Origin of the sequence: Leptospira noguchii serovar Panama str. CZ214 (genome assembly GCF_000306255.2) — a bacterium.
In the GTDB taxonomy this organism is placed as follows: domain Bacteria; phylum Spirochaetota; class Leptospiria; order Leptospirales; family Leptospiraceae; genus Leptospira; species Leptospira noguchii.
On record NZ_AKWY02000033.1, the window covers coordinates 57,672 to 114,063 of the forward strand.

Sequence of the window (56,392 nt, forward strand, 5' to 3'; positions counted from 1 at the left end):
ATATTTCTCACGATGGAAACCTCAAATCGTGAATCGAAATCATCGTGCGGTTTTTCCAAGTAAGAACCAATGGATCTGTTTCTATACTCTCTTCTACTTCCCAACCGGTTGAAAGTAAGTTTTTACTAAAGTCTGAATTTTTATGAACTTTGAAATTTTTTCCAGAGGCTTTTAAAGAAATTGTACTTTCGCTTTTTCTAATGACTCCTACTAATAAATCGTATTCTTCGTTCCAGGAGATTTCTTTTAAATAGGATTCCACCAGATTTTTGATATTGTTTAGGCTTTGAAATGACCTCGAGGTTCTAGCGGAATATAAAGTTCCTAATATATAACAAAGAACTAATACAGAAACTTGATTTGTAACTCCTAACTTTAAAATGATAAAAAACGTTTCTTCTCCTTCCGAATTCAGAAATTCAACAAGTTCCCCAGGTTCTCTGGAAAGAATTTCGATACGGATCGTTCCGATCATTGGCGGTTCTGCTGCTTCTAAAAATTTTCTAATTTTGCCAGCCGTTTCCAATTCTTTCCTGTATTTTTTATTTTCCGCAACTTGAGAGGAAAGAATATGATTGTGGACCGCGATCCCACATTTTCCAGAAAGAAAACTTAGATCTTGCTTGACTGAATCTTTGGGAATGTTAGATACGGCCAAAAAACCAAAAAGAGTTTCTCTATAAACAAAAGGTAATATAAAATTTGCTCTGAGGCTTACAAAATCCTCGTTGATTTCGTGATTCTGGTCCGGTTCTCCAATGATAACTCCGTTTTTTTTGTTCAAGATGTATTTTAAGAGTTTTGAATCTGGATTGATTCCGTCATGAGTGATTACTTTTCTTTGTTTCTTTTTTGCATAAGTATAAAGTTCAAAAGTTCTTAAATCGTTGTTTAGCAATGCTAACTTTCCGTAATTACTTTCGGTTAATCTTACTAAGTCTGGAAAAACGTTCTTAATTAAACCTTCATGATCAAATTTTCTATAAGCCAATCGGGAAGAGCGTGGATCATCGCTTAAATATTCAGAAATTAGAATAGACTTAAGTTTACCGCTAAGTTTTTCTTGGAGCGGGAATAGTATAAAAACCGCAAACATCAAAGTAGAAAGTAGACTTACTTCCATGTAGTATTCGATTGCGCTCGGAACCGTGGAAAGAATAAAGAAATAAATTCCCAACGCGATCAGAACCGAACTTCCTTTTGCGAATAAATTGATAATTGTGGAAATGAGATAATAATCTGTAATTAAAGAACGGAATGTTTCTTTAAATCCTTTGTTGGTATTTTTATTTTCAGGTAGTATAGTAAGCATTTTCTTCTATGTATTTTTCTGTAAAATCACAACCCCAAAATTTCATGGAAATCGTCCCAACATTCAACACTACATTTAAAGAAATTTCAGTATTATTTTTTAAATATTCAGAAAGCTTTTTTAAAGTTTCTGGATTTGCTTCTTTGACCGGAAGTGTTCCGAAATAAATTTGAAGACCTTCGAATGGAATGGGTTCGTCAAAAACCTTACCCACTGCCATAATCAATCTTCCCCAGTTAGGATCTCCGCCGTAGATCGCAGTTTTAACCAAAGGAGAATTGAGAATGGATTTGCCGATTTTTCTTGCTTGTGTTTCACTTTTAGCGTTTGAGATCGTAAGTTCGATCAGTTTGGTTGCACCTTCTCCATCTGTTGCAATAAGTTTAGTAAGATCGATACAAATTTCGGTAAGAGCTTTAGAGAAATTTTCAACGGAACTTTCTCCAGATAAACCGTTACAAAGCAATGCGACCGTATCGGACGTGGAAGTGTCTGAGTCGATTGTTAAACAATTGAAACTTTGATCGACCGAAGATTTTAAAACGGAATAGAGATCGGTTCCTTCCGGAAGTGAAACGTCTGAAAGAATATAACAGAGCATAGTCGCCATATTTGGTTCAATCATTCCGGCGCCTTTTGCAATTCCGTAAATTGTTCCTTGTCCAGACTTCGTTTTAATATTTCGGAAAGAAATTTTTTTCCTAGTATCGGTGGTCATAATCGCTTCGGCAACTTCTTCCAAGTTCTCTTGTTTTAAAAGAGATTTTGCTCTTTTGCAAGCGGGTAAAATGATTTCCATTTTAAGAGGAACTCCGATTACACCCGTAGAGGAAGGAAGGACTAACGTTTCTTTGATACCAAGGGATTCTCCAATTGCCTTGCAAATTTCTCTCGAGTTTTGGATTCCTTTTTCGCCGGTTGCTACGTTTGAATTTTTAGAATTGATAACAATTGCCTGAAGAACTCCGGATTGAATGTGTTCTTTGCCTACGATTACCGGGGCCCCTGGAAAATTGTTTTTGGTGAATACGGCAGTTGCCCTACACGGAACTTCGGAATAAATTACGCCGAAGTCTTTTGTATTGTCTTTGATACCGATATTAATTCCAAAAGATAAAAATCCTTTAGGCATGGTCATGAATAAGATCCTTCAGTGAGTCGATTGGATCTATATTTGGAAAATTATCTCTGTCGAAAAGAAGAAATTCAGGATGTTTCGGTTTGGTAACGTGTGGGAATTGTAACTGAAAAAATGGTTCCACCTTCCGGATTATCAAAAACTTTAACAGAACCGTGATGAAGCCTAACGATATGTTTCACGATAGAAAGACCTAAACCCGTGCCACCTTCTTTTCTAGAACGATTTTTATCGACCCGGAAGAATCTTTCGAAAATTCGAATCTTATCCTCGTCTTGAATACCAATTCCTTGATCGATTACTTGAAATTGAACCTGATCCGATTTGATGGGTAGAATTTTGAGAGTGATTGTTTTTCCTTCGGGAGAATAAGACGATGCGTTTGAAATTAAATTGAGTAGCATATGTTCTAAAAGGATCCAGTCCGCAGAAATCATCAAAGGATTGGGCATCTCAACTACAAACTTCTGACCTTTGGATGAAACAACTCCTTCTACTGTATAACTTAAGTTCTCTACGAGAGATTTTAAAGAGAATTCTTCTTCGCTTGAAATCTTGGTTTGGTTTTCGATCCGTGTAATTGTGAGCATGTCTTCCACGATCCGAACCATACGATCGGTGTTTCTAGAAATTGCATCTAAAAATCTTTTTTCGTGACTTTCGGGCGAAAGACGTAGACGATCGAGTAACGTTTCCGTATATCCCTTAATGGATGTAATGGGAGTTTTGAGTTCATGAGAAGCATTTTGAACGAATTGTTCTCGGATGATGTGAGATTGTTTTTCTTCTGTGATGTTTCGTATCACTCCAATGTACATTAGAATTTTACCATTTGTTTTGAGAGGATACATCTTAATCGTATAAAAATTCTGCCCTAGATCTAGTTCCATTTTAGAATCACCGGAACCTTTAAGATGATTCAATACAAACTCTAAAAGTCTAGAATCTCTAGTTGCATCGGTTACTTTTCTGGATCTTGAATTTGGTTCGATTAAAGATCCTGGAACACTTTTATTTTGAAAAAGAATAGAAGCGTTTTCCGGATCGATTGCAAAAACTCCTTCCTTTAAATTTTGTAAAACGGAATCGAATTTTTCTTTTTCTATCGTAAGGTCCACAAATTGATTTTTAAGTCTTGTAGACATTAAGTTGATTGAAGATGCAAGGTCTGCAAGTTCTCTAATATCGGAAAGTGCCAACTCGGAACCGAAGTCGCCCGCGTTAATTTCTCCGGTTTTTTTTTCGATTCGATCTAATGGTTCAACAACACTTTTAGCGATTGAGTAGGACATGTAAAATGTACCGAACATCGCAAAAAGTACATAAAAGGAGAACAGAAGAATTTTAAAATCGGAATGAACGAACTTCTCTACAAAAAGAGCAATACCTGCGACTACAAGAAGTACAAGTAAAAGGAGCCAGTTGCTAAGAAGAAGTTTTGAAAATAAACTACGCCTCATTGAATCTATAGCCGATTCCGCGTATCGTTTCTAATCTTTCCTTTTCGTCTCCGAGTTTATCTCGTAATCTTTTGATATTTACGTCTACCGCTCTATCGGTAACGTAAATATCTTTTCCCCAAACCCTATCCAGTAGTTTGTCTCTGGTAAAGGCGACTCCTGGATTGGTCATAAAAAGGTTTAGAATTTTATACTCTATTAAAGTTAGATCAATTTCGGAGTTGTTTATAAAAGCCTTATGTGCTTTCAGATTGAGAAAAATATTTCCAATCGTAATGTTTCCTTCGAACTCATCTTGTTCTTCTTCTTTGATTCTTCTTAAAACGGAACGTACTCTGGCGATTAATTCTCTTGTACTAAATGGTTTACGAACATAATCGTCCGCTCCTAGTTCCAGACCGAGAACCGCTTCGGTTTCTCCAGATTTTGCGGTAACCATAATGATCGGCATAGAATATTTTTCTTTGATCTTCTTACAGAGATCCATACCTCCGATTCCGGGAAGCATAAGATCTAAGATGATTAAGTCAGGAGTATTTTTTTCCAATTTTGGAAGTACTTCTAATCCGTTTTGGCATGTATCTACTTGATAGCCGTTTTCTTCTAAATGAAATCGGATCAGCTCGGCTATATCTTCCTCATCGTCTACGACGAGAACTTTTTGCCCTGGGTTCCCTGATTGATTTTTCATGATTCCTGTACTTTTTTGACGGTGTATCACAGTTCTTTACAAATTGATTTTCTTTTTAAAAAATCGAGACTGTACCGGGTAAATTCTATCATCTTAATATTCCAGAAATTCGTTACAATTGAAATACGAAAAAATTACAAACTACAGAAATTGAGTCGTTTGAAAACGGCTATATGTTATAGTTTTATGTCTATCGGGCCTGCCAAACACGTTTATACATTTTTGAACAAAAGAATTTACTTTAAAACCTGTAGAAGCGATTCATAGGGAGCGATGCATTGAGTTTCCAGAAGCGAGACGCTGAGTTTCCTTGAGCGACTAGATTAAGTTTCACAAAAATGTGGGAACTACTACGGAAGCTACAATAACAAAAGAATACTAAAAAACTATAAATCATACAATACGACAGTTGCTGTTGGGAGTCCTTATATTTGTTTTTATTTTTCACTGTAAAACAAACTTTTAGGAAATGTTTTTTACACTGAACTTACGTTATTTAGAATTTTTTTGTAAAATAGAGTTGTTGAAAAATTTCATAGTCTAGATTAATAAAACCGTTTGAATTGACTGCTTCCATAAACAGAAATAGATGGAAAATTCATTTTTCAACAACTCTAATGCAGTTCTTTTAATTTTTATCATCTACCTGAGCGTTGATTTTTCGAATGAGAGTACGTTGACGGAAAATGGAAAAAACCAAAAATCCGCCAAGTAGTAAAGCGCCTATTAAATAAACTTCATTTAAACTCTTTAATCTTTCGTGTTCTTCTTCGATTGCTTTGATACTTTCCAAATGGGAAATTAAAAAGTAAAAGTTGTCTGCTTTAGGCCATTCTTTTTTAGATTCTTCTCGGATTTGACTGATTAAAACTGCGGCTTCCTCTTTTTTCATTTTCTGGAGAAAAGGAAAAATTCGGTCAAGGTCCGAATTGAGATATTCTTTCGCGCTCATTGTGGGTTTTGAAGTTGTATCCGCAAAAGCGTTGTTTGTTGTGGCTAAAACGAAAAAGATCAAAAAGGAAAAAATAGAAGTTTTAAAAGTAATTGGATTCATTCAAAAAAGCCTAATTTATTTTTCCATTCTTTAGTATATGGATTTCTATAATGGACAAGATAGATTCCGGTTAAAATTGCGAAAACACAAAAGAGAATACTACTCGTGATTAAAATAAAAGCGAGCATACCTGTTTGTATCAAAAATCCAATATCCAGAAAAAATAAAACGGATAGAGGAGAAAATCCAAGAAGGAACAGACCGGATAATATGATTTTAATATGGCGTACTGGAACAATGTGTAACATTACTCTACGCTTTAAGTCTGGTGGAACGGGAGTATTTGTTTGAGAATTTAGAGTTTCGTCTTCGAAAAAATGAAGTTTTTCCTCGAGTTCTGCCGGAACGAAATCATTCTTTTTTTTCATTGTTTAACCAATCTTTCATGATTTCCTTACCCCTGAAAATATAACTCTTTAAAGTGTTCATTTTCAAGTTTAATTTTTTAGAAATTTCTTTATAAGACATATTTTCAAAATAGTGAAGTGTAATCGGCTTTCGATAAAGTTCTGGCAACCTTGCCACTAGGTTTCTAATTTTTTCTGAGTTTTCCTGTTTTAAAAATTTTGATTCCTGTTCGGAATAAATTTCACTTTGTTTTTCTTTTTCGTTTTCTGCCAAAATAAGCGCGTCTAGTCCAGAAATTTCCGGGTGTTCTTTGCGGTATTTTCGAATAATTTCATTACGAGCGATTACAAATAACCAAGTAGAGAATTGGGATTTACCTTGAAACGTAGATAAACTTTCAAAGGCTTTTAAAAAAATGTCCTGCGTAAAGTCTTCGGCTTCGGTCTCGTTACGAAATGCTTTGATCGCTTGAGAATAAACTAAACCTTGATAACGATTCATCAACAGTTCGAAGGAATTGAAATCGCCGTGTAAGACTTTTTGAATGCAGTCCCAGTCTTCCTGGTTGCATAGGATAGGCTCCCCCATCAGGATCTAGAAAATTTATAATAACAAAGTAATCCCAGACCGGTTCCAAGCGGTACAAGTCCGCCGAGCATTGCAAGTGATTGTCCTAAAACGGAAATGAATCCGATGGAAAGTGCAATTCCTACAAAGGTAAGAATTAAACCTAAAAAGAAAGAATAGGTTCTAAGATCGAAAGTTTCTTTTTTATAAAGTCCTGCTTTGATAATTTCGATTCTTTGTCTATACCACCAATAAAAAACAAAAAACAATAAAGCCGATCCAAATACGATTCCAAAGATAGGAACTAAATAAAGAACTACTTTGTAGTCGGATCCGGAATTGGAACTTTGACTCTGGAGGTGTTTCAGAATCAAATCCAGGGTTTCTAAGAGTTTAGCTTTTTCTTCCGGGTTCATCTTACAACGACTGCCGCTTTTTTACTTTCAGCTTTAGTCTTAAAATAAGGAATTCTTTCTTCGATTCCAGGACGGTTTACCAAGGATTGATACCATTCTTCTTCTTGAAAACTTTCCTTTAAAAACGAACTACGCATTTCCTTTTGAAATAAGTTTTTGATAATCTTCATTGTTTTTACTTCCTTTATGATTACAGTATTAGAAAAATTTAATTTTTCTGTTGAGACTTATCTTGAAATTTGGTGATTCACAATTTTATGTGAATTCCTACGTTCTAAGATTTTCAAATCAGTTTTTTTAGAAAATGATTCAAAGTGACTTATATTTTCATTTGATATAAAATCGGATGATTTTCTATTTGATTTGCCGATTTTATGTCTTATTAAAATGATCGGCAAATTTGAAATTTTTCGAGAATCATTTTATCCACAATTTCTACGCTGCGTACTAAGATGAAGAAAAAAATGTTTTTAAGTTTTTATTTCAAAATATGTTTCTTTTTGAATTTGTGAGTGAAACATTTTGGGTTCATTGCAGTAGTTCCATAAAAACCGTCTCTTTGTATTTGCCGTTTCGAACCTCATAGAAACGAGACGTTTTAGTCCTACAAAGTGTGGGAACTCATACAAAAACTATAATAACAAAAGAATGGTACACAACTATAAATCATACAATACGACATAGTTTGTGGGAACTACTGCAAATCACGGTTTTACAAACAGATAGAGTTTTTGAAAAATGAATTCTCCATCTATTTTTGTTTCATGGTCGCTTGAAGCAGGCTTTGTTAAGCTGAATTATGAAATTTTCAATAGCTTTAATTTTAAAATTGTAGGAGTACATACTTTTAGAAAAATTTTTTTTATGTCGAACTCTAGCACTTTATTAAAAACTTCTAAAAAATTATCGTTTAGGCCTTTCGAAGAAACTCTTAATTCTTTTTTGAAAATTTGCGAGATGGGTCGAAAAAGGGTGGGCTGCTTAAATTCGGTTCTACAAAAATAGGCTCTCTTTTAAAGTTCGCGTGTTCTCTCAAAAAATTTACGATGATTCTTCCGGTGGCTCCCCAAAGTAATCCTTCTTCTAAGTCGAAATAATAAATTTCTATTTCATTTCCACCGGATCTTCGAATTCGAATCGAATAAAACGGAGAACTTTCCAGAAGATTTAGATCCAAAAAAATGGAACTTTCCACTTCTTCCGGGTTTGTATTAAATAGAAAGGATCCTTTGTAACGCGCGATAAACGGAGAAATATGAAACCCAGTAAAAGTAAAGATTCCATGATATTCTCCTAAAACTTCCAGAAAAGAACTGGATTCGCCCATCTCTTCTTCCCATTCCCTAAGTGCGGTATTTAAAAGATTTTTATCTTTTGGGGAATAAGCTCCTCCCGGAAAAGAAATTTGTCCTGGATGTGCTTTTAGATTGGAATTTCTTTTTTGAAGTATAATTCCCTGATTTAGATTTGGTTTTTCATAAATGGAAAGAATAACTGACGAAGCCCTGGATTTTTCTTGTCCGATCGGCGGAACCGGAATTCCTATAAAGTTTTCCTGAGGTATTATAAGCCGTTCTTTGAGTGATTGAAAATCCAATCGCATTCTTAAATTATATTCAAATATTAGAATTTATTGATTCGAACTTTTTATTAATCGGAATCAAACCTTTGATATTCGATTCGTAAGGTACGTTTTCTAAAGCCGCTAATATAGACGGTCCATAGTGTACCACTTTCCATTCGGAAAAAAGATTCATTTCCCTCAATTCGTCTAAAGTTTTTGGATTTTTTTGAGAGAGTTCAGCGATCATCTTATTAGAAGGTAACATTTGATGACTCATTCTTCGTATCGACATGATTGTCTCTCTCCAAATTCTTAGACGTTTGAAACGTTCTCCTTCTTCGTTTGTCAGATTTTCTCCCGGTTTTTTAAAAAGTTCTGACTTTTGGATCGGAGGTCCACTTGGATTTGTATAGATCTGAAAGAGTGTTTCCGCGTCTTTTTTACCTACAATTTCGGTTAACTTGTTCATATCTCTTCTGGACTTTACGAGTAGAACTACTTTCTCATTATTGAATACTCGAAAAGGTGCCTTATTTAACTTTCTGGATTTATCGTCTCTGAAAACCAACGTGTCATATATAAATCTTCTTTCGTCCGCGCTATATTCTAAAATCTCCGGGAACTTATCCATAGAGATCGAATTTCCTTCGGGGCCTGGTTCTTCAGTGGCGATCTTTTCAAACTCAGAAATTGCTTCTTCATAAAGATTTCTTTTGATAAGCTCTTCCCTCATTTTTTCCCAAATTGTTTCTAGATAAACCGTATCTAAGGCTGCGTATTGAAGTTGGCTTTTTTCAAGGGGCCTTTTTTCCCAATTGGATTTTTGTTCTTTTTTGGAAAGTTTAATCTTGTGATAGTAATCCACAAGATACGTTAGGGAATATTGTTCGTGATCTAAAAGACGAGAACTGAATCCTGTATCCGCGATATTTTGAAATTGAAAACCAAAATCTTTTTTGAGGGCTTTGATGTCATCGATAGCAGAATGAAATATTTTTAGAATTTTTTTATCTTCAAATAAGTTTCCAAGACCTTCTAAATTTTGTAACTTTAAAGGATCAATGATGTAATTTTTTCCTTTTGCGGAAATTTGAATCAGACAGACCTTGGAAAAATACGTATAATAACCTGAGGACTCTGTATCTACAGAGATAGAGTCTGCCTGACTCAAATTAATGAGGACTAGTTGTAGGCTTCGAGTTGTGTCAATGACTATGTAATCGGAATTTATTTGCATGAAAAACGCGACCTGAGATTTTAAGCTTAAGAAGGCAGAGAATGAGTCGAATTCCCGATAAATCCAGAATAAGAAGACAAGCCCAGGATGACAAACCAAAAGAGGAATGTGCGATTTTTGGTATATTTAATTCATCAGAAGCCTCTAATTTCACTTATTTAGGTCTTTACTCGATGCAACACCGGGGTCAGGAATCGAGCGGGATCGTTTCTTCAGACGGGGAACATCTATATCGTTATGCTGGAATGGGTTTGGTGGCTCATATTTTTACGGATACTAAACTAAAGGAACTACAAGGAAACGCGGCTATCGGTCACAATCGATATTCTACAACCGGTGCTTCTTTTTTAAGAAATGCTCAACCTCTGCGAGTCGAATCCCACTTAGGAGCCGTTTCTTTGGCTCATAATGGAAATTTGGTCAATTCTTGGGAACTTAGAAGCCAACTTGAAAAAGAAGGAAGTATTTTTCAGACCACGATCGATTCCGAAGTAATCGTTCATTTAATGGCTCGTTCGGGAGAAACGGACTTTCTTTCGGCGCTTTCTTCCGCTCTTAAAAAAGTAAGAGGCGCTTATTCACTCGTAATTCTTACAAAAACCCAATTGATTGCAGTCCGAGATCCGAATGGCTTTCGTCCTTTGGTGATGGGTCGTCGAGAAGACGGATCGATCGTGTTTGCTTCGGAAACCTGTGCGTTTGATATTACGGATACAACATATGAAAGAGATGTGGAACCGGGCGAGATGATCGTAGTTGATAAAAATGGAGTGAATTCTTACTATCCGTTCCCAAAAGCTTCTCCGAGTCTTTGTATTTTTGAATATATCTATTTCGCAAGACCTGATTCCACTATATTTGGAGAATCGGTTTATAAAGTTCGAAAGAACTTAGGAAGGTTTTTAGCCAGAGAATTGCCCGTTCCAGCGGACGTGGTAATTCCGGTTCCGGATTCGGCCAATATAGCCGCGTTAGGCTATGCAGAAGAATCCGGAATTTCTTATCAGTCCGGTTTGATTCGTTCTCATTACATCGGTAGAACTTTTATTGAGCCCGATCAAAAAATTCGGGATTTTGGAGCTAAGATAAAATACAACGTTGTTCGAAACGTAGTTGAAGGAAAAAGGGTGATCGTAGTTGACGATTCGATTATGAGAGGAACCACGAGTCGAAAGATCATTAAGATGATTCGAAACGCGGGCGCTAAAGAAATTCATCTCAGAGTTTCAGCGCCCCCTACGATTTCCCCTTGTTATTATGGAATTGATATTCCAACTCATAATGAATTGATTGCGGCGACACATACGATCGAAGAAATTCGAAAGTATTTAAGAGTGGATAGTATTGCTTATCTTTCAGTCGAGTCTATGAACCGCGCGGTAATGGATCATAAAGGTGGAGGGTTTTGCAACGCGTGTTTTACGGCTCAATACCCGGTGGAATTTCAAAGCGAATTAGGAAATCAGAAAAGTCTTTTTAAAGAATATCAAGTAGAAGAAAGAGTCGTTTATTGAGTTTGTTTCAAGACCTCAAGGAAATTTTACGAGATAATTCTTTAGAAATTTTTAATAAAATGCAGTAGTTCCCACATTTTGATTTTTTAGGACAAGTTCTTAGTTTGTTTCAAAGTTATTGAATAGGACTTGGCTTTGGACAAAAACAAATTTGAATCAAACAAGTGGAACCCGGTTCTTAGCTCTGGTCAATCAATTGTATGAAAGAAACTTAATACTTCGTTTTTAGTTACAATACATTAGAGTTGTTGAAAATGAATTCTCCATCTATTTCTGTTTTATGGAAATAGTCAATGTAAGCAGTTTTGTTAATCTGGACTATGGAATTTTTCAACAACTCTAATGTAGAAGTGAGACGCTGAGTTTGAAAGATTGCTCTGCTGAGCTTTTCCGCATGATCCATTTCGCATTGAATTTATATCGTTTTATGTTTCTTGAATATACAAATGATTATAAATAAAAGTTTTATAGTTGTGTCTTGAAAAAATGGGAACTGATACAGAAATTATAATAACAAAAGAACACTAAAAACTGTAAATCCTACAATACGACAATTTTAGCGGGAATTCATACAAAACCTAACAACGTAAGAAGCTGCTGGAAGCGCATAAATTACTGTAAGTCGCTTAAGAAAATGAGAAATGGTTTTTCAAAAATGTAAGTTTCTACAATTTAAGAATTTGTTCTTAAAATCACGGTTTGCGGTAGTTCCCACAAATTAAGTCACATTACAAATTTTTAAACAGTATGAGTTCCCACATTTCAGGAATTGATCCGTAAAGTTCAGATCCCAATCTTTTTCAGAAAAATGAATTCCTTACGCCGAACTTACGTTAAATTAGCGAAAGAAACGGTTTTTGTAGGAACTGCTATTTTCACGTTTTTTGTTAAAAGTTTGCGAAATAGATTTCAATTAATTTATTTTCAAACTCAAATGTTATACCGGAGCGCTTCAAGACCGTTTTTATGAAACTTAGAATACAACAAATCGACTCGTTTGCGGAAAAAGTTTTTCAAGGAAATCCTGCAGCCGTTTGTCCATTGCAGGAGTGGATTTCGGACGAATTGATGCAAAAGATTGCGTCGGAAAATAATCTGAGTGAAACTGCCTTTTTTGTATTCGAAGGAGAATCGTATAGGATTCGATGGTTTACACCTTTAAGTGAAGTGGATCTTTGTGGTCATGCTACTTTGGCCGCGGCCTATCATCTTTTTCGAGAAGGTGAAGTGGTGGGAGATAAGTTAAGTTTTCAATCCTTATCCGGAGAATTGAATGTATTCAAAAAAGAGAATATTCTTTATTTAGATTTTCCTTCTCGAAAACCTGAAAAAGTGGAAACTCCAAAAGAAATTTTAAATTCATTTTCTATACCTCCAAAAGAGGTTTTTAAATCTAGAGATTATATGCTCTTGTATGAAAATGAAAACCAACTTAAAAAGTTAAAATATTCCGCGGAAGGAGTTAAAGAATTAAACACGTTAGGTATCATTGCTACTTGTGTGGGAAACGGTTCTTACGATTTTTTGTCTCGGTTTTTTGCTCCAGCTGTGGGTTTATATGAAGATCCTGTAACCGGTTCCGCACATTGTACTCTCATCCCATTTTGGTCCGAGCGTTTGGGTAAAAAAGTAATGAAGGCGTATCAAACTTCTGCTCGAGGCGGAAAACTTTTTTGCGAAGATTTAGGAGAAAGGGTCCGTATCGGAGGAACTTGTATTTCCTATCTGGACGGATGGATTGAAATATAAAGGAATTTTTAAGTAATTTCACTTCTTAGGTGTTTATGTTTGAAAAGAAGTTCTTTGATAAGATTTTTTTCCGACCTTCCCAAAATTCCTTTCTCTTCAAAAATTCCTAAGATCTCCATCGAAATTTCGGGTTCTAAGACGGATAAATCTCCAAATAAGGATTGGTGATTGAGTTTACCGGAATTGTATTTTTCAAGAATTGCATGAGAGGATTCTATGATTTGCTGTTTTCTCAAAACTAGCTCCTCCATGGTAGATAGGATCAAAAAAATTTCTGGGTCGTCTTCGAACAAACTTAGAATATGTCGATAGATTCCAGGGATTTGAATCGGTAGTTCGTAGATTCCATCTTTAAGAGAAAGATAAAGTTCTTTTTCTTCTTCGACATCTAAACCCGCTATATTTCTTAGATCAGAAACCGCTTCTGGTGGTAAGACGGTTAAAAATTGAGAAGCAAACTCCGGGTCTTTCGCTTCTTTAAGACAATATGCTATAAAACTACATATTCTTTGAGGAGATAAGGAACCCCAATATGCGTTTTCCCTTAAATCCAAAAAGGAAGCGTTCTTTTTTAGGCTTTTTCTTTCGTCTTCGGTTTGTTGGTATATATTATATTCGTAAATTATAATTTTATAGAGTAATTTATTGCTAAATGAATCTATAACTTCTTTTACTTTTTCGGGTTCTATGATGGAAAGGAAGTATATTAGAATTTCTAAATAAACTCTTCCCTTAGAAATGAATTCTTCCAAAACAAATGGAAGAGCCTGTAAAAATGCGGAAGTTCCTACGTTAATTCCAGCTTTTCCTTCCGCAAAAGCGTTCATTTTTTCGCCTGCGATGCAGGACTCTCTAATTTTAGAACTCCATTCGTTGTGAAGTAGATTTTGTCTACAATTGGCAGGGCATGGCTCTCCAAGTGAGACACCGATTTTACAGCGAGTTTTAATTTCTTTATCCAGGCAAACTTCCACGTTTAATGTACTAGGTCTCCACAATCTCTCATTTCGGGAGCATAAGGGTTTTGAATTTTAGTTCCCTGACTTACCCAAGTTTTATTTACCATAGGGCAGTAGAAACGATTGAAAACTCCGGTTCCCCCTGCAAGTTTTAGACTTTCCGCAAGATTTTCGGAGAAAGAAGAATAGGCTTGGAAAAATTTTTCTATGTCTTGTGTCTCTTTGTCTTTCAAAGAATTCTGCATTTTTTCGGCCAAATGCTTTAACCCTCCGTTTAAAGAAACGAGTTCTATTACGCGGGCGATTAATTGGCTCGTGTCTGGAATTTTTTCTTCTTCCTTCATTAAGAATTTATGAATGGATTCGTTTTCCATAAGAATTTGCTGTAATATATCCTTTTCTCGTTCCGTCACAACGGGAGCGAGTTTTTTACAGGACGAGAAAAAGATAAGAATACCAATTGATAAGATTAAAAATTTTTTCATTCTCCCAATCTCCAAGAAAGAAACTTATAAATTTAAGTCTATGATTCCTGAAAAAATCTTGGTGTAAATACGGAATCGTTTTAAATCCAAAAAATACGTTTTTGAAAAAACAAATCCTAAGTTTGTGGAATTTCTTGAAAGACGATTCTTATCTTTTCTAAGTATTGAAAAGAAGCAAATCGTATCAAAATTATTCAGAATGACAAGTTACTATCATAATCCTTTTTGGTTAAAGAATTGATTAAAAGTTTCTTAAAAAAGGCTTACAAATTTTTGGAAAATATTTAAATATAAAATAACAACTTTTTAAAATTGTTTCTAAATTATATCTGTATGATGTTTTTTGAATGGTTCTTTTTGCTATAGCGGATTATGAAATCGTTCTAAAATCGAATCGTATTAAAAATAAAAAATCGAGGTTATTATTCGATGACCAACTTTTATACTAAACACGTCTTTGTATGTGAGAACGTGAGAGCCGAAGGGGAAAGGGTTTCTTGCGGTCGTTCTGGTTCCATTCAATTGTTGGCTTCGCTCAAGAAAAAAATGAAAGACCTTTCAATCGAAGGTAAGGTTCGAATTCAAAGAGCGGGTTGTTTAGATCGATGTGAGTTAGGTCCTGTTCAAGTAAGTTATCCGGAAGGCAGATGGTTTTCTTTAAAAACCGAGGAAGATGTAGATACATTCTTAAAATATTATATACAATCCGAACAAATCCAAAAGATAGAACATTTAATCATTAAGGAAAACCAATGAACCTTCCAAAAACGTACAAAGCATTAGAACTTAGGGAATATAGCGAAAATCGTAACAGAGCTAATATCGTGGAAAAAACGATTCGTCCTCTAAAAAAAGGAGAAGTGTTGATTCGTATGCATTCTGCTTCGATCAATCCTTCTGATTTGATGTTTATGAGAGGTCTTTATGGAATCAAAAAGAAACTTCCGGTGGTTCCCGGTTTTGAAGGAAGCGGAAATGTAGTTTCTTCCGGAGGGGGGTTTTACGCGTCTTATCTAAAGGGAAAGAATGTTGCTTGTACCGCTTCCGGTAGAGGAGATGGGGTCTATGCCGAATATATGATTACAGATGCATTCAATTGTCTTCCGATTGGAAAAGATCTTTCTTTAGAGCAAGGAGCTTGTTTGTATGTGAATCCAATTACTGCAATTGCAATGGTGGAAAGAATACAAAGCCTAGGAGTTAAAGCTTTAGTCCAAACGGCCGCAGCGAGTGCTTTAGGAAAGATGGTGGTAGGGATTGCTGCTCGTAAAGGAATGAAAGTGATCAATGTTGTTCGTAAGCCGGAACAAGAAGAGGTCTTAAAAAAGATTGGTGCAGAATATATTCTAAATTCAGAATCTTCTAACTTTGAAAGACAACTTAGAATTCTTTCTAAAGATTTAAACGCTACCGTATGTCTGGATGCAGTTGCGGGAGAATTAACTTCCAAAGTTTTATTAGCAATGCCTTATGGAAGTAGAGCCATCGTTTACGGCGCGCTTTCTGAAAAAGAGATTCCAATCCATGCAGGAATGATGATATTTCAGGATAAGAAGTTAGAAGGATTTTGGTTATCTACTTGGGTTCCGCAACAAACCCCATATAAGATCTGGAAACTTTCAAAAGAACTGAGATCTTTAGCAAAAAAGGAATTAAAAACGGATATAGCTTCTCGATTTCCTTTGGAAAAAGCGATCGAAGCGATCGATCACTATGCCGTGAACATGACCAAAGGAAAAGTATTGATTCAAACTACGTTTGCGGAAGGGAATTAAAATTTTGAAAAGCTCTAAACTCCGTTTGATTTTTTTATACTTAATTTTGGTTTGTTTTTATTCTTGTTCAAGTTTACAAGAAAATTATAAAGCGCTTCAAAAATGTAAATTTCAGGTATTATCTTTAGAAACTCAAAAGGCGGAATGGATTTCTTTTCCATCGGTTCCGAAGGTCGTTTTTTTAACGAAGATTGAAATTGAAAATCCTAATGAAACTGAGGTAACTCTTCATAAGTTTGATCTTTCTTTTATAGTTCCTGATAATTTTGAAAAAGAGTTCTTATTGGCTAAAATACAATCCGAAGAAAAAATTATCATTCCGGCTCTTCAAAAGAAAACTGTAGATTTACAAGTAGAAACTCTTTTTGAAAAAAAGATGGATCGTAATCTTTTACAAGTCGTTTTAGGAATTTTGCAAGCGGGGTTGGCGGGGAAAGAACTTGAATTTAAAATTCAAGGAAACTTTGAATATGATACAATTTTTGGTTCAGTTCGAATTCCTGTGAACGAAAAGATTCCTCTAAAAATGAGAAAAAAGATAGGTTTTGAAATTTGAAACGGTTCTTTACGATTTGATCTTTTTTGAGATGTGGAAACTTACACAAAATACATGTCTTATGGACCATTTCAGAACTTGTAAAATAAATCATAACCGCAAGTTTTGAATAAAACAGAGGGTCTGTAAAAATTCTCTCGTTTTAAACAGTATAGGTTAGGCTTTTGAGTTTTTTATTCTAAGAATTGTTAATTGATTGGTTTGCTAAAAATTACGAAAAGGAACTTCTATAAAATTAGAAAATTTTAATCTTAAATTTTTGCATGAAATTGTTGTTTGGCGACTTTTTTCAATAAAAAATTCATTTTATTAGAAATTCCTAAAATACCTAGGAAATGTATGATACAAAAAATTCGGTTCAAAACAGAAATAAAAATTCGCTTGGCCATTCTTATTTTGATATTATTCTTAAGTATTGGATGTTATCAAAAAAATACAGATGCGGATTTTTATTCGTTTGAAGATGCAAATACTAAATTAATTTCCGCTTATGAATCAAAGGACGTAATTTGTAATTCAAACCGGAGGCTTACTGCGTTTGTTCCAGGACGTTCTAGAAAAAAAGATATAGATTTTTGTGTGAATGCAGTCCTTGCTGTAAGTTGTGAATCTTGGGCTTCTACTTCTATCGATGCTACTCCGACTACATGTAAGTCAATTGAGTTTAGATATTGAGGCAATAAAATGAAACCGGCAGAATGGTTTTTTGTATTGAGTTTTTTATTTGCGGGTTTTATTTATTTGTTTCTTCTTTTTGTAAGAAGAAAAGAAAAAAACACTGGTAATTCGATCGTAAAATACTCACTTCCTAAAGAAGATTTAAATTTTTCTATCAATCAAATTTCTGATTCGGAAGAAAGTAAAAATTCCAAAACGAATGTTTTAGAAGTATTCGACTATAATGGAATTAAGATTATGCACGAGAATGGAATTTATACAGTAAACGCAGGCGGTGAAATTGAAGTTTATGGTTCTTGGCAGACTCTTCCCTCCCGTTATCAAAGAATGGTCAAAGAAATGGATCACAGGGCCACAGGTGAAAAAAAAGCAGGGAAATATTATATGGAAATTTTGAATGGAGTATATTACGTAATTTTTCCAGACGGAAAAAAACATAAATACAAACGTTTCGAAGATATTCCCGAAAAGATCCGAAAGAATTTAGGTTACTAAGCAATTTTATTATAATATGCTAATGTATATTAAAAATGATTGGCTATTTTGTGGGCTATATTTTTATCCTTTTGCACGACTTTGTCCACTATTTTGAAGGAAGTTCAGGGACGTTGAAATTGTTGTTTTGCATTTTAATAAAACCATTTCATTGTATGAAAAACACTTTTTATATAGTGATCATATTTTATTCAATAAGTATTTTTAGCAAGGACGAGAGAGAACAACGTGGGGAGAAAGCAAGTGAATGTATTTTATTTGTTCATGGATTTTTAAGATCATCGTCTCAATTGAAAAGGATAGGAGATTATTTTTTAAGATACGGTTATTCGGTTCATTATATTGATTATGTTTCTCGAGTAAATCGGATTGAAGAAATTTCAGATATTTATGTTTTGCCAGCGGTCAAATTGAAATGTGTTAATCATGATAAAATTCATTTTGTTACTCATTCTGCAGGTGGAGTGATAGTTCGATACTTTTTAGGAAAGTATCATTTAGAAAATCTTGGAAGAATTGTTATGCTTGCTCCTCCAAATAAAGGTAGCGAGGTTGCAGATTTTCTTTCTCAGTTTTCTTTCATTAACTGTTTATTGGGTCCAATGTTAAAGGAGTTGAGAACTGATAAAACAAGTTTTGTAAATTCTCTTGAACTTCCAAATTATGAATATGGAGTAATCATAGGAAATTCAACGTTAGATCCGATTTCTTCAATGATTATACCCGACGATGACGATGGTAGGGTTTCGATTGATAAAAGTAGATTAGCTAATATGAAAGATTTTCTTTTAGTGAATAGAACGCATACTTTTATAATGGATGCTGCGGAAGTACAACAAGCTTCTTTAAACTTTATTCAAACTGGTAGGTTTTTAAAATTCGAATAAAGAACAGCGGTATGTAGTATGATTTTTGAATTACTACAGCATAACGAACTTGTCCGAAAACTTAAAAACTATTATAAATCTATATTTTGAAGTGAAATTTTTAATAATCAAGTTTTCTCAACTTGTACCGCTCTAACTTTTCTCAAGGGAAGCAGTAGAAAAAAGTTAATATATTAAAATTATATTATATTTTGTAAATAGAGTTTTTGAAAAATTCCATAGCGACAATTAACAAAACTGCTTCAGTCGACTGTTTCTGTAAAACAGAAACTGATGGAAAATTCATTTCTCAACAACTCTAATATAGATTTACAATTCTATCTAAGGTAAATGTTTTTGAATCATTTCTTTACAAGAATTAGAAAGAGACGATTCATGATTCATTAGACAACGTAAAATCCTACCTCCGCCCGGAATTACGAACTTACAGAATTTATTTCTATCTTCGGAACATTCTTCTGAACTTTTTCTAATTTCTTCTTTTTTGAGTTTTAACCAATCGGAACAAGTAGATGAAAGATCTGATTCTTTTTCCATCAAACATTGCATTTGAGATAAACGACCTTCGCTTTTACGATGATCGCAGAATTTTTCCATGTCTTTAGAACAAGAAGTCATTTTAGAATTTGATTCCGCGAATAAACCTGACATAGAAATCAAAACGAACGGAATTGATAAAAAAAGAAATTGTAAGTTTTTCATAAATTTTAATATTCTTATGTATTATTTATTCAATTCGAATTGCCCTAGGAAAAGTGGGACAGGCGCTAACACACTGACCACAACCGGTGCAATTTTTAGAAAAAAAGGGTTTGTTCCCTTTAAAACTGACCACTCCTTCTATGGGACAACTGTCTCTACAATTGGAACAAGTGGATTCTCCAGTTTTAGAATTGATACAATATTCGAAAAGCCCTTTTGCTTGGCCGAACTTAGGTGCACTTTTCAAAGGAATAAGAGCGCCTGTTTTGCAAGAATTGACACAAGGCCAATCCTTACAAAGCATACAAGAGTTTAGATTGACATCCATTCGCGGAATATGTTTCTCCGAAGTTTCGTCGAAGACCGGAAATAAAACGCTGTAAGGACACGCATAAATACAATCGCCGCAGCCCGTGCATTTTTTTAAAAATGCAGTTTCGTCTAACGCTCCCGGGGGAGATTGAACATTGCGGATTTTTCTTTTGCGATTGGGTTTGATTTGTTGAGGAAGAATGAATCCGACTTCTTTCGAGGATTTTTTCGATTTTGTTTTTTTAGAAGCAGGGTTCGTTTGTTCCGATTCGTCTTGAGTTCGTTTATTTTGTGCAGACTTGGAAGAAGAGGAAGAATCTTCGGAAACGATTTCTTGAAAACCGGAAACGAGTTCGGTTGCATTTTCCTGTGCGAAATCTAACATTTTCGCCAGTCCTTTTTTAAAAAAATCTTTTCGATTCAATCTGAGTTTACTCTTTCGATTCTTGCACCTAACGCACGTAAGCGGGTATCTATGTTTTCAAAACCTCTATCAATTTGACCTATGTTATGAATGTAACTCGTTCCTTCCGCACAAAGAGCCGCAATGATCATTGCCATACCAGCACGTATGTCTGGACTAGCTACTTTTTGGCCGTAAAGTCTAGAATGGCCGATAACGATTGCACGATGTGGATCACAAAGAATGATCTGTGCTCCCATTGCAATGATGTTATCCACAAAAAAGAGTCTGGATTCGAACATTTTTTCGTGAATCAAAACAGTTCCTTTACACTGAGTTGCAGTGACGAGCGCTACCGAAGTCATATCTGCAGGAAAACCAGGCCAAGGAGAATCGTCTATTTTAGGAGTTGCTCCGTGATAATCCGGAATGATTTCCATCTTCTGATCGGAAGGAACCAAAATTCCGTTTTCATGCGGACGAACTTCGATTCCAAGACGAGAATAAACCATTCGAATCATACGGATGTCTTCCAGTTCTACGTCTCTAATCATAATTTCTCCACCTGTGACTGCGGCCAAACTAATAAACGAACCTACTTCTAAATAATCCGATCCTATCTTATGTTCTTTGGCAGGGGGGGTTAAAGAAGTTACACCTTCGATCGTAAGAATGTTAGAACCGATTCCTGAAATTTTTGCCCCTGCAGAATTTAAAAAATGACAAAGTCTTTGTACATGAGGTTCGCTTGCGGCGTGACGCAGGATCGTAGTTCCTTCTGCAAAAACTGCAGCCATTACCGCGTTTTCTGTTCCAGTAACGGAAGCCTCGTCCATAAGTATGTCTGTTCCTTTTAGTTGATTCGCTTTGATTTCATAACCGTCTGGAAATACTTCTATATTTGCACCTAATGCTTGTAATGCGAGAAGATGAGTGTCTAATCTTCTTCTTCCTATTTTGTCTCCGCCAGGTTTTGGTAAAAAAACTCTTCCGGTCATCGCAAGAATTGGACCTGCTAAAGTGACCGCACCTCGAATGCGAGAACAAAGCTCTTCGGGAAGTTGATTTTTTAGATTCCCGTCGTGTTTAAAAATATAAGTTCCTGGTTCTTCTTCGGTAATTTCCATACCAAGATGACGAAGAACTTCCATAAGCATAAGTACGTCCGAGATTACTGGAATGTTACTGATACGAACGGTTCCTGGAACCATACAAACTGCGCCAAGTAACGGTAAGGCCTCGTTTTTATTTCCTTGTGGAACCACGGTTCCATGAAGAGGGGTCTTTCCAATGATCTTAAAATATGAAGATCTCATAGTGATAAACTGTAGGATAGGTTCTTTCTGGCAAATCGAAATGTTAGTAGAATGTTATTTTGAATCGTTCAGTTTGGCTTTCGAATGATAGTTCTTGTTGACTTATAGTTCTAAAATCAAGATAAACGTTTTATTCATGGACACATTACACCATCGTTTTCAACAGTTTCAAAAAACAATTTGGTTCAACATATTCTGTTATCTTTGGACTGGAGTTTTTTCTTTTTTAGCCTTCGCTCCTATTTCTCTAACTCATTTTGTATGGATCGCACCTTTTGGATTTTTTTGGTTGAGTTTAAAATATCATGGAAAGTATAAAAAATTACTCTTTCAAGGACTGCTTGTAGGAGTTATTTTTTATGCAATTTCTTTCCATTGGATCGTTCATATGGCGATTACTTTCGGAAATTTTCCTTATGTGATTGCGATACTCATTCTTCTTTTTGCAGGTCTATTATTCGGTTTAAAATTTCCGATTTTTATGATGAGTTTTTCTTTTCTTTCGGGAAAGATAGGACGTCATTCTGTTTGGGTTGCGGGCTTTTGTGGACTTTTGTCCGAGTTGATTGGTCCTCAATTGTTTCCTTGGTATTGGGGAAACTTAGCCGCTGGAAATATACTTCTTGCACAGAATGCAGAAATTACGGGAGTTTATGGAATCAGTTTTTTAGTCTTTATAGTTTCTTATACTCTCTTTCAGTCTAATCCTTGGCATTGGAAAGAAATTTTTCATTCTAAAGAAAAACGAAAACAATATATTCGTTTTATTACGTTACCCGCTCTTTTACTTTTAACGTTTATCGTTTCAGGGTTTGTTCTTTATAAAAAATGGGAAAGTGTAAAACCGGTTAAATCTTTAAACGTATTGATCGTCCAGCCGGACGCTCCTTTGAGTTTTAGAGATGGAAGAGAAATTAAAGAATCTATAGAGGCTTTAATGTCTCGGATTGAAAAGCTGACCGAAGACGGTATAGTAAGAATGGGAAAAAAACCGGATCTTATCGTATTACCCGAAGCGGGGGTTCCGTTCTTTTCGGCTCACAAAACAGAAATAACTACGAAGGTTCGTAGAATGTATTGGGATCGATTTGATTCTTTGATGTTTTTACTTGCCAATCGATACAAGGCAAACGTGTTCTTTAATGAAATAGACGCAGGATTTAAAGGAGCCCCTAATCCCCGTAATTTAAGATATTATAATAATAATGTATTATATGATCCGAATGGAGATCGCAGAGATTCCTATCAAAAGAAATTTCTTTTGATGTTCGGAGAATATATGCCTTTCGATTTTTTATATGAACTCAGTCAACAAACTGGAAGATTTGAACCGGGTCCGACTCATAACCTGATTCGTTATTATACTCCTACAGATAAAAACAAGTCACCTAAAGGTTTACATTTAGGTTGGCGCGATACTGAAAATTTAGTTCACGAAGCGGTTCGTTCTTACTATGAGCCTGCAAAAACTGAGGTTTCAGAATCTGGAAAGTTTCTTCCTTTGATTTGTTATGAAGTGATTCTACCAGAATTCGTTAGGGAATTTAGAACCGCCGGAAATCCCGAATTTATAGTCAATCTTACCAATGATAAATGGTATGGAACAACAACGGAAAGTGATCAACATATGGAACTTGGAAGATTACGCTCCATCGAGTTGAGAAGATGGATGGTTCGTTCTACCAATTCTGGAATTTCCGCTAACATAGATCATTTGGGAAGGATTGTAGGAAATAAAAAAACAGGATTGATGACGGCGGAAGCGCTTTCTGAAACGATAGACGTAATCGATTCTCCACCTACGTTTTATACTCAATATGGAAATCTGATTCCTTGGTTGATGCTTTTTTTAACAGGAATTTATTACCTTAATCTTTTAATCGGAATTCGAAGGGGAAAAAGGTTTAAGTCTGCCTAATTGAAAAGTTTTTTACTGATAACTACATAATAGAATATCTAATATTTTGCATTCAAATAGGCTTTTCGATAAAGATTAGCGTATTCTATTATGTAATCCTAAATAACGTGAGTTCGACGTAAGAAAACCTGGGCGAATCCGGCTGCCATAAGCAGCCGGACCGGGCTCTCCGCTCTGGTCAATAAATTGTATACAAGAGAACGTTATACGATTTATCGCCTAGACTTCAATTTAGAACGCGATCTGTCGAGCGACTCATAGGGAGCGAGACGCTGAGTTTGAGAGAGCGTTTTGCTGAGTTTCCCCATACAAAAATATTTTTGAGATAGTTTGTAAAAAGACTAAAAAGCCTGTTTCAAAACCTCAAAAAATTTGTATGATCATTCTTTAGAAGTTTTTAATAAAATGCAATAGCTCCTACAAAAATTATCACATTTGGAAATTTTGGGATAAATTCTAATTACCCCAGTCAAATTTTTACATAAAATAACCTAGTTACGTAAAAACGGACACCTTTTTCTCAGCAAATGAGGTAAAGGTGAAAATGAATAAAAAAGGAAAATACTCTCCGGAGTTTAAAGAACAAGCAGTAAAGCGAACGCTTTCAGGATCGTTTACGATAAAAGAAGTCGCCGAGTCCTTGGGAATCAGTTATTTTGTGTTACGACAATGGAGAACAGAAAACTTGAAGAAGTCGGAACAACAAAATCCACCAACGGATAAGCAGTTAAAAGAGATCGAAGAACTGAAAAAACTACGGAAGGAAAATCAGAAACTCAAGGAAGAGAACGCTATCCTAAAAAAGTTTGCAGCCATGCTTTCGAGAGAACAAAATCCCGATTGATGTTCATGGAAACTCATCGATTTGAGTTTCCGATTCGAAGCATGGCTAACGTCTTAGGAGTATCTCGTTCAGGATACTATCAATTTCTGAAACGAAGCAAAAACGAATTAGAAAAATATAATCCCGAACTTGTAGAGTTCATTAGGGAAACGTGGTTAACAAATCGCAAAAATTACGGTTTGGTTCGGTTGCTTCGGGAAGTGAAAAAAGTGTATTCAATTTACGGAGCAAGAACGGTTCGAAAAGTGATGAAACTTTGTGAAATTCGTGGAAAACAAGAGAAGCGCTTTCGGATTGCCACGACAAATTCTAATCATGGGAATCAGGTTGCTCCAGACTTAGTCAGGCGGAATTTCAAAGCGAATAAGAAGAATCGAATCTGGGTTTCAGATATTACTTTTTTGAGATCCTCCTTAGGTTGGATTTATCTTTGTGTAATATTAGACCTTTATTCTCGGAAAGTAGTAGGTTGGTCGATTTCGAATACTAATGATTCCAAATTAGTCTGCAATGCTCTTTCCAAAGCGATCGAATTGAGAAATCCTCCCAAGGGTTTGATTTTTCATTCTGACCGAGGATCCAATTATTGTTCGAACGAAACTCGAAAATATTTGCTCGTCAACAAAATTCGCAGGAGCAATAGTAGAAGGGGAAATTGTTGGGACAACGCGGTCGCCGAGTCCTTCTTTGGTTCTCTGAAAAGAGAAATGGAATATGATTACTTTTATAGAATTCAAGAAGCGGAAGAATTACTTTTTGATCATATAGAAGTTTATTATAATAGGCAGAGATCTCATTCGTACTTAGACTTTGTGAGTCCTGCAGAATTTGAAGAAAATGCTGCGTAAAAAATGTGTCCCTAGGCTAAAATCACTGTTTTACGGTCATCACAAAAATTAAAAATCTATTTAACGTAAAGTTTCCTTGTAATAATAATTCTAAATCAGGAACTCACACGAACTTACTATTCGGGCGCATAAATAATACTATGATGAGTTTGATCTAAAAGTGGATGATGTGGGAACTCCTTCAAAAAATAAATATACGTTAGGCGAAATATTTAGCGAACTTTTGCATCTTTGGAAATCAATCATTCATTTTTTAATACTATTTATACGTCTCAAGTAGTATTATAAAAATTGAATGTTTAAAGATTCGGATGTCTATTTGCAGGGACTCTTACAAATTTGAGATTTCACACTGAAATCTTAAATTTGTGTGGCATACCTTATAAAATTCTATTTTTCCATTCCGATAATTCATAAACATATTTAGTTCTACAAAAAAGTAAGTAATGCTTAAAAGTATTACTACTCAGAACTACATAATAAAGTATGTATTTAATACTTTAATCATGTGAATTCAGAGAAAGAAAATCCGGGCGAATAAAAAACCTCAATGCAACGATGGGTCGCAACATAATAATTACTTTCGTATTGGATTCTATCGAATTTACGTGAAACGACACTTTATGATAGACATTTAGGTGCTAATTTTATAGAAGTCAGTAATAAGCAAAACAGAAACGTTAGTTTGCGTTAAATGAATTGGAAGGATTTTTTAAAATATTAAAATTTTCTAATTTCATAAAAATAAACTCTTCTGCCTAATTCCTTAATTTTTAAGGACTAAAAATAATACTTCTTATTTTCCGATTTTGTTTTTTCAAAAAAATTAATTTTTTAAAACAGGTTCTTGTTTTGAATTTGCGTTAACCGTAATCTAAAGTTATAGTCAAAAAAAATTATTCTGCATTAAATATGTAAAATAATAATTATATTTTAAGTTTTTGAAAAAAATAAAATCTAGTTTGTTAAAAACTCAAAAGATACGATAAATATGGATCTTTTATGTTTTTTAAGTCAATGGATGCTTATACATTAGATTCAGTGTTTCTCGTAATTTTAGGAGAAAATTAAAGATTATGAAGATTAAATATAAATTTGCGATTGTATCAGCTTTTACACTGGTATTTGCCGCGTGTTTAAATAAGTCATCTGGTAACAGTGATAATACGGTTTTAAGCGGATTGATTTCGCTTATCTCTAATGAACAGGGATGTGTGGGATTGGATTGTTCAAAGAATCGAACATTAAGAAGTAATCAACTTCAAAGTGCACAGGCTGCTTTTCCACAAGGATATGTTCCCCATATCTTTACAACATCGTCTTCTGGTGTTGTTCACAATGGAAACTTTGGAGGAATATCAGGAGCGGATGCGTTTTGTCAGAACAACATTCCTTCGAGCGTTCCTAGCACAGGAATCTACAAAGCGATGATAGTGGATGGAGTCAATAGAGTGGCTACTACAGTAGGTCCTAATTCCACTGAAGGACAAGTGAACTGGGTGTTCCAACCGAATCAGCAATATCGTAGAGCTGATGATGGTGCGATTATAATGACTACGAATGCTTCAGGTTTGTTTGATTTTTCAAATGGTGCAAGATTGGAAAATTCGTTTGCACTCAAAGGGGAGTCTGGTCAGTGGACTGGTTTAAATTCAGATTGGACAACTTGGACATCCGGAGGTGTACCGATTACTTGTAGTTCTTGGAATAGTTCTGCTCTTAATCTTTATGGGCTGTTTGGAAGTTCAAATAGTACAGATTCAGAAGCTCTTAAAACTAGTAATTCTACAGGGGGAAATACTACATCTTCTTGTTCTAGCGTTCGCACAGCCTATGGCCCGTATAATTTAGGTTTGGTTTGTGTGGAACAGCCTCCTCCTCCTAAGTATATCTTTACAACATCGTCTTCTGGTGTTGTTCACAATGGAAACTTTGGAGGAATATCAGGAGCGGATGCGTTTTGCCAGAGTCATATTCCTTCGAATATTCCTAGTACAGGAATCTACAAAGCGATGATAGTGGATGGAGTCAATAGAGTAGCGACTACAGTAGGTCCTAACTCTACAGTAGGACAAGTGAACTGGGTGTTCCAACCAAACCAGCAGTATCGTAGAGCCGAAGACGGTGCGAACGTAATGTTTACAAATAATTCAGGTATGATCGATTTTCAAAGTGGTAAAAGATTGGAAAATTCGTTTACCCAAGTTAAGGAGTCTGGTCAGTGGACTGGTTTAAATTCAGATTGGACAACTTGGACATCCGGAGGTGTACCGATTACTTGTAGCTCTTGGAATAGTTCTGTTATTAATCTTTATGGACTGTTTGGAAGTTCGACTAGTACGGATTCAGAAGCTCTTAAAACTAGTACTTCTACAGGGGGAAATACTACATCTTCTTGTTCTAGCGTTCGCACAGCTTATGGTCCGTATAATTTAGGTTTGGTTTGTGTGGAACAATAAGTATAAATTATAATTTTAGAATATTTAATTTTGTAAAAATACTACAAAATCAAATTCCTAAAATTAGTTTAGATAGCGGGACTATAAAAAGTTCCGCTATTTTTATTTATCTTTTAGATTTATATTTTTTGAATATTCATTTGAATAAGTGTGTGTTTACGTGAGTTCGGAGTAAATGAATTTTAGCAAATCCAGCCACTACTGGCAGGTCGAATCGGATTCTCCGCTCTGGTCAATAAATTGCATGCAGGAAATTTTATACGATTGATCGCTTTAAGTTCCAATTTATCGACCCTAAAACGCGACCCTTAGGAGAGCGTTTTGCTGAGTTTTAAACGCGACCCTGCAGAGCGACCCTTAGGGAGCGATGCATTGAGTTCAGGAGAGCGTTTTGCTTTAGTTCATTCATCGATCCCTTTCGCGTTAATTTACGGTAAATAAAAAAAGTTTGATTTAACTTTGTTTATATTCTGTTTAAACAAATATCAATTTGGTTAATTAACGTGAGTTCGGCGTAAGAAAATGAGAAAGGATTTTCTAAAAATGTAAGTTTCTACAATTTTAGAATTGGCTCATAAAATCGCGATTTGCGATAGTTCCCACAGATTTTGTCTAATTCAGAATGATTTATGAATTTTTAAATATTCACTTTTTATATGAGTTCCCACATTTTAGGAATCGGTCAATAAAGCTCAGATCCTACTTTTTTTCAGAAAAATAAATTCCTTATGCCGAACTCACATTAATTAGAATTATGGAATTTTCAAAAACTATCATATTGAATGAAAAAAATATTATTTTTATCCTTATTACTCATAACTATATAATAAAGTACCTAATATTTTGCATGGAATCAGTGTTTTGTGATAAAATTAACGGTACTCAATTTTATAGAGATCAGTACTAATTCAAATTTTTTCTAAGAATTTACTATCATAGGCAGAGGGTATTCTTACGATCGAAAAATTACCGGATTTGGAACACTTTATAACCACCTGAAGGCTATCATTTTGACGATAATCTAAAAAGTGGAATTCAAAAAGAACGTAAGGTTTCTTTGATCATTGATAGAAAAAAATATTTGTTGGATCACAAAAAAAATAGAGTAGAGTTTTTGAAAAATTTTATAGTGAAGATCAATAAAACTGCTTCAATTGATCGTTTCCATAAAACAGAAATAGATGGAGAACTCATTTTTAAACGACTCTAGTAATTGTTCCCATTGATGTTTTTATGGTTTTTATAATTTAAAGTTGAATACAGATTTTTATTTTCGATATAAAAGCTTACTGTAAATACAAATAAAAATGGTACTATAAATGATTTATTTTTACCAAAAATAATTAAGGGGCCGTCTCGAAAAAATAGACCTCTTTAAAACTTTTATTCTTTTAGAATTTTATGGGTTTTGGGACAGCTCTTTACGGATTGATCAAATAATACGAAAGAATCCCGCTAAAAGTCTCGAGGGAATCAGGGGATAAATTTTTACCGGGACACTGAATATTCAAATCTGCTAATAAATAAATTTGATACGGTTTGGCAAAAAATAAACGAATAAAAAAGCGAAGAACGGAAGAAATATTAGAAAGAACGTATATACTACCCACCGATTGTTTTCGGACAATTTCCGCAGAACAACCATCTTCAAAATAAAATTTTTCCTTAACTGGAAGATCATAACCAGAAAAAGGCTCTTTTTCTGTTTCCAACACTTCAAATTTTGTAACCTTTCCGGAAAGAATCGTTTTGCCCTCTGGATTTAAAAGCGCCGCGGTTCTAAAATAACCACCTGGAAAAGAATCATTTCCTAAAAAACCACCTGTATAAAAACGAAACTCCTTTGAGTTGATAGATCGAAATAACTCCCATCTTTTGCTGTACTTATATACCTCATAGTTTGTAAGAAGGTGTTCTAATCCGCCGGTTCCGAGAAGCTCTTTCTTTTTACCATCTAGGATCAAATAACCCCATACAGATTGAAACGAAAACGCCATATCTGCTTGAACAAACCCGCCAGGATCTTTGACGGTATGTTTACCACCCGAAAGAGAAACTCCTTGTTTCAAATCAGATTTAAAAGATAAGAATAATTTAATATTCTCAGTATCTTGTTGAATTTCAATTCCTTCCGGATTTAGAGACATACGATTGTTCTCAATTTTGATATCAAATTTACCTTTTTCGGCGGTTAATTCTTTAACGGAAAATTCTTTCGTAATAAATTTGGTTCCTTCTCCCAAGGTATGAATGACTAAACTGATTCCACAGTTTTTAGTTCCGGGACCTAAGTTACTTATTAGAAAAGTTGCATAAATAAAAATCTTATCATCTCGATAGGAATAGTTCCAAGCTTGAAAATAACCTTCTTGTGTATAAGGTTGAAAGGTATAATCTTTGAGGGTTGCACTTTTTAGAGACGTGGAATCTTCTGCATTGAGAGTAGAATACGAAACGAAAAAAAATAAAAATAAGAAGGTTCGAAATTTAAGAAAGATCAGGGTCGAATTTTTTTCCAAGCCGGTTTGGTTGAACATTCCGATGATCCTTAACTTGGAAAAAAAATGATCAAGCAGAATCTTTTGTGTTTATAGTTTTCATTTCGTTTTCTTTTGCAATAGAACAGTGTTTTTCATAAAGATCTCCGATACAAGGAAACTCAAATACAAGATGATCGGTTTTTCCTTCCATCAAGAAACGTTCTTTGGCTTCTCCGATTCCGTCTTGATGAATCCAAGATTCAAATTGGTCTTCGACTTTAAGAAAAATTAAGAACTCATGAGCGTTTCTTTTTTTGAGAAATACTTCAAAATCTTTCGACTTCTTTTGAACCAAACGAACTCTAATTTGTTGACCTTTATCCAGTTTTGAAAAATGAACTTTTGGAATATAAAATTCGTTTAACGTCGATACTATTTTTATAAAGTCATCTTTTTTTGAAATGAGTTTCATCCATATGCCCCGATTTGGATCGATTGTGTTTTTCATTTTTTCCTCTTTGAAAACGGTTCCGAAAAGGAGAAGAAGAGAGAAATAAATCCGATTTTTTTTTCGAAATGAAAAAAGAAAAAGCCCAGATTTGAATTTTGAAGTTCAGAACAAAATCGTGATTTTTGGAATTTTTTTTAAAAAAGGTTTTGGGTTTTAAAAAAAAGGAAATTGTAGTTTGGTTAGGTGGATTGGATATACTTTAAGGAATTTTAGTTATCGGGTACTAAAGACTTCCTTTTAATAAATCTTGCTAAAAAAGCGAAAATCAAAATAGTATCATTCAGAACTATGGAATCCGATTTATTGGCTATATTTTGGACTGAGAAAATTAAACTCACTCAATATATCATTCAAACCACCAAAAATTTTAGTTCTAAACAACTTGATTTTTCGGTCGCGCCCCGCGAGTCGGTTCGTTCTTTTTTGCAGGGTATGATTGCGGGAGATTTTTTTCTTCGTGTTTCACTTCCGATTTCTGTTGGAATCAGTTCCATTCTTCCAATTGCAAGACAATCCGAAGAGGAAATTGAAAAAGATCTTGTTCGTTTTCGGGATCAACTAGGTTCTCCAGCTTTACCGATCGGTATTAAAGAAATTATTACTCAAAGTGCAGATGAGCTTTTTTTCGAAGATTGTAATCCGGAATTAAAACCGCTTTTTATTCGTTGGAAAAAAATTCTTATCCGACTTGAAAAGACGATTCAGGGACTCAGTACAAAAGATTCTTTAAAATATCGTTATTTCTCAGTGATGGGGATTGTTTCACTTCCAGTTGCGATTAATTATTTTGAAATGCAAAATCTAGCTTGGCTTAGAAACGGAATTATGAAAATCACGGAGAATCCGAATTTTCCTTCCCAATAACCTTTGAAACTTTAGAACAGAATTATATTCTATTATTATATCATTGTAAAATATTAAAGGAGAATTCAATGGCAAAGATCAAGGTAAAAACCCCGCTCGTGGAGCTTGATGGGGACGAGATGACTAGGATCATCTGGAAGGAGATTAAGGATAGGTTTATTCATCCGTATCTCGATATAGAACTGGACTATTATGATTTAGGCGTGGAATACAGGGACAAAACGGACGATAAAGTAACTGTGGATTCCGCTCATGCGATTCAAAAATACGGAGTAGGCGTAAAATGTGCGACGATCACTCCCAATCAAGACAGAGTTAAGGAATACAATCTCAAACAAGAATGGAAATCTCCAAACGGAACCATTCGTTCCATTTTAGATGGAACCGTTTTTCGTAAACCAATCATTGTAAAAAACATTCCACCTGCGGTTCGTTCTTGGAAAAAACCGATTACGGTCGGACGTCATGCTTATGGAGACCTTTATAAGGATACCGAACTTTATATTCCCGAAGCGGGAAAGGTGGAGTTAGTTTATACCGGAAAAGATGGAAAAGAAAAACAAAGAGCCTTGATTCACGACTTTGAAGGAGCTGGTGTAATTATGGGACAGCATAACTTAGATAAGTCGATCTTAAGTTTTGCTCAAGCCTGTTTTAACTACGCGATTTCCGAAAAAATTGATCTTTGGTTTGCTACAAAGGATACGATCTCCAAAAAATATCACGCCAGATTTCGCGCTATCTTTGATGAACTGGCAAAGGCTAAAGCTGCGGATCTCAAAAAAGCAGGAATTGAATATTCGTATTATCTAATAGATGACGCTGTCGCTCAGTTGATGAAAAACGAAGGTGGAATGCTTTGGGCCTTAATGAATTACGACGGAGACGTTATGAGCGATATGGTCGCTTCCGGATTCGGATCTTTAGGACTTATGACTTCCGTGCTCGTTTCTCCCGACGGAAAATTTGAATACGAAGCGGCACATGGAACCGTGACCAGACATTATCGTAAATACCAACAGGGTGAAACTACTTCTACAAATTCAGTCGCTTCTATTTTTGCTTGGACGGGTGCGTTGATTAAAAGAGGAGAATTGGACGGAACTCCCGACGTGGTCGCATTTGGGCAGAAGCTGGAAAAAGCGGTGATTGATACGATCGAAAGCGGAGAGATGACTAAAGATTTAACTCTTCTTTGCACAGATTCAAACGCAAAAGCTTTAGACACTTTTCAATTTATGGAAGCAATTCAAAAAAGACTTTAATCGTTTTGAAATAAAAATTCCCGGCGGGGGGGGGACTGTCGTCGGGAATTTAAGATCAATTCATATAACTCGTGTAATTCGGAATTTTAACCGCAACGATGAAAATCTTGAAACACAAAACTTTAATTCCCAACCGAATTCTATTTCTAAGTTTGGAATGTTTTTTTACGTTTGTATTTCTGTTTTTCAATTTCTCCGTTTATTCACAAAAAACTCCTAAAGAACCTACACCTCCCGTGGAACCTACGGTCGGAGATTCCCGCAATTCGAGAGGGGAAACAGAAAAACAGACTGGAACAGGAATGAATGAAAAAGGAGAAAAAAAAATCAAAGCCGTTTTTTGTGATGGGCGCGAGGTAGAAGGTTTTTGGAAAAACCCTCCGCTTGAATTTAAGTTTCGACATAAAAAAAGTAATATTACATATTCAAAATCCTTAAAGCTTGAAGAGATCGCCAAAATTAAGATCACAGGTTGGAAATTAAAATCTTCTAATAAACGAAAAGAAGGAACTCCTTATCGAGCCGAACCGTATCAAATCCAAATGATTTCCTTTTCGGGAGAAAATTTTCTTAAAGAACCTTCACCGACTGGAGAAATTCAACAGATTCAATTTAACAATCAATTTGGAGATACTACTTTGTTTCTGTTTTGGAACGATTTGCAGTATGAAAACGGACAATGGTTTTCTGGTTTAAAATCTTTTTCGGGAGAATTTAGAACGGACTGTCATCCCGACGTGATTCGGGAAATTCAATTTTTTGCGGTAAATTAAACTTTTCGAATGTATTCTAAAATTTTTCTTTCAAAATACGGCTTTTGAAGTAAGTAAATGTTTTTTTGAGGAATAGAGATTTTAAAATCTTCCTTTTCTTCAATACCGGTGATGACCGCAATCGGAATGTTGTTGAATTTTTCCTGTTTACGGATCGCTTCTACAAGTTCCTCCCCTGAAAAGTCCGGCATAATCCAGTCCGTTAAAATATAAGAGACTTCGTTTGAAGATTGAAGATATTCGTAGGCTTTTTTTCCTTCTGTAAACGCTTGAAAAGAATAACCGTTTTTTTCTAAAATTTTTCCCAAAAGAAGCAAATTTAATTCCGAGTCGTCTATGATCAGAATTTTTCCGGCCTTTTTAGTTTCGATCGAACTAGGTTGATAAGCTAGTTTTATAATTTCTTCGATTACTGTTTTAAATTCTTCAATTCCAGTAGGTTTTGGAAAAATCCCGTCAAAGCCGGATTCTACTGATTTTTTTCGGTTCGTTTCTATGTCTCCGGAGGTTATTAGAAATATTTTAGAATTTTTGCATATATTTTGTTTATCGTCACGTAAACCATTTCGAATGGTTGTACAAACCGTAAATCCATCCGAGTCCGGAAGTATCATTCCGATTGTAATTAGATCAAAATTTTCCCGAAACGTAAGATCTAATCCTTCTTTTGCTGTACCCGCTTCGAAAATTTGACAATCCTCTGTAGGAAAAAAAGAGGATATAATTTTTCTGACGGTTGTACCAGAATCTAAGACGAGTACTTTCAAGTTCGTTTTTCTCTCAGGTTTATATTTGAAATCGAAGTTTCAAAAATTTGAATGTGTTTTTTTAGTTCTTTGAAAATTTGTTTTAGATCTTGTATTATTTCTCCGTCCGGTTTTGTCCAAACGAGTTGTTGATTGGAATCCGTATCTAAACTTAAATAATAAATAGGAGAGGTTAATCTTGGATCGTTTGGAATTAAAGTAAAGGAACCGAAAATGGAAAACATCGCTTTGTAACTTTTTTCAAGATGTGTCAACTGATACACTCGGGGCCATTCCTCTAAATTAGATTCTACCTTCAAAAAAAAATCTTTAGAAAGAAAAAAAATCAGAGATTCAGTTTGTTGGATTCTATTTTTGAAGGAATCGTTCCCATTCATTTTTCCAACTCTTTTGCTTCGTTCCAAAGATGGTCCATTTCTTTTAAGTCGGACGTGTTCAGACTTTTACCGCGTTCTTGGAGGGCTTTTTCTATGTATTGAAATCTTTTCTTAAATTTTACATTTGCTTTTGTAAGTGCGGACTCGGAAGAAATTCCAAGATGTCTTCCAAAGTTTACTAAACTAAATAACAAATCTCCAAATTCTTCTTCGATACGGATTTGATTGTCTTTGGGACGGTTCAATTCTGTAAGGAATTCTTCCATTTCTTCCCCAACTTTTTTCTGTACATCTGAAATATTTTCCCAATCAAATCCTACTTTTGCTGCTTTCTTTTGGTATTTTTCTGCTTTTAAAAGAGAAGAGAAATTTTCGGGAACGTTCGAGAAAATAGATGAATTCTTTTTTTCTTTATCTTTAATTTTTTCCCAGTTTTCTAAAACTTCTTGAGAAGTAGAAAGAGTGATTTCTTCCGGTTTGAAAACGTGAGGATGCCTAAAAATGAGTTTATCGGAAATTCCTTTTGCTATGTCTCCTAAATTGAATGAATGCCTTTCTTCCGCGAGTCTTGCGTGAAACACTACTTGAAATAGTAGATCTCCCAATTCCTCTTTGAGAAGGTCATCGTCTTTTTTTAGAATTGCTTCGATCACTTCTTGGGATTCTTCGATCAGATAAGGAACCAAAGTTTGATGATCTTGTTCTTTATCCCAAGGACACCCGTTTTCACCTCGGAGAATAGAGGTCACTTCTTGGAGTTTAGTGATTTCTTCTAGGGTTGATTTTGTTCGCATACCATCCTCTTTAAGAACAAAGAAATAGTCGAAATTTGTTCCATTTTTTATCTACGAAGCGAGAGTGCACCCTTTTTCAATTAGGGATTGGATTGACGGGAACCGTAAAATTGAAGTATAGTTCAAAATAATAATACATTCCAGGCGCTTTATGATACATTCCAAAAGTTTTATCGTTTTTTCACTCATTTTGATTGCGGTTGCAAGTCGTTATCTTCCCCACCCGGCTAATTTTACGCCGATTCTTGCGATTTCTCTTTTTGCAGGGGCTCATTTTGTTTCTAAAAAGTTGTCTTTGTTTCTTCCTATTTGTGCTCTTTTGATCAGTGATTTATTGATCGGGTTTCACGATCAAATGCTTCCTGTTTATGGGATCTCTTTACTGATGGTTGTGGCTGGATGGCAGTTAAGAATTTCTTCTTCCGTTTCTAAAATTGCGTTTTGGTCATTGGGTGGATCGATTCTTTTCTTTTTAGTTACCAACTTTTACGTGTGGCTTGCGGGGTATTATTCTTACGATTTTAATGGGCTCGTTCAGTGTTTTATCATGGCTATTCCGTTTTTTCAAAACTCTCTTTTGGGAGATTTATTTTATACGACCGTTCTTTTTGGTGGTTTTGCTTTAATCGAAAAAATGGGTTGGATGAAACTTTCAAACGTTCCTATTAAATAATTTTTTTAAACGAAATTACCTTCGACTTAAGATAGTTTAGTCGAGGGTAATTGATTCAATTTAATCTCGTTATTTATAAAATCTAATTGTTATTTTCTAAGTTTATTTTTAAGAGTTTTGACTCTTGTTTCGTGTAAGAACTTATACAATTCGTATTTCCTAAAATGTGGGAACTCATATAAAAAAATAAAAGTTTGTAATGCGACTTAATTTGTAGGAACTACTGCAAATCGCGATTTACGAATCAATTCTAAAATTGTGGGAACTCATATAAAAAAATAAAAGTTTGTAATGCGACTTAATTTGTAGGAACTACTGCAAATCGCGATTTACGAATCAATTCTAAAATTGTGGGAACTCATATAAAAAAATAAAAGTTTGTAATGCGACTTAATTTGTAGGAACTACTGCAAATCACGATTTTACGAACCAATTCTAAAATGTGGGAACTCATATAAAAAATAAAAGTTTGTAATGTGACTTAATTTGTAGGAACTACTGCAAATAGCGATTTTACGAACTAATTCTAAAATGTGGGGACTCACATTTTTAGAAAATACTTTCTCATTTTCTCCACGAACTCACGTTAATTCCGCATTTTTGTGAAACTCAACAAACTCAGATCCAACCAAAAACTCAGCAACACCTCTCTAAACTCAATGTATCCTTCTATGGTCGCTCTGGGAAACTCAATGCATCGCTCCTATGGTCGCTCTGCAGATAGGTGTTTAGGTTTTGGGACAACTTTAAACTTAATAATAGTAAATCTAAAAAATTCTTATTTAAAGGGTAAAAGAAACTCCAAAATAAAATCCGTAGTAAGTATCGATCACTTCTTTTTGTAAGGCGGGTCTTGTGGAAATCAAGTCTACCGTTTTGGTAACTGTGTTCAATGCGGTAGAACCAACCAAATCGGGAAATAACAGGTTTATGTTATAGTTATATCCAGTGACGGAAGATCTCATTTCTGTATATTGAAAACCGAACGTAAATTTGAGCCAGCTCGTTCTTAAAAAGGAAAGCCCGGTATCAATTTGATAACCTCCTCTTTTGACTAAATTTTCACCCGCTGAACCAGAAGTTTCTGTGATTAAAAAATTTTGAGCTCCATTATAAATTGTAGCCCCGTTCGTTTTTAGATGATATTTTCCTAATGTTCTAAAATAGTCTGCGTTTGCATGAAATTGAAAGTAGTGATTCAGTTTTTTGATAATTCTAAATCCAATTTGAGGACCTAAACCTCCCGCTTTTTCTTCCATAGTTCCGAAGCCGAGCCCTCCTGGTAGGTTGCCGTATTCTTTGGAATAAATGTCTAAATTACGAATTCCTAATGAAGGTCCAATTTTAGTTCCAGACCCAGTTTCAAAAAAGTAAAGAAAATTGAGTTGAATATCCGTTCTTCTAAGTTCGGGACCGTAAAAACTATAGGTTTGATTTAAATTGTTGGAGGTAGGATTGGTATTGATAGAAGAATAAGAAGGATAAATTCTAAAATCCAGAAACGTCGCCTCTACACCAAACTTTTTAGATTCTGTTAAGAATAAAAATCGAATTGGATAAGCGGTTTTTGTATTTCCTTGCGGATTAGAATAAAAACTTCCGGTGTTATTGATGACGTGTGCGTCGAAATTTCCGTTTCTTGCAATCGTATCTATATTTTGATAAACTCCGTTTGTATAAAAAAACGTATTTGTCTCGTTAACGAAAACGTTTTGTTTTCTTGCTAAGGATTCTGGAATCCAACTCGTTTGGTTGAATAAAAACGTGATTTCAAAGATTGTTCCTTTCGGTGTTTTAGAAAGTTCTTGTTCGTGAAGTTTGTCTCTGAGTTCGGAAGCTTCTTTGCGTTTTTTCTGAATCTCTAAAATCATCCTTTTTCTTGTAACCGGATCTTGTGCCTTGCCGGCTTTGATTTCGAGTTCGTTGGCTTCATTTTCCAAAATTTCTGGATCTGAATCAGACAATTTTTTTTGTCCGATTAAGTTCGTTTGGAGTAAGACTAAAAAAGTAACAAAAAGGAATATGATTGAACTTTGAATTCTTTTTTTCATAGGCTCTAAGGAATATGAGATAAATATAAGACGAAAGAATTCCAACTTTTTTTCCGAAGTCCTAAACAAGAAAAAAGTTACAAAATTATATTTGTTGTAAATAACGATAAAATGATTTTATTCCGATCTTATTAAATAGAAGTAAATAAAAAGAGAGATTATGGATTTAACCAAATTGGCGGTTTGTGTTTTTTGTGGTTCGCGTTCTGGAAACAATCCGGTTTATACGGAAGCGGCTCAGAACTTAGGTCGATTGCTCGTTGAAAAAAATATAGATTTGGTTTTTGGAGGGGCTTCGTGTGGCATCATGGGAACGATTGCAGATGCGGTAATGGACAAAGGGGGGAGTGTGTCCGGAATTATTCCGGATTTTCTTTCTATCAAAGAAGTTAAACACGATCGTGTTAAAGATTTGATGATCGTTTCTTCCATGCACGAAAGAAAATTTAGGATGTATGAAAGATCTTCGGGTTTTATTGCGTTGCCTGGTGGGATTGGGACCTTGGATGAGCTCGTGGAAATTACTACTTGGAATCAACTTAAACTCATTTCAAAACCTTTGGGTTTACTCAATGTAAACGGTTATTTCGAATATTTACTTAAACAATTGAGTAGAATGGTAGACGACGGTTTTTTAGATTCGGAAACTAAAGAAAGTCTGATCGTTTCGGAAGATCCTGAAGAATTACTCGATTTATTGAGTAGACGTTTTGTTTAAAATGCCGATTCGATTATTCTAAGATGTTTTTGAGATGGCTTCTAAACAACGTGGGTTCGGTTGAGATTCATTTTTCTGAAAAAAATTGGAATTTGAACTTTACTGATCGATTTCTAAAATGTGGGAACTCATGCGAAAAATAAATGTTTAAAAATTTGTAACGTGACTTAATTTGTAGGAACTCCACAAATCACGATTTTACGAACAAATTCTAAAATTGTAAAAGTTCATACTTTTATAAATTCTTTCTCATTTTCTTACGCAAACTCATATTATATAAAGATTTTTTAATCTTTTTCTGGTTCAGGTTCTAATATTTGAACGAATTCTATTTTCTCTTCTTCTTTTGCAATGTCTAGAGGAGACTTTCCATTTAGGTTTTTTAAGAATGGAGATGCGTTCCATTGGAGCAATAACTCAGTAGTAGAAATTTGATTATAAATGACTGCGACGTGAAGCGGTGTATTTCCTTCTTGGTCGATGGGGTTTGGTGAAATTCCAATTTGAAGAATATTTCTGCAAAGATCATCTTTTCCATGTTTGGTGGCAAAAAATAATTTTTCAGTAAGAACTTTTTTAAGAATTTTGGTAACGTGATGATATTTTTGTCTTTCCGCTTCTTCCAATCCAGTTTTTCCAGATGCGTTTAATTGTAAAAGATCTGCTCCAAGTTGAATCAGTTTTTCTAAACATTCCACACTATCATGAGAGGATGCAAGAAGTAAGGCGGTATTTCCATCCGCATCTTTATCTTCTAATATGATTTTTGTTTCTTCTTTTTCTAAAAATAAATCTAATATTTCAAAATCATTATGTAGTGCTGTAAGATGAAGAATGGTTCTTCCTTCTGAATTTTTCTTTAAAAAATCTGCACCTTGGTCTAAAAGATATTCCACAATTTCTAGATGACCTAGATCTACTGCCAGAAGAATCGGAGTATACCCTTCTCCGTTTCTTTCTTCTAAATCCGGAGTTGAATATTCGTTTTCCAATACCATTTCCACGATTGAAACGTTTCCGGTGCTTACGGCTTTTGTCAAAGGAGTGTTTCCGGCAAAATCTTTTTTTTCCGTGTCTGCGCCTGCTTCTAAAAAAATTCGGATCAAATTTTCGTTATTTTGATCCAAAGAGTTTAAAAGTGGGGTTTCTCCTCTTGCGTTGATTTCATCTGGTTCTGCTCCGGCTTCGAGTAAAAGTTCGATGGTTTCTTGATCTGAATTTTTTACGGCCCAAGATAAAACTCCAGAACCGTAACTGTCTCTATAATCTTTCAGCCAATTGATAAGGGTCTCTTCTCCTTTTAAGGAGTTTAGAAGTTTTTGAATTTCGTTCGTTTTTCCGGTTTTGACCGCGGAAAATAGATCGATCAGTGATTCAGAAAAGTCAGTCAGAAAAAATTCTCCAGAATAAAATAAAATAACAATAAGGTTGGAATCGAACATAAGATTCCTATCCCAGGAAAGGTTGCGGAAAGATTAGGCCTAAAACCCATTTGAATAGAAACGATAGACGCAGTGATCATCGGGGCCATTCCCGCCTCTAAGATCGCTACCTTTAAATAACTTGGGTTTATATTTAGAAAAATGTAAATTAAAAATATCATAATAGGGGAAATTAGCAATTTATAAATAAGTCCGATAGATAGAGGTTGTATAAAATTTTCCGATTTTTTAAGTTTAGAATATAGAGTCGGAAATTCCATTTGAAATCCTACTGTAAACAATGCGATTGGCACTAAGGTTTCTCCCAAAATTTTAAGTACAAAATAAAACAATTCTGAAAGGGGGAAAAATCTAAGAAAAAACGAAAAAAGTAAAGCAAGAAAAGGTGGAAAAGTAAAGAGCTTTTTTAAAACGGAAGTGATCCGATTTCCGTTTATCTTGGGATCTTTTTGGAAATGTAATGCAAGAATAAATCCTGGAATGGCTAGACAAAGAAAGGTTCCCAATTGATCTACGATTAACACCGAGTTAGTGACTTTCTCTCCGTATAACATTCTTAAAATGGGTAAGCCTAAAAAAGAGGTATTTCCCAACCCACAACAAAGTATAGTTGCGATTTTTGTTTCCCAATCCCAACGAAAGAATTTTCCGATCGTATAAAAGAATACGACTGATACTCCGAAAATCAACCAAGGTACAAATGCCAAAAAAAACAGAGAGTTTTCTAGTTCTATCTTACTAATTAGAATCAGAGATGGTAGAGAAACATAAACTACGAAGTTTCCGAGTACAATTCCTGAATTTTCAGGAAAAATTTTTACTCGTTTGAGTATCCAACCACCTACAAGACAAATTGGGATGAGTATTAGATGAGGCACTCAGTACAGAGTTCATACCGTTTAAGATAGGGCAAGAGATTTAAGATTAGCCCGCTGCCGGAATTGAACCGGCGACCTTTTCATTACGAGGGAAATGCTCTACCCCTGAGCTAAGCGGGCATTAAAATTGACAGAAGTAAGAAACTTTAACTTTCGAAAAAACGAAACCTTATGTCCTTTTTACGAAGATAATAACGTTAGGCGTATCTTTAACGTGTTACCTAAGTGTGAACTTAAAGTTTTTCTTTCTTCGATTTCTTAAATTCTTTTACCATCATTGCAGTAATACTGTCAAGATGTTTCACTTGATCTTTGAGTTCCGGTTTTTCGTGACGTGTGGAAAAAGAATAACAGGAATTTTTGACTCCTCTATCTTTCATCCACCAGTGTCTTCCTATTTCTCTTCTTTCTCGGGCGGGGAGGTTTCCTTCGTACATTTTGTATTCGTCTAGTTGGGCCGGAAAATTTCTTTCTTTAAGATAAAATGCGTATGCGGAATGAAAATTCATAGCTGCGTTTTGAATCAGTTCGTTGATATGAAGACAACCTAACGTTTTGTCCGTTGGAAAACGATTCATCAATTTTACGTAGGACATTTCTTCTCCTACTAAATAATCGTATGTTTTGATTGCAGCCGGACAAGTTTCATAAGGAACCCTTTTTTCTTCTACCCCGGACTTTATGATTTTTAATGTGGTGAGGTCTACTTCCAGATATAAAGTCATATCGTGATAAGGATCGTATTGATTTACTTCTATGATACAAAACGGCGGAGATTCTTCCGGAAACCAATAATATCTACTTTCATAGTTTCTTTGAAAGTTGGTATTTCGAAAACGAATCCTTTCTTTAAGTTCTTGCAACTTACTCATTCAAACCTCTTATTTAAAAGAAACCTTTTTCAACAAAACATTTTCCGTTTCTTTCAGGATCATCTTTTAACTAGACTCAATTCCCTAAAGGATTTTTCCGTTTATTTTCATTTGCTTTTTTGAGACTTTCAAATATCTTCGGTCCGGTCTTATGATTCATTCTTTCTTTTTAGAAAAGTCTTTTTTGGTTACAGGGGCTAGTTCTGGTATCGGCAGGGCTCTCGTTTTAGAACTCAATCGAAACGGTACCATAGTAGGGGCTATCGCTCGAAGAAAGGAATTGTTAAAAGAATTAAAAAACGAGGCCAAGTTCCCGGATAAAATCATTTCTTTACCCGGAGACGTTTCCGACTTTTCTCAGCTCAAAAAGATCACAGAGGAATTCAGAAAAAAAGTCAGACGTATCGATGGAATGATTCATAGCGCTGGAATTAGTATGCGCGGCCTTGCGAAAGAAACTGACATTAAAGTTTACGAAAATCTAATGAACATAAACTTCTATCCTTTGGTTCATTTATTCAAACTTTTAGAATCGGAGTTGAGACAAAATCAAGGTCATTTTATTGCGGTGTCTTCTTTACAAGGAAGGTTTGCAACTCAATATCGTTCTGGTTATGCGGCGAGCAAACACGCAGTTCAGGCGTTTATGGATAGTATTCGACTGGAAACCTGCGAGAGTGGTATGCACGTTATGACGGTTTCTCCGGGTTATGTAAAAACGGATATTTCTTTGAAAGCTTTGTCTGGAGACGGCTCCGCTTACGGAATTATGGATGAAGGGATTAAGAACGGGCTTGCGACGGAAAAGGTGGCTACCATCATTTTGAAAGCGATTGAATCCAAAAAAAGAGATGTATATCCGTCTCAGTTCAGAGAGATGTTGGCTTATTGGATCAGCCGATTTTCTCCTTCTTTATTAGATCGACTTTTGAGAAATGCAAGAGTGACTTAACTATATAAAAGCACTCAATCCAATAGTTTACATTTAAATAATGTGAATTCGAAGAAAAAAACTAAACGGAATCTATCTCTGCCGGACAACGCTTTCAGTTATAGTTAATAAACTGCATTATATAAAACTAATATAGTATTTGCCTTTAGTTTCGATTTATATGATAGGAACGATCATTTCTAAGTTTTGTGGTAGTTCCGCAGATCAAGTCTCTTTGTGTGATATAGTTTTTTAAACACTTTTTAAATTCAATTTCTGTATTAGTTTCTTGAATCAAAAAGTTTTACTGAATTGTATAAAGAGCTTGTCTCAAAACCTGTCGAGCGTCAATAGAAGCGAGACGCTGAGTTTCCACCGATCCATAGAGAAGGTGTTTGCTGAGTTACTTGGAGCGCCAATAGAAGAGAGACTCTGAGTTTTTCAAATGGCCTTGAGATTGAGTTTTACAAAAATGTGGGAATTATTACGAAAATTTAATAACATTAGACGCTTGAAAGTTCGCAAATTGTCAAATGCGACCTAATTTGTAGGAATTACTAAATTTTATTAAAAATTTCTAAAGAAATTATCGCGTAAAATTCCTTGAGATTTTGGGACAATCAAAATTAAATACTAGAAGCTACTATTGCAAAGCGCTGGTTTAAACGCAAAATATTTGGTACTTTATTATAGTTCTGAGTAGTTTAAAAAAATCGAATATTTTTTATTTTCCAGGAAGATCCCAGACGAGTCTAAATCCGGCTCTGCGATCCGTTTTTAAATTTGGAATTCCTCCGAAAGATCTAAAGTAAGTAGTAGATTCTTCCTTTGTAGAGGAAAACGAACCACCTCTAATGACTTTATATATTTTTCCGAATGCGTTTCTTTTGAGAGAATGTCCTGGATAGGGAAGATAATCCGAGCTTGTCCACTCTGCTACGTTTCCGCACATTCCAATGGCTCCGTAGGGACTTGCAGATTTTTTTGCAAGTTCGTAAACTGAAATCGTGTTGGTTTGTTTACTTTCTAGAGTATTGCATAACGTAGGATCAAAATCGTTTCCGAATGGATATTCCAAAGGGTTGGGAAAAAAAGAATACGATTCGTCTCGATTGATTTTCCAAGTCATTCCGGTTCCGCGAGCCGCTTTTTCCCATTCCATTTCTGTAGGAAGTCTTTTACCAGACCAACGCGCGTAAATTTCAGCTTCTCTGTAAGTGATCCCGTTGACTGGATGATGTTCTTTTCCTGTAGGGAAGTTCCCACCTTTCCAATGAGGAGGAGGAGGAGTGTTTGTTTCCTTTAAGAATTTTGAATATTCTTGATTTGTAACTTCGTACTTATCTATGTAAAAAGAAGAAACATCTTGAAGATTACCACGCTCCGGTTTGAAGTAAAACGGATTATAACTGTCTTCGGAAGGATCGTTTCCTTGTCCGTGAATAAAAAATCCCATTGATTCGTAAAACGGTTCTCCGTTTTGTTCGTAACCTCCTGAAACAAGAACCATTTCCTTACCGTCTTTGGGATGCCTAAGTTGTTTTGAAGGTCTGGTCCTTCTTCTGTCTTCGGTGAAAAAAGCGCCCGGTTCAATATAAGCAATTTCTTGTTTATAATCTTGGATAAAAGTTCCGGCTGTGAGTAAACTTTCAGGGACACCTGGGATTGCAACAAATGAACCGTAAAGTTCAATTTCGGAAACCTTCTTGCCGTCTGAATTATTTTGATAAACCACCGAGATCTGACGGATAGAAAAATGACCGATTTCTTTTTCGGGATTTTTTTGTAAGACGGAATACTGAGATTTTTTTTCCAGTATGGCTTTGATTTCCTCTTCTTCCTTACCGTAAAATATAGAACCTTTTCGGATTCGAATTTTTACTTTACCTTTACCACTATAAACCGCTTCTACTTCTCCTTTCCAAAGTGGGATCATTCTCGTATTAAGAGAAGAATCTTGGGTTTGTGCGAATAGGAAAGTAATCGATCCAAATAAAAGAAAAAAATAGAATCGTTTGAGTTTGATAGTAAAATCGAAAATCATAATGTTTAACAGTCCGTTTTGTAAAGAACGGTTTTTCTATCTATTATTCATTTCGGCATAAATTTCAGGATTAGAAAATAAATTTCCCGAAGATTTCAAATTGGATTCTTAAAGTAGTTTGGATATTGTTACTTTTTCTTTTTTTTGAAAGAAGTTGCCCCACCTTGTTTTTTATCTCCTTTGGAGAATTTAGAACGAGAGCCGTCTTTGGAATTATTGCCGAAATGAGAATTCGAATTTGATTTGGATCTAGACCCAGATCTACTAAAATTCCGGTCTCCGTATCTTCCGCCGCCGGATTTCTTTTTAGAGGAATGTTTTTCTTCGTATTTAAAATCAGATTCAAATTGAACGGAATCGTCAAATGTAACGCTATCTTTTAAAATTGTCATTTTAAACAAGGCAGCGGCGATGTCGAGAGCCGTGTAATCGTCTCCCATTAATTTTTCTACTTGGTTTACGTATTTGCCAATATGCCCGGCGTCTACGATGGATCGTACTTTGGAAGTGTAAGAATGAATTTTTGTTTCCTCTAAATCGTCTAACGTTGGAATTTTGCCTGCTTCGATTTTAATTCCGTTGATACGTTCTATTTTTTTCAAGTTGTAGATTTGTTTTCCTACAATAAAAGAAAAAGCGATTCCTTTTTTACCGGCTCTTCCGGTTCTACCAATTCTATGAACGTAGTCTTCTCCGTCTCTCGGAAGGTCGTAGTTAAAAACTGCTTCTACGTTGTTGACGTCTATTCCTCTTCCGGCCACGTCGGTTGCGACTAAAATTTCGATACTTCCTTTCCTAAAACCGTTCATTACCTTGTCTCTTTGTTTTTGGTTTAAGTCTCCGTGGAGCGCTTCCGCAAAGTAACCTCTGGATTTCAAAAGTTCTACGACCGTGTCTACTTGTGCTTTTGTATTACAAAATACTAATGCTAGTTTTACGTTTCTATATTCGATCAATCTCGCAAGCGCTTCTCCTTTTGCGTTTTCCTGAATTTCGTAGTAGATCTGTTCAATTTTAGGAGCGCTCAATTTTTGATGAGTAACGTCTATGATTTGAGGATGATTTTGAAACTTCTTCATCAAAGTAAGTATGTCTTCCGTCATCGTGGCGGAGAACATGACCGTCTGACGATCTGCGGATGTATCTTTTAGGATGAATTCCATATCTTCCCTAAAACCCATGTCTAACATTTCGTCGGCTTCGTCTAAAACTACGATTTTGATCTCGTCGAGATGGATAGAACCTCTTCTCATGTGGTCCATCATTCTACCCGGAGTTGCAATTACGATCTGGGGATTTTTGCGAAGTGCCCTGAATTGTCTTTCAATTTCTTGGCCGCCGTAAATTGGAACAACTTCAAAGTTGCCTTTGTATTTCATCAATTTACGAAATTGTTCGCTGACTTGTATCACCAATTCCCGAGTAGGACAGAGGATCAATGCTTGTAAATGTTTACTTTCTACTTCGAGAAGTTCGATCGTAGGAATTGCAAAGGCTGCGGTTTTACCAGTGCCGGTTTGAGCATGTCCGATAATATCTTTTCCTTTTAATATAACCGGAATAGCTTCTGACTGGATCGGTGAGGCTTCTTCAAAACCCATTTCTAAAATTGCGTTTTGGATTTCGGCGGATAAGTTTAGTTCGCTAAACTTGAGTTTTTTCATAGATGTTCCTTTCAAAACAATAAATCGCCCGCTTCCGGGAACCTCTAGTGTTTTGAATTTTCAAGATAACTTATCCGGAAGATCAAAAAGTGAATCGAAGAGAGGAAGATTGGAATCAGGAGAAATTTTGCGTCTTTATGAATAAGACGTTTGTTTTACAACGATTTAAGGGTCGGTTATTTATACAAGGATAAAAGAATAAAATGACTTTGGTGTAAAGTTTTTAGAAACGTTTGAATGTTTCAATTTAAGAAATAGTTCGGAGAAATTTAAACTTCAGTTCGTCAATTTTAAAACAAATTTTATTTATAAAAAGAAAGGTTTCTATAAAACCAAAGATAAAGATTTTAGGATTTAGGTTTTACACAAAATCATTGTTTGGTGACTAACGTCTGATAAGAATTCATTTTATGGAAGTTTCTTTATTTAAAACTACAAGTTATCTCAAGAATATCTTAGAATAATCAGAATTGGCATTTTAAGCAAAAATAAAGTATTTTTGAGATATCTTGTAAAATTACCAGTCAAGATTAAACTTATGCGTCCAAAAATATTTTCCTAAGATGTATTCAGAATACTTAAAGTTATTTTTATTTCGGTTTAAAATTGAGCGGTCATCATTAGATAACCAAACTGTGCTTGAGGAAGAAATTGTGTTTTTCTAAATTCTGGAGAAATAGAATCGTCATTGAGTTTACGTCGAACTGCGTCGCCCGCAAAAATCCAACTTCCGCCTAACGCCCAAAATACGCCCTTATATTTAAAAGAGTATATTAGATCAATTTCTCTAAATAAGTTTTTTCCGAGAGTTATAACCGATCTTTGGTCTAAAGCTCCTTTTTCTGTTTGAACGTAAGGGTCTTTAAAACGTTCGTTAGTAATGGATTCTGTACTGGCACCTTCTTTAAGTGCTCCCGTAACGTCATACCAACCATCTTGTCTTTTGTGTTTGTCAACGATCCAATAGGCGATTCTCAATTTACCGAATTCTTTTCCGTCCCAAGTAAGATTGACGGATTTACCGACCATATTTACCCAACTTACTTGATCCGCTTCTCCAAAAAAACCGTGATTGGAATGGAATAAATTTGAGAAGGTAGTGACTTTTCCGTCTTTTCGATTTGGATCTCCGCTGCCAAGATCATACTCGCCACCTAATCGAAAAGAACCAATTGTATAACCTATGTCGAGAGCGAACGCATAAGCGTCGTAAGTTTGTCTTTCTTTATAAACGTTATTGGTTATTGTTTTGCCGGTAAGAGGATCTACCGTATAAATGTTTGTGTTAAAATAATCCCAACTAGGTGTAATGTTTATTCCATTTCTTCCGGTTTGTCTTGCGTATTCAATTGAAAAGTCGAAAGGGATTTTTGCTTTTTTATCCGGTGTGGTTCTATTAGAAATTCTGAGACCGAAAGTATGTAGTTGGTCGTATCTGGAATCTCTAGGAATCGTTTCCGGATTAGGAAGAAGTAAGATTGTAGAGTTATTTTGAGGAAACCATTTTTTATACAATCCTATATAATAGGCGTCTATATGAAGTAAGTCGGAAGGTTTTAACGTATTATAAAAACCTGTAAAAGTAGAATCTCCTTGTTGTTGTTTGGAAAGTTCTGCGGAAAAAGTACACGTAGAAAACGAAGTGGAATTTGGAGGACAGTTATATTGAATCGGAAAGGAATTTTTTTTTCCTAAATTCGTGGAATTTCCTGCGACGTCCGAATCTTGTTCACCTACGATCATTGCCCAAGCGTGAGAAGAAAAAATTTCTTTATCGATCTTAAGTCGAAGTCCGTTAAAACTTCTTCCGACGTTGTTCCATTCCAAAGCGCCGACGAGTCTTTCGTCTCCGTATTTTAGGATTTGTCTGCCGGCTTGTAAAGTAATTGGACCAATTAATTCTTTGGATTCTATCCACACTTCTCGAATTCCTACGAATTGTCTCGTATTGTCGTTTGCCGTATCGAGTCCGTTAGGTGAACCTTTTTCTCCTCCCCAAATGGTGGAATCTTGTAAGTTGATTTTTACTTTTGTATTTTCGGTAAACTCTTTTTCTATCCATATTTGAGCCTTGGAACCGACAAAAGAAATATTATCATTTTTGAATTTATCAAAATCGTAATTATACTTTGCTTCGGGACGAATCCGAATCATAGCACCTAACTTAACTGATTGATACCAAGGTGTTTCTTTTTTAGTTTCTTGAATTTCGACCGGAGTTGAGGTTTTTTGAGGTATTACTTCTTGAGTTTGAATTTCGATCGATCGTTTTTGAACTATACGGGTTGTGTTATGGCGTCTGATTTTATGAGGTTTGAATCGTTTTGTTTTTTTAGCGTTGATTTCTGTAAGAGAAAAAACTACTAAGATAAGTAAAAGTTTAATGATTCCCAATTTGCAAATTTTCAATTTGATCCCCTTTCGATTTTACTTTTTCAAAATTCACAAGAGATTTATTTTTTACTGATCCTTATAAAATTGAGTACTATGAATTTGTATTACAAAGTTCTGTTCCAGTGCAAAGAATTCGGCACTGTTCTATATAATTTTTAACAAAAACGTTTCTAAATTAATGAAGTTCAGTGTGAAAGATTTGTGAAACTCTATTCTTCTATTCTTTCATTACTAATTTCTAAATAATAGGTAACTTAAATTTTAAGACGAATTCTGGTTTCAATTTAGAATTTTAATTACCATTACTCAGTTTTAGTAAAATCGTGTGAGAGTTTTCAAAAAACTTTGAAATTATAGTTTTTAACACCTCGTTATAATTTCTATTTTTTCTAATTTTCTTATACTGAATTTACGATTTCGAAACCGTTTTTAGTATCTATAATTAGAAGATAATATATTATAAAAAATAAACGTATTTTAAAAAATTAGTAGCAAAATGAATTACTTTAGGATAATTTTTTTCATTATTGACTTTTTTTAAGGAAAGTCCTACATTCTAAGTCTCTAAATAAACCCGCCATAATGTAATTTTCATACATTTTGAGTGGTAAATCTCCAAGGAATCATCCAATTCAATTTCTGTATGGAATTGTTGTTTTGCGGGCATCACAAAAATGAAAGTTAAAAGTTTTAATCAACGTAAGTTCAACGTAAGAAAACCTGGACGAATCCGGCTGCCATAAGCAGCCGGACCGGGCTCTCAGCTCTGGTCAATAAATTGTATACAGGAACGTTATACGACTTATCATCGTAGTTTTCAATTTATCGACCCTAAAACGCTTTCGTAAAAAGCGTTTTGCTGAGTTAACGCGACCCAGGAAACTCAGCGAATGCCTCTCTAAGGATCGGCATTCAGGAGAGCGTTTTGCTTTAGTTCATTCATCGATCCCTTTCGCGTTAAATTATTAAAAATTTGAAAGTATAATTGCTTTGATGTATTGGACAGGTTCTCTATTAAGAGCTTGTCTCAAAGAAAATTGTATACGATCATTCTTTAAAAGTTTTTAATAAAATGAAGTAGCTCCTACAAATTAGGTCGTTGGCAATTTTCGAACTTTCGAGCAGTTCTAATGTATTAAATTTTCATAGTAGTTCCCACATTTTTAGGTTGAGAATGGTTACATAATTTTTTAAAAAGTGAAAATTCTCATTTGTAAATTTCAATCGATTCTGATCAGATTTAAATTGTAGTAGTTTATATATTTTAGAAATTCAGAATTGAATTTGGCAGATTGTTCCACAATTGTGAGGAGAATTTTTTTAGAAAAATCAGAACTTCTTCTAAAATTTGTAATAGAGTTCTTGAAAAACTTCATAGTTAAAATTAATAAAATTGCTTCAATCGACCGTTCCATGAAACAAAAACTAAGTGGCGAATTCATTTTTCAACAACTCTAATATTTATTTGTCATTGAAACGTTACTTTATTCAGAGTTATATAAGAGAGTAAAATTCTACAGATTCTAATCGCAAAATTTTGTTAGAGTATAAAATATTAGGTAATCTGTTCTGCATTATTAACATGCATTAGGTGAAAAAAGAAAAAAATTTCAGAAGAAGTTTCTATAAAACTCAAAATAATAGAGTTATTGAAAATTTAATATTATAAAAATGGCATAATTTATTCGTTTAAATGAAACAGAAAAAAATTAATTTTTAACAATTCTGATAATTTCAAAGATTAAATCTATTCATAAAATTGTAGCTTGGTGATAATGAAAAATTTTCTTTATAAAAGTTTTTACATTTAATTTTATTTTTTCTTTTGGATTTTTATAAAACTTATTGCTTGAATTAATTTTTGAATTCGTTTTAATCTAGTTGCGGGTGACTTCGCTTCTAAAATCGCTTCGATATGTTCTCTTTTATGAGACCAAGCTAAGGATTCAAAAAACTTTATTGCATTTTTATCTTTGGAAAGAAAATTTTTTACGTCTTCAGGAAGTTTTACGGTTTTTGTTTTGTAATTAATGTATTTAGAAAGTTCAGGACGTTTTTGTTTTTCTGCTTTAGAACCTCCTTTTTTGACAGCATTGGTTTTTTTAAAACGAAGTGCAGACCAAATATCGTCTAACGAAATCAATGCGACACCTTCGTATCCATTTTTGGAAAGAGATTCCCAGCCGTGGTCTCTATCTAAGTCTGTTTTTATTCCAGAAGATTTTTTGGGATATGCAATCCATAGAATACTTTCTTTACGAATCGATTTTAGGATTTTTAAAAGAGAAGATTGGAGAGAATAAGCCGAATTCGCAAAAAAAAGAATTCCTTCCGCTTCTGAAACCTCGGTCGTAAAAATGATTCCTTCTATGGAAGAGGGTTTATGTACTTTTTCTTGATCAAATACTATCAATTTATTTCCTGCTTTCAGTCGCATCTTTTTCATTAAGTTTGGATTCCAATCTATCATAAGGCGTAAAGAAAAGCGGGTTTTTAAAAAATGCAAATGAAAAAACAGAAATTTTACAAATAAAATCTTAGTCAGAACATTCAAAAAATTTGTTATTTTTAATTCTTAGATAATAGAATTTTTGAAAAATTAATTCTGTATCAGTTTCTCTTTGATGGAAATGTTCAACTGAAGTAGTTTTGTTAATCTGAACTATGGAGTTTTTCAACAATTCTAATGTAGGAACTATTGCTTTTAGAAAATTATCTCTTATATCAGATGTTCTAAATTACTATTTACATGTGGAATTTTAAATACTCTAGTTTATGGCTTTTACTGATCGCTATAAAATAAATTATCTTAAAAGTTTATTCAAAAATTATACTTTAAAAATATTTATATATTATTATATAATTATTCACTTTTATTGTTGATCAGGATTATGTGATAAGGTATTGCTCTACGTTTAAATGAGGACTTAATTCAAGATCTATTTTAGATATATAACAATGAGCACAAATATCTGAAAATGTAAAATTAATTTGACTTCACTTCTTTAGCTTTTAAGATGCTTTTGTGGAAAACTATATTCAAAATCAGTTGAGTATCAATTATTTAATATGGGAACGAGAAAATAATGATCGCCATCCATTGCTTGACAAAAACGATACATTTGAAAAAGCCCAATTATTTGCATATTTATACTCTGATAACCACGAACGTAGAGAAAAAGCTTTCTCTGCAAATTTATCTTTGAAACTTCGTATCGGAAAGCCAAAGCCAAAAAAGTATTTAATGGTTGATCATCATTCGTTACCTCAGCCGGTAGTATCAAAAAGAATAAAGGATTTATTAGAGTTACTTTTACCAAATAAAATACATTGGGTTCCGGCGGAAATTGATACGGATAAAGAAGTATATCATTATTTTATTATGATCCCTCCAGAAATCAATTGTTTAGATTATAAAAAATCTAAACTACATCTGCAATCAGACGGGCAAATTTTTGAAGTACAAGAAATGGTATTGGATCCAGAAAAGTTAAAAACATATTCCTATGAAGATCGTGGGATTTTCCGATTTACAGCTGGAATAACATATTATTTGATCGAGGAACAAATCGTTTCTGCAATTCAATTATTAAATCCGCTAGGAGTTCGATTTATTCCACTTGCAGATTGGAATTTTAAAACTGCATTTCATTAAAACTTTAGAATCAACTTCCATATAAATAACTAAATGATCATTGATTGATGAAAATCACCTTGTAAGAGATATTATATCTTTGAAACTGGCCTAATGATTTCACCGTTACGTTGGTTACTTCCTGCAAAAGCAAAACCGTTATTATCAAAAGAATTAATAGACCAATCTTATCCTCGTTTTCGATGGAGAATTTTAGAAGCAACCTTTATCGGTTACGCGACATTTTATCTCGTAAGGAATAATTTTCCAGTTATTTCCAAAGAAATGGGAGAAGCGCTTCGTTATAGCCAGGAACAAATTACAAATATTTTAGCGGTGACTGCGATTACATATGGGATCGGAAAATTTTTAATGGGAATCTTATCCGATCGTAGTAATCCAAAATATTTCATGCCGTTGGGTTTAATTTTAACGGCGGTTTGTAATTTGTTTTTCGGAGCATCCAATCAATACGAAGTTCATTTTTATCTCTGGGCACTCAACGGTTTGATGCAAGGAATGGGATGGCCTCCTTGCGGACGTTCTCTTGGTCATTGGTTTGGAGTTTCCGAAAGAGGATCTAAATTTGCAATTTGGAACATAGCGCATAACGTAGGAGGTGGTTTAGTGGGAATTGTTGCGGCTTACAGCGCTTCTTGGTGGGGCTGGAGAAATGCGTTTTATATCCCCGCTTCGATTGCGATTGTGACTGCGATCTATCTTTTATTTCGATTGGTGGACACTCCTCAGTCGGTTGGTCTTCCTCCAATAGAAGAGTATCAAAAAGATCCAGAAAAGGAGCTAAGACTTTCTATACAAGAACAAGAAAAGGAACTTACTTTTAGGGAAATAATTCTAGGATCTGTATTAAAAAATCATTATGTTTGGACTTTTGCCTTTGCTAATTTTTTCGTTTATATAGTTCGATACGGTTTGACGGATATAGGTCCTACTTATTTAAAATTTTCTAAAGGAGCTTCTTTAGAAAAAGGTGGGATCAGCACGTTTATCTACGAATTTGCCGGAATTGCCTCTACTCTTCTTGTCGGGTGGGTTTCTGATAAATTGGGAGGTAAAAGAGGAATGGTAAGTCTATTATGTATGCTTCCTATTTTGTTTGCTTTAATCTCATTATTATTTACCCCTTTAGGTTCTCTTTGGTTGGATCTTGTGTTGTTCGGGATCATTGGTTTTTTTATCTATCCACCTGTTATGTTGTTAGGTGTTGCCGGGCTTGATTTTACTTCTAAAAAGGCTGTTGGAGCCGCTGCCGGTTTTATAGGTTTATTCGGTTATTTGGGAAGGACGATTCTTTCAAAATCGGTAGGATGGTTGAGTAAACAAACAGGATTTCATTGGGAACAACCTATGTATTTAATGATCGGTGCAACTTTAATTGCGATTGCGTTACTCGCCATTACTTGGAATTGGAAACCCAAGACATAGGCCAAAGTTTTTATTTTACACTTGCTTTTCCTCTGAAGATTAAAAAAGTTTTCTGTTATGGTACATCCTTGGCATGATATTTCTCCTGGCGATCAGTGTCCTGAAATTGTAAATGGCGTCATAGAGATCAAACGCGGCAGTCGCGCAAAATATGAAGTGGATAAAGAATATGGAATTTTAAAACTCGATAGGGTTTTATATTCTTCCTTTTATTATCCTGCAAACTATGGATTTATTCCTCAATCTTATTGCGGAGATCAAGATCCTCTTGATATTTTAGTTCTTTCTCAGGTAGAATTGGAACCTCTTTGTTTGGTAAAGGCAAAAGTTATAGGTGTGATGAGGATGTTGGATTCCGGAGAGGAAGACGATAAGATCATCGCAGTTGCGGCTAACGATATGTCAGTCAATCATATCAATGATATTTCGGAGCTTCCTCCACATTTTACTTTGGAACTAAAACACTTTTTTGAAGATTATAAAAAATTGGAAAACAAAACGGTGGTTATCGAAGAATTTCAAAATGCAATTTTAGCGCAAAAAATAGTTTTAGATTCTTTAGAATTATATAAAAAAACATTTCCAAAAAAATAAAAACATCCTATAATATATGTCTTGGGGATGGCTAAATATATTAAGGAATAAAAATTGAGTATATTCTAATTTTATAAAATATATTTAAAAGGAAATGTCTTCTGAACGGAGCCAAGGTCTTCGTCCACTTTTGGAATGTTATCCTTAGAAATGTATTTGCTGAGTTTTCCGGGCAAATTTTTAGACTTCAAACAACCTGGGTTTAAACGCGTTTTGTTGGACGACTTTTAGGAAGTGAGATCTGAGTTCAGAAAAGCGTGAATTCGATATAATGCGAAAGGGATCGATGCAAGGTAAATAAATTGAAACTTAAGTCGAATATCGAATTACATTTCTTTTATGCAATTTATTTACCAGAGCTGAGAGCCCGGTCCGGCTTGCCTATGGCAAGCCGGATTCGCCCAGATTTTCTTTCTCTGAATTCACATGATTAAAGCGTAATTGCCGTGAATCGGCATAAGAATTCATTTTTCTAAAAAGTTGGGATCCGAATTTTATTGATCAATTCCTAATATGTGAGAACTCATACTGTTTAAAAATTTGTAATGTAACTTAATTTGTAGGAACTACTACAAATTGCGATTTTATGAACCAATTCTTAAATTGTTAGAAAACTGACATTTTTGGAAAACCCTTTTTCATTTTCTTATGCCGAACTCACGTTAATTAACGTGAGTTCGGCGTAAGGTGGGAAAAAAGAGAAAGATCTTGTACTCAAAAGCGCCAGATCCATATTGAACCAAACTTTCAGCAAAAAGGAGTTCAATATGGATCTGACATCAATATTTTGTGCAATAGACGATTATTGTACACAACAAAAAATAAATTGGAACGGGAAAATATTGAGTCCCGTGGCAGGAAAAAGAAATCGTAAATTTCAGCTCAGCCTGAGTGAGGTAGCAACAATCGTAGTTTATTTTCATCTTTCTCATTATAGAGAATTTAAAAATTTTTATTTGATAGAAATAAAAAAGAATCTGAAATCCGAATTCCCAAAAGCGGTAAGTTACAATCGTTTCGTTGAACTGATGCCTAACGTGTTAGCTGTTATAGCTTCCTTTCTATCCAACACTTGTATGGGAAAATGTTCCGGAATATCGTTCATTGATTCTACAATTCTCAAAGTATGCGACAACAGAAGAATCCATTCTCATAAAGTATTTAAAAACATTGCACAACGAGGGAAATCAAGCACAGGCTGGTTTTACGGCTTTAAATTACATTTAATCGTAAATGATCAAGGTGAAATATTATCATTTATGGTCACTCCTGGAAACGTCGACGACAGAAACTCGAAAGTGATTTTCCCACTTGTTAAAAAGATTTACGATAAACTTTTCGGAGATAGAGGATACATCAGTCAATCTCTATTTGAAAGTCTTTATGAAAAGGGAATTCAACTCATTACAAAACTTAAAAAGAATATGAAAAATAAATTAATGCCCTTGGTTGATAAAATTCTTCTAAGAAAAAGAGCTATCATTGAATCGGTTAACGATGAACTTAAAAATATCTGCCAAATTCAACATACTA

Annotated in this window: 51 protein-coding genes and 1 tRNA gene (1 of these 52 running past the window's edge); 21 read left to right on the plus strand and 31 right to left on the minus strand. The window is 34.7% G+C overall.

The genetic code is table 11. The features are described 5' to 3' along the window. The 12 genes from LEP1GSC059_RS17100 to LEP1GSC059_RS17150 form a co-directional block, all read right to left on the minus strand. Positions 1-11 carry the 5' portion of a PP2C family protein-serine/threonine phosphatase gene (locus LEP1GSC059_RS17100; protein WP_002176885.1) on the minus strand. Its footprint begins 2,368 nt before the window's first position, so only the first 11 of its 2,379 coding nucleotides appear in the window; its start codon is at positions 9-11; the stop codon falls past the left edge of the window. Beyond that, entirely contained in the window at positions 8-1,312 is a 1,305-nt protein-coding gene (locus LEP1GSC059_RS17105) for a hypothetical protein (protein ID WP_002176880.1), read from the minus strand. Before LEP1GSC059_RS17105 ends, LEP1GSC059_RS17100 begins: the two co-directional genes overlap by 4 nt. After that, the gene (gene argJ / locus LEP1GSC059_RS17110; protein WP_017213791.1) at positions 1,293-2,444 is read right to left on the minus strand and encodes a bifunctional glutamate N-acetyltransferase/amino-acid acetyltransferase ArgJ; all 1,152 of its coding nucleotides are present in this window, start codon (positions 2,442-2,444) and stop codon (positions 1,293-1,295) included. The genes LEP1GSC059_RS17105 and argJ overlap by 20 nt, the downstream gene beginning before the upstream one ends. Before the next feature lie 74 nt (positions 2,445-2,518). Then, on the minus strand, positions 2,519-3,910 hold the full coding sequence (locus tag LEP1GSC059_RS17115; RefSeq protein ID WP_017213792.1) for a HAMP domain-containing sensor histidine kinase: 1,392 nt from the start codon (positions 3,908-3,910) through the stop codon (positions 2,519-2,521). Further along, on the minus strand, positions 3,900-4,601 hold the full coding sequence (locus LEP1GSC059_RS17120) for a response regulator (protein WP_002176915.1): 702 nt from the start codon (positions 4,599-4,601) through the stop codon (positions 3,900-3,902). Before LEP1GSC059_RS17120 ends, LEP1GSC059_RS17115 begins: the two co-directional genes overlap by 11 nt. Positions 4,602-5,229: 628 nt before the next feature. Continuing rightward, positions 5,230-5,655, minus strand: coding sequence for a hypothetical protein (locus LEP1GSC059_RS17125; RefSeq protein ID WP_017213794.1), 426 nt, complete (start codon positions 5,653-5,655; stop codon positions 5,230-5,232). Beyond that, complete coding sequence (locus LEP1GSC059_RS17130) at positions 5,652-6,023, minus strand: hypothetical protein (RefSeq protein WP_002176875.1); 372 nt, start codon at positions 6,021-6,023, stop codon at positions 5,652-5,654. Before LEP1GSC059_RS17130 ends, LEP1GSC059_RS17125 begins: the two co-directional genes overlap by 4 nt. Next, positions 6,007-6,591 (minus strand): RNA polymerase sigma factor, encoded by a 585-nt coding sequence (locus tag LEP1GSC059_RS17135; protein ID WP_017213795.1) that lies wholly within the window; start codon positions 6,589-6,591, stop codon positions 6,007-6,009. The genes LEP1GSC059_RS17130 and LEP1GSC059_RS17135 overlap by 17 nt, the downstream gene beginning before the upstream one ends. Further along, positions 6,591-6,986 (minus strand): hypothetical protein, encoded by a 396-nt coding sequence (locus tag LEP1GSC059_RS17140; protein WP_002176868.1) that lies wholly within the window; start codon positions 6,984-6,986, stop codon positions 6,591-6,593. Before LEP1GSC059_RS17140 ends, LEP1GSC059_RS17135 begins: the two co-directional genes overlap by 1 nt. Beyond that, positions 6,983-7,156, minus strand: coding sequence for an LIMLP_16695 family PerRB-regulated protein (locus tag LEP1GSC059_RS23785; protein ID WP_002153648.1), 174 nt, complete (start codon positions 7,154-7,156; stop codon positions 6,983-6,985). The genes LEP1GSC059_RS17140 and LEP1GSC059_RS23785 overlap by 4 nt, the downstream gene beginning before the upstream one ends. A 761-nt stretch (positions 7,157-7,917) precedes the next feature. Further along, complete coding sequence (locus tag LEP1GSC059_RS17145; RefSeq protein WP_036025415.1) at positions 7,918-8,589, minus strand: NUDIX hydrolase; 672 nt, start codon at positions 8,587-8,589, stop codon at positions 7,918-7,920. A 13-nt stretch (positions 8,590-8,602) separates the two neighbouring features. Continuing rightward, complete coding sequence (locus tag LEP1GSC059_RS17150; RefSeq protein ID WP_036057886.1) at positions 8,603-9,787, minus strand: ribonuclease D; 1,185 nt, start codon at positions 9,785-9,787, stop codon at positions 8,603-8,605. Positions 9,788-9,828: 41 nt separating this feature from the next. Between LEP1GSC059_RS17150 and purF the strand changes: the two genes are divergently transcribed. Both purF and LEP1GSC059_RS17165 read left to right on the plus strand, forming a co-directional pair. After that, on the plus strand, positions 9,829-11,301 hold the full coding sequence (gene purF, locus LEP1GSC059_RS17155; RefSeq protein ID WP_017213797.1) for an amidophosphoribosyltransferase: 1,473 nt from the start codon (positions 9,829-9,831) through the stop codon (positions 11,299-11,301). A 966-nt stretch (positions 11,302-12,267) separates the two neighbouring features. Then, positions 12,268-13,050 (plus strand): PhzF family phenazine biosynthesis protein, encoded by a 783-nt coding sequence (locus tag LEP1GSC059_RS17165; RefSeq protein ID WP_017213799.1) that lies wholly within the window; start codon positions 12,268-12,270, stop codon positions 13,048-13,050. Between the two features lie 8 nt (positions 13,051-13,058). On the opposite strand, the gene LEP1GSC059_RS17170 is transcribed toward LEP1GSC059_RS17165, so the two are convergent. Together LEP1GSC059_RS17170 and LEP1GSC059_RS17175 are read right to left on the minus strand one after the other, a co-directional pair. Next, positions 13,059-14,048, minus strand: a complete 990-nt coding sequence (locus LEP1GSC059_RS17170) for a hypothetical protein (protein ID WP_017213800.1) — start codon at positions 14,046-14,048, stop codon at positions 13,059-13,061. Then, the gene (locus LEP1GSC059_RS17175) at positions 14,027-14,494 is read right to left on the minus strand and encodes an LIC13259/LIC11441 family protein (protein ID WP_017213801.1); all 468 of its coding nucleotides are present in this window, start codon (positions 14,492-14,494) and stop codon (positions 14,027-14,029) included. The genes LEP1GSC059_RS17170 and LEP1GSC059_RS17175 overlap by 22 nt, the downstream gene beginning before the upstream one ends. 429 nt (positions 14,495-14,923) lie before the next feature. On the opposite strand from LEP1GSC059_RS17175, the gene LEP1GSC059_RS17180 reads away from it, so the two are divergent. From LEP1GSC059_RS17180 to LEP1GSC059_RS17205, 6 genes are all read left to right on the plus strand, one after another. Then, positions 14,924-15,250: a (2Fe-2S) ferredoxin domain-containing protein gene (locus tag LEP1GSC059_RS17180; protein ID WP_002176903.1), complete on the plus strand. Its 327-nt coding sequence runs from the start codon at positions 14,924-14,926 to the stop codon at positions 15,248-15,250. After that, on the plus strand, positions 15,247-16,269 hold the full coding sequence (locus tag LEP1GSC059_RS17185) for a zinc-binding dehydrogenase (RefSeq protein WP_017213802.1): 1,023 nt from the start codon (positions 15,247-15,249) through the stop codon (positions 16,267-16,269). Before LEP1GSC059_RS17180 ends, LEP1GSC059_RS17185 begins: the two co-directional genes overlap by 4 nt. A gap of 4 nt (positions 16,270-16,273) precedes the next feature. After that, the gene (locus tag LEP1GSC059_RS17190; protein WP_002176884.1) at positions 16,274-16,825 is read left to right on the plus strand and encodes an LEA/WHy family protein; all 552 of its coding nucleotides are present in this window, start codon (positions 16,274-16,276) and stop codon (positions 16,823-16,825) included. A gap of 339 nt (positions 16,826-17,164) precedes the next feature. After that, positions 17,165-17,500: an LIC13255 family lipoprotein gene (locus tag LEP1GSC059_RS17195; RefSeq protein WP_002176865.1), complete on the plus strand. Its 336-nt coding sequence runs from the start codon at positions 17,165-17,167 to the stop codon at positions 17,498-17,500. A gap of 9 nt (positions 17,501-17,509) precedes the next feature. Further along, a complete protein-coding gene (locus LEP1GSC059_RS17200; protein WP_002176889.1) occupies positions 17,510-17,998 on the plus strand; it encodes a hypothetical protein in 489 nt (162 codons plus the stop codon). 155 nt (positions 17,999-18,153) lie between these two features. Next, entirely contained in the window at positions 18,154-18,885 is a 732-nt protein-coding gene (locus tag LEP1GSC059_RS17205) for an esterase/lipase family protein (protein ID WP_017213804.1), read from the plus strand. Between the two features lie 321 nt (positions 18,886-19,206). Here LEP1GSC059_RS17205 and LEP1GSC059_RS17210 read toward each other — a convergent pair whose 3' ends face one another. The 3 genes from LEP1GSC059_RS17210 to murA are packed head-to-tail and all read right to left on the minus strand — an operon-like array spanning position 19,207 to position 21,618. Continuing rightward, positions 19,207-19,587, minus strand: coding sequence for a hypothetical protein (locus LEP1GSC059_RS17210; RefSeq protein ID WP_002176438.1), 381 nt, complete (start codon positions 19,585-19,587; stop codon positions 19,207-19,209). Positions 19,588-19,612: 25 nt separating this feature from the next. Beyond that, positions 19,613-20,323, minus strand: coding sequence for a 4Fe-4S dicluster domain-containing protein (locus tag LEP1GSC059_RS17215; protein WP_017213805.1), 711 nt, complete (start codon positions 20,321-20,323; stop codon positions 19,613-19,615). Continuing rightward, complete coding sequence (gene murA, locus LEP1GSC059_RS17220; RefSeq protein WP_017213806.1) at positions 20,320-21,618, minus strand: UDP-N-acetylglucosamine 1-carboxyvinyltransferase; 1,299 nt, start codon at positions 21,616-21,618, stop codon at positions 20,320-20,322. The genes LEP1GSC059_RS17215 and murA overlap by 4 nt, the downstream gene beginning before the upstream one ends. Positions 21,619-21,712: 94 nt before the next feature. Between murA and LEP1GSC059_RS17225 the strand changes: the two genes are divergently transcribed. The 3 genes from LEP1GSC059_RS17225 (at position 21,713) to lenF (ending at position 27,687) form a co-directional block, all read left to right on the plus strand. Further along, positions 21,713-23,536 carry an apolipoprotein N-acyltransferase gene (locus LEP1GSC059_RS17225; protein ID WP_036057888.1) on the plus strand — a complete coding sequence of 608 codons (1,824 nt, stop codon included), beginning with the start codon at positions 21,713-21,715 and terminating at the stop codon, positions 23,534-23,536. Positions 23,537-24,080: 544 nt separating this feature from the next. Further along, positions 24,081-25,228 (plus strand): IS3 family transposase gene (locus tag LEP1GSC059_RS23280; protein WP_155243465.1). Its coding sequence is split into 2 segments (ribosomal slippage): positions 24,081-24,333 and positions 24,333-25,228, totalling 1,149 coding nucleotides; the frame shifts between segments, so codons are not numbered across the junction. Between the two features lie 1,076 nt (positions 25,229-26,304). Then, positions 26,305-27,687 (plus strand): endostatin-like outer membrane lipoprotein LenF, encoded by a 1,383-nt coding sequence (gene lenF / locus LEP1GSC059_RS17240; RefSeq protein ID WP_017213808.1) that lies wholly within the window; start codon positions 26,305-26,307, stop codon positions 27,685-27,687. Positions 27,688-29,108: 1,421 nt separating this feature from the next. Here lenF and LEP1GSC059_RS17245 read toward each other — a convergent pair. Both LEP1GSC059_RS17245 and LEP1GSC059_RS17250 read right to left on the minus strand, forming a co-directional pair. Continuing rightward, positions 29,109-30,224 carry a hypothetical protein gene (locus LEP1GSC059_RS17245; RefSeq protein WP_017213810.1) on the minus strand — a complete coding sequence of 372 codons (1,116 nt, stop codon included), beginning with the start codon at positions 30,222-30,224 and terminating at the stop codon, positions 29,109-29,111. A 31-nt stretch (positions 30,225-30,255) separates the two neighbouring features. Next, entirely contained in the window at positions 30,256-30,675 is a 420-nt protein-coding gene (locus LEP1GSC059_RS17250; RefSeq protein WP_002176423.1) for an LIC_13246 family protein, read from the minus strand. Positions 30,676-30,966: 291 nt separating this feature from the next. Here LEP1GSC059_RS17250 and LEP1GSC059_RS17255 point away from each other — a divergent pair, with 291 nt between their 5' ends. From LEP1GSC059_RS17255 to LEP1GSC059_RS17265, 3 genes are all read left to right on the plus strand, one after another. Continuing rightward, positions 30,967-31,542, plus strand: coding sequence for a hypothetical protein (locus tag LEP1GSC059_RS17255; protein WP_002176479.1), 576 nt, complete (start codon positions 30,967-30,969; stop codon positions 31,540-31,542). A gap of 68 nt (positions 31,543-31,610) precedes the next feature. Further along, entirely contained in the window at positions 31,611-32,807 is a 1,197-nt protein-coding gene (locus LEP1GSC059_RS17260; RefSeq protein ID WP_002176467.1) for an NADP-dependent isocitrate dehydrogenase, read from the plus strand. Positions 32,808-32,905: 98 nt separating this feature from the next. Beyond that, the gene (locus LEP1GSC059_RS17265) at positions 32,906-33,580 is read left to right on the plus strand and encodes a hypothetical protein (RefSeq protein WP_017213811.1); all 675 of its coding nucleotides are present in this window, start codon (positions 32,906-32,908) and stop codon (positions 33,578-33,580) included. On the opposite strand, the gene LEP1GSC059_RS17270 is transcribed toward LEP1GSC059_RS17265, so the two are convergent. Genes LEP1GSC059_RS17270 through mazG form a run of 3 tightly spaced genes read right to left on the minus strand, consistent with a single transcriptional unit; the run spans position 33,577 to position 35,518 of the window. Continuing rightward, the gene (locus LEP1GSC059_RS17270; RefSeq protein WP_002176412.1) at positions 33,577-34,347 is read right to left on the minus strand and encodes a response regulator; all 771 of its coding nucleotides are present in this window, start codon (positions 34,345-34,347) and stop codon (positions 33,577-33,579) included. The two genes, LEP1GSC059_RS17265 and LEP1GSC059_RS17270, sit on opposite strands and share 4 nt — an antisense overlap. Continuing rightward, entirely contained in the window at positions 34,344-34,724 is a 381-nt protein-coding gene (locus tag LEP1GSC059_RS17275; protein WP_020981125.1) for an LIC_13241 domain-containing protein, read from the minus strand. The genes LEP1GSC059_RS17270 and LEP1GSC059_RS17275 overlap by 4 nt, the downstream gene beginning before the upstream one ends. Further along, positions 34,721-35,518 (minus strand): nucleoside triphosphate pyrophosphohydrolase, encoded by a 798-nt coding sequence (mazG, locus tag LEP1GSC059_RS17280; RefSeq protein WP_002176475.1) that lies wholly within the window; start codon positions 35,516-35,518, stop codon positions 34,721-34,723. Before mazG ends, LEP1GSC059_RS17275 begins: the two co-directional genes overlap by 4 nt. 151 nt (positions 35,519-35,669) lie before the next feature. Here mazG and LEP1GSC059_RS17285 point away from each other — a divergent pair, with 151 nt between their 5' ends. Further along, a complete protein-coding gene (locus LEP1GSC059_RS17285; RefSeq protein ID WP_002176489.1) occupies positions 35,670-36,191 on the plus strand; it encodes a DUF6580 family putative transport protein in 522 nt (173 codons plus the stop codon). Between the two features lie 782 nt (positions 36,192-36,973). Here the strand turns inward: LEP1GSC059_RS17285 and LEP1GSC059_RS17290 are convergent. Then, entirely contained in the window at positions 36,974-38,242 is a 1,269-nt protein-coding gene (locus LEP1GSC059_RS17290; RefSeq protein ID WP_017213814.1) for an LA_2444/LA_4059 family outer membrane protein, read from the minus strand. 160 nt (positions 38,243-38,402) lie between these two features. Between LEP1GSC059_RS17290 and LEP1GSC059_RS17295 the strand changes: the two genes are divergently transcribed. Further along, positions 38,403-38,960, plus strand: a complete 558-nt coding sequence (locus LEP1GSC059_RS17295) for an LOG family protein (RefSeq protein WP_002176484.1) — start codon at positions 38,403-38,405, stop codon at positions 38,958-38,960. 287 nt (positions 38,961-39,247) lie between these two features. On the opposite strand, the gene LEP1GSC059_RS17300 is transcribed toward LEP1GSC059_RS17295, so the two are convergent. The 4 genes from LEP1GSC059_RS17300 to LEP1GSC059_RS17315 all read right to left on the minus strand — a co-directional run bounded on the left by LEP1GSC059_RS17300 (position 39,248) and on the right by LEP1GSC059_RS17315 (position 42,152). After that, positions 39,248-40,402 carry an ankyrin repeat domain-containing protein gene (locus tag LEP1GSC059_RS17300; RefSeq protein WP_017213815.1) on the minus strand — a complete coding sequence of 385 codons (1,155 nt, stop codon included), beginning with the start codon at positions 40,400-40,402 and terminating at the stop codon, positions 39,248-39,250. Further along, on the minus strand, positions 40,348-41,280 hold the full coding sequence (locus LEP1GSC059_RS17305) for an AEC family transporter (RefSeq protein ID WP_017213816.1): 933 nt from the start codon (positions 41,278-41,280) through the stop codon (positions 40,348-40,350). Before LEP1GSC059_RS17305 ends, LEP1GSC059_RS17300 begins: the two co-directional genes overlap by 55 nt. A 48-nt stretch (positions 41,281-41,328) precedes the next feature. Next, positions 41,329-41,400 (minus strand) — tRNA-Thr (locus LEP1GSC059_RS17310). Positions 41,401-41,513: 113 nt separating this feature from the next. After that, positions 41,514-42,152, minus strand: a complete 639-nt coding sequence (locus LEP1GSC059_RS17315; protein ID WP_002176408.1) for a DUF2889 domain-containing protein — start codon at positions 42,150-42,152, stop codon at positions 41,514-41,516. A gap of 151 nt (positions 42,153-42,303) precedes the next feature. Here LEP1GSC059_RS17315 and LEP1GSC059_RS17320 point away from each other — a divergent pair, with 151 nt between their 5' ends. Further along, positions 42,304-43,104, plus strand: coding sequence for an SDR family oxidoreductase (locus LEP1GSC059_RS17320; RefSeq protein WP_017213819.1), 801 nt, complete (start codon positions 42,304-42,306; stop codon positions 43,102-43,104). 703 nt (positions 43,105-43,807) lie between these two features. Here the strand turns inward: LEP1GSC059_RS17320 and LEP1GSC059_RS17325 are convergent. The 4 genes from LEP1GSC059_RS17325 to LEP1GSC059_RS17345 all read right to left on the minus strand — a co-directional run bounded on the left by LEP1GSC059_RS17325 (position 43,808) and on the right by LEP1GSC059_RS17345 (position 51,655). Further along, positions 43,808-45,127, minus strand: coding sequence for a formylglycine-generating enzyme family protein (locus LEP1GSC059_RS17325; protein WP_002176428.1), 1,320 nt, complete (start codon positions 45,125-45,127; stop codon positions 43,808-43,810). Between the two features lie 128 nt (positions 45,128-45,255). Next, positions 45,256-46,791, minus strand: a complete 1,536-nt coding sequence (locus LEP1GSC059_RS17330) for a DEAD/DEAH box helicase (protein WP_002176458.1) — start codon at positions 46,789-46,791, stop codon at positions 45,256-45,258. A 600-nt stretch (positions 46,792-47,391) separates the two neighbouring features. After that, entirely contained in the window at positions 47,392-49,200 is a 1,809-nt protein-coding gene (locus tag LEP1GSC059_RS17335; RefSeq protein ID WP_020981127.1) for an alginate export family protein, read from the minus strand. 1,798 nt (positions 49,201-50,998) lie between these two features. Further along, positions 50,999-51,655 carry a YdeI/OmpD-associated family protein gene (locus LEP1GSC059_RS17345; protein WP_155243466.1) on the minus strand — a complete coding sequence of 219 codons (657 nt, stop codon included), beginning with the start codon at positions 51,653-51,655 and terminating at the stop codon, positions 50,999-51,001. 630 nt (positions 51,656-52,285) lie between these two features. Here LEP1GSC059_RS17345 and LEP1GSC059_RS24740 point away from each other — a divergent pair. The 4 genes from LEP1GSC059_RS24740 to LEP1GSC059_RS17365 all read left to right on the plus strand — a co-directional run. Beyond that, complete coding sequence (locus tag LEP1GSC059_RS24740) at positions 52,286-52,840, plus strand: imm11 family protein (protein ID WP_337587756.1); 555 nt, start codon at positions 52,286-52,288, stop codon at positions 52,838-52,840. A gap of 93 nt (positions 52,841-52,933) precedes the next feature. After that, positions 52,934-54,265 carry an MFS transporter gene (locus LEP1GSC059_RS17355; RefSeq protein ID WP_017213823.1) on the plus strand — a complete coding sequence of 444 codons (1,332 nt, stop codon included), beginning with the start codon at positions 52,934-52,936 and terminating at the stop codon, positions 54,263-54,265. Between the two features lie 57 nt (positions 54,266-54,322). Continuing rightward, the gene (locus LEP1GSC059_RS17360) at positions 54,323-54,859 is read left to right on the plus strand and encodes an inorganic diphosphatase (protein ID WP_017213824.1); all 537 of its coding nucleotides are present in this window, start codon (positions 54,323-54,325) and stop codon (positions 54,857-54,859) included. Between the two features lie 767 nt (positions 54,860-55,626). Continuing rightward, a partial coding sequence (locus LEP1GSC059_RS17365) for an IS982 family transposase (RefSeq protein ID WP_020981131.1) occupies positions 55,627-56,392 on the plus strand: 766 nt, incomplete at its 3' end.

Bases quoted from the DNA above. Each gene is read 5' to 3' on its own strand.
- LEP1GSC059_RS17315 (WP_002176408.1), bottom strand. From the start codon at position 42,152: ATGAGTAAGTTGCAAGAACTTAAAGAAAGGATTCGTTTTCGAAATACC.
- LEP1GSC059_RS17205 (WP_017213804.1), top strand. From the start codon at position 18,154: ATGAAAAACACTTTTTATATAGTGATCATATTTTATTCAATAAGTATT.
- LEP1GSC059_RS17245 (WP_017213810.1), bottom strand. From the start codon at position 30,224: ATGTTCAACCAAACCGGCTTGGAAAAAAATTCGACCCTGATCTTTCTT.
- LEP1GSC059_RS17150 (WP_036057886.1), bottom strand. From the start codon at position 9,787: ATGCAAATAAATTCCGATTACATAGTCATTGACACAACTCGAAGCCTA.
- LEP1GSC059_RS17185 (WP_017213802.1), top strand. From the start codon at position 15,247: ATGAACCTTCCAAAAACGTACAAAGCATTAGAACTTAGGGAATATAGC.
- LEP1GSC059_RS17130 (WP_002176875.1), bottom strand. From the start codon at position 6,023: ATGAAAAAAAAGAATGATTTCGTTCCGGCAGAACTCGAGGAAAAACTT.
- LEP1GSC059_RS17140 (WP_002176868.1), bottom strand. From the start codon at position 6,986: ATGAACCCGGAAGAAAAAGCTAAACTCTTAGAAACCCTGGATTTGATT.
- LEP1GSC059_RS17125 (WP_017213794.1), bottom strand. From the start codon at position 5,655: ATGAATCCAATTACTTTTAAAACTTCTATTTTTTCCTTTTTGATCTTT.
- mazG (WP_002176475.1), bottom strand. From the start codon at position 35,518: ATGCGAACAAAATCAACCCTAGAAGAAATCACTAAACTCCAAGAAGTG.
- LEP1GSC059_RS17145 (WP_036025415.1), bottom strand. From the start codon at position 8,589: ATGCGATTGGATTTTCAATCACTCAAAGAACGGCTTATAATACCTCAG.
- LEP1GSC059_RS17210 (WP_002176438.1), bottom strand. From the start codon at position 19,587: ATGAAAAACTTACAATTTCTTTTTTTATCAATTCCGTTCGTTTTGATT.
- LEP1GSC059_RS17330 (WP_002176458.1), bottom strand. From the start codon at position 46,791: ATGAAAAAACTCAAGTTTAGCGAACTAAACTTATCCGCCGAAATCCAA.
- LEP1GSC059_RS17105 (WP_002176880.1), bottom strand. From the start codon at position 1,312: ATGCTTACTATACTACCTGAAAATAAAAATACCAACAAAGGATTTAAA.
- LEP1GSC059_RS17360 (WP_017213824.1), top strand. From the start codon at position 54,323: ATGGTACATCCTTGGCATGATATTTCTCCTGGCGATCAGTGTCCTGAA.
- LEP1GSC059_RS17300 (WP_017213815.1), bottom strand. From the start codon at position 40,402: ATGTTCGATTCCAACCTTATTGTTATTTTATTTTATTCTGGAGAATTT.
- LEP1GSC059_RS17285 (WP_002176489.1), top strand. From the start codon at position 35,670: ATGATACATTCCAAAAGTTTTATCGTTTTTTCACTCATTTTGATTGCG.
- LEP1GSC059_RS17260 (WP_002176467.1), top strand. From the start codon at position 31,611: ATGGCAAAGATCAAGGTAAAAACCCCGCTCGTGGAGCTTGATGGGGAC.
- LEP1GSC059_RS17120 (WP_002176915.1), bottom strand. From the start codon at position 4,601: ATGAAAAATCAATCAGGGAACCCAGGGCAAAAAGTTCTCGTCGTAGAC.
- lenF (WP_017213808.1), top strand. From the start codon at position 26,305: ATGAAGATTAAATATAAATTTGCGATTGTATCAGCTTTTACACTGGTA.
- murA (WP_017213806.1), bottom strand. From the start codon at position 21,618: ATGAGATCTTCATATTTTAAGATCATTGGAAAGACCCCTCTTCATGGA.
- LEP1GSC059_RS17115 (WP_017213792.1), bottom strand. From the start codon at position 3,910: ATGAGGCGTAGTTTATTTTCAAAACTTCTTCTTAGCAACTGGCTCCTT.
- LEP1GSC059_RS17355 (WP_017213823.1), top strand. From the start codon at position 52,934: ATGATTTCACCGTTACGTTGGTTACTTCCTGCAAAAGCAAAACCGTTA.
- LEP1GSC059_RS17290 (WP_017213814.1), bottom strand. From the start codon at position 38,242: ATGAAAAAAAGAATTCAAAGTTCAATCATATTCCTTTTTGTTACTTTT.
- LEP1GSC059_RS17345 (WP_155243466.1), bottom strand. From the start codon at position 51,655: ATGATAGATTGGAATCCAAACTTAATGAAAAAGATGCGACTGAAAGCA.
- LEP1GSC059_RS23785 (WP_002153648.1), bottom strand. From the start codon at position 7,156: ATGAAGATTATCAAAAACTTATTTCAAAAGGAAATGCGTAGTTCGTTT.
- LEP1GSC059_RS17175 (WP_017213801.1), bottom strand. From the start codon at position 14,494: ATGAAAAAATTTTTAATCTTATCAATTGGTATTCTTATCTTTTTCTCG.
- LEP1GSC059_RS17165 (WP_017213799.1), top strand. From the start codon at position 12,268: ATGAAACTTAGAATACAACAAATCGACTCGTTTGCGGAAAAAGTTTTT.
- LEP1GSC059_RS17200 (WP_002176889.1), top strand. From the start codon at position 17,510: ATGAAACCGGCAGAATGGTTTTTTGTATTGAGTTTTTTATTTGCGGGT.
- LEP1GSC059_RS17265 (WP_017213811.1), top strand. From the start codon at position 32,906: ATGAAAATCTTGAAACACAAAACTTTAATTCCCAACCGAATTCTATTT.
- LEP1GSC059_RS17250 (WP_002176423.1), bottom strand. From the start codon at position 30,675: ATGAAAAACACAATCGATCCAAATCGGGGCATATGGATGAAACTCATT.
- purF (WP_017213797.1), top strand. From the start codon at position 9,829: ATGAGTCGAATTCCCGATAAATCCAGAATAAGAAGACAAGCCCAGGAT.
- LEP1GSC059_RS17275 (WP_020981125.1), bottom strand. From the start codon at position 34,724: ATGAATGGGAACGATTCCTTCAAAAATAGAATCCAACAAACTGAATCT.
- LEP1GSC059_RS17320 (WP_017213819.1), top strand. From the start codon at position 42,304: ATGATTCATTCTTTCTTTTTAGAAAAGTCTTTTTTGGTTACAGGGGCT.
- LEP1GSC059_RS17295 (WP_002176484.1), top strand. From the start codon at position 38,403: ATGGATTTAACCAAATTGGCGGTTTGTGTTTTTTGTGGTTCGCGTTCT.
- LEP1GSC059_RS17135 (WP_017213795.1), bottom strand. From the start codon at position 6,591: ATGGGGGAGCCTATCCTATGCAACCAGGAAGACTGGGACTGCATTCAA.
- LEP1GSC059_RS17195 (WP_002176865.1), top strand. From the start codon at position 17,165: ATGATACAAAAAATTCGGTTCAAAACAGAAATAAAAATTCGCTTGGCC.
- LEP1GSC059_RS17255 (WP_002176479.1), top strand. From the start codon at position 30,967: ATGGAATCCGATTTATTGGCTATATTTTGGACTGAGAAAATTAAACTC.
- argJ (WP_017213791.1), bottom strand. From the start codon at position 2,444: ATGCCTAAAGGATTTTTATCTTTTGGAATTAATATCGGTATCAAAGAC.
- LEP1GSC059_RS17325 (WP_002176428.1), bottom strand. From the start codon at position 45,127: ATGATTTTCGATTTTACTATCAAACTCAAACGATTCTATTTTTTTCTT.
- LEP1GSC059_RS17180 (WP_002176903.1), top strand. From the start codon at position 14,924: ATGACCAACTTTTATACTAAACACGTCTTTGTATGTGAGAACGTGAGA.